54 protein-coding genes and 3 pseudogenes (1 of these 57 only partly in view) are annotated in these 55,514 nt (G+C 71.6%); 26 read left to right on the forward strand and 31 right to left on the reverse strand.

Features of this window, described 5'->3' with window-relative positions; genetic code table 11:
• Nucleotides 1–986 carry the 3' portion of a HEAT repeat domain-containing protein gene (locus ACFYX4_RS29520; protein ID WP_389339665.1) on the forward strand. Its footprint begins 1,240 nt before the window's first position, so 986 of the gene's 2,226 nt are visible here — the last part of the coding sequence; its start codon lies off the left edge, out of view; it ends in the stop codon at nt 984–986.
• 15 nt (nt 987–1,001) lie between these two features.
• Here the strand turns inward: ACFYX4_RS29520 and ACFYX4_RS29525 are convergent, their stop codons facing one another.
• The 4 genes from ACFYX4_RS29525 to ACFYX4_RS29540 all read right to left on the reverse strand — a co-directional run bounded on the left by ACFYX4_RS29525 (nt 1,002) and on the right by ACFYX4_RS29540 (nt 3,731).
• On the reverse strand, nt 1,002–2,009 hold the full coding sequence (locus tag ACFYX4_RS29525; protein ID WP_389339667.1) for a transporter: 1,008 nt from the start codon (nt 2,007–2,009) through the stop codon (nt 1,002–1,004).
• Complete coding sequence (locus ACFYX4_RS29530) at nt 2,006–2,902, reverse strand: ABC transporter ATP-binding protein (protein WP_389339669.1); 897 nt, start codon at nt 2,900–2,902, stop codon at nt 2,006–2,008. Before ACFYX4_RS29530 ends, ACFYX4_RS29525 begins: the two co-directional genes overlap by 4 nt.
• A complete protein-coding gene (locus tag ACFYX4_RS29535; protein WP_389339671.1) occupies nt 2,899–3,303 on the reverse strand; it encodes a GntR family transcriptional regulator in 405 nt (134 codons plus the stop codon). The genes ACFYX4_RS29530 and ACFYX4_RS29535 overlap by 4 nt, the downstream gene beginning before the upstream one ends.
• A 158-nt stretch (nt 3,304–3,461) precedes the next feature.
• Nucleotides 3,462–3,731, reverse strand: coding sequence for a hypothetical protein (locus ACFYX4_RS29540; protein WP_389339673.1), 270 nt, complete (start codon nt 3,729–3,731; stop codon nt 3,462–3,464).
• Nucleotides 3,732–4,041: 310 nt separating this feature from the next.
• Here ACFYX4_RS29540 and ACFYX4_RS29545 point away from each other — a divergent pair, with 310 nt between their 5' ends.
• From ACFYX4_RS29545 to ACFYX4_RS29555, 3 genes are all read left to right on the forward strand, one after another.
• Nucleotides 4,042–4,830, forward strand: a complete 789-nt coding sequence (locus ACFYX4_RS29545) for a hypothetical protein (RefSeq protein WP_389339675.1) — start codon at nt 4,042–4,044, stop codon at nt 4,828–4,830.
• A gap of 140 nt (nt 4,831–4,970) precedes the next feature.
• Complete coding sequence (locus ACFYX4_RS29550) at nt 4,971–5,384, forward strand: YciI family protein (RefSeq protein ID WP_389339677.1); 414 nt, start codon at nt 4,971–4,973, stop codon at nt 5,382–5,384.
• A gap of 1 nt (nt 5,385) precedes the next feature.
• A complete protein-coding gene (locus ACFYX4_RS29555; RefSeq protein WP_389339679.1) occupies nt 5,386–6,558 on the forward strand; it encodes an RNA polymerase sigma factor in 1,173 nt (390 codons plus the stop codon).
• On the opposite strand, the gene ACFYX4_RS29560 is transcribed toward ACFYX4_RS29555, so the two are convergent.
• Entirely contained in the window at nt 6,548–6,973 is a 426-nt protein-coding gene (locus ACFYX4_RS29560; RefSeq protein ID WP_389339681.1) for a DUF3592 domain-containing protein, read from the reverse strand. The genes ACFYX4_RS29555 and ACFYX4_RS29560 overlap by 11 nt on opposite strands.
• Nucleotides 6,974–7,096: 123 nt before the next feature.
• Here ACFYX4_RS29560 and ACFYX4_RS29565 point away from each other — a divergent pair, with 123 nt between their 5' ends.
• Nucleotides 7,097–7,888 (forward strand): alpha/beta fold hydrolase, encoded by a 792-nt coding sequence (locus ACFYX4_RS29565; protein ID WP_389339683.1) that lies wholly within the window; start codon nt 7,097–7,099, stop codon nt 7,886–7,888.
• Between the two features lie 70 nt (nt 7,889–7,958).
• Here the strand turns inward: ACFYX4_RS29565 and ACFYX4_RS29570 are convergent, their stop codons facing one another.
• Nucleotides 7,959–8,426, reverse strand: a complete 468-nt coding sequence (locus tag ACFYX4_RS29570) for a winged helix-turn-helix transcriptional regulator (protein ID WP_389339685.1) — start codon at nt 8,424–8,426, stop codon at nt 7,959–7,961.
• 113 nt (nt 8,427–8,539) lie between these two features.
• On the opposite strand from ACFYX4_RS29570, the gene ACFYX4_RS29575 reads away from it, so the two are divergent.
• The 3 genes from ACFYX4_RS29575 to ACFYX4_RS29585 all read left to right on the forward strand — a co-directional run bounded on the left by ACFYX4_RS29575 (nt 8,540) and on the right by ACFYX4_RS29585 (nt 11,171).
• On the forward strand, nt 8,540–9,040 hold the full coding sequence (locus ACFYX4_RS29575; RefSeq protein ID WP_389339687.1) for a PaaI family thioesterase: 501 nt from the start codon (nt 8,540–8,542) through the stop codon (nt 9,038–9,040).
• Between the two features lie 165 nt (nt 9,041–9,205).
• Nucleotides 9,206–10,180, forward strand: a complete 975-nt coding sequence (locus ACFYX4_RS29580; RefSeq protein WP_389339689.1) for a teichoic acid biosynthesis protein C — start codon at nt 9,206–9,208, stop codon at nt 10,178–10,180.
• A gap of 622 nt (nt 10,181–10,802) precedes the next feature.
• The gene (locus tag ACFYX4_RS29585; protein ID WP_389339691.1) at nt 10,803–11,171 is read left to right on the forward strand and encodes a hypothetical protein; all 369 of its coding nucleotides are present in this window, start codon (nt 10,803–10,805) and stop codon (nt 11,169–11,171) included.
• An 18-nt stretch (nt 11,172–11,189) separates the two neighbouring features.
• On the opposite strand, the gene ACFYX4_RS29590 is transcribed toward ACFYX4_RS29585, so the two are convergent.
• On the reverse strand, nt 11,190–12,167 hold the full coding sequence (locus tag ACFYX4_RS29590; protein ID WP_389339693.1) for a zinc-binding alcohol dehydrogenase family protein: 978 nt from the start codon (nt 12,165–12,167) through the stop codon (nt 11,190–11,192).
• Between the two features lie 140 nt (nt 12,168–12,307).
• Between ACFYX4_RS29590 and ACFYX4_RS29595 the strand changes: the two genes are divergently transcribed.
• The 6 genes from ACFYX4_RS29595 to ACFYX4_RS29620 all read left to right on the forward strand — a co-directional run bounded on the left by ACFYX4_RS29595 (nt 12,308) and on the right by ACFYX4_RS29620 (nt 20,223).
• The gene (locus tag ACFYX4_RS29595) at nt 12,308–12,661 is read left to right on the forward strand and encodes an ArsR/SmtB family transcription factor (protein ID WP_389339695.1); all 354 of its coding nucleotides are present in this window, start codon (nt 12,308–12,310) and stop codon (nt 12,659–12,661) included.
• A 215-nt stretch (nt 12,662–12,876) separates the two neighbouring features.
• Nucleotides 12,877–15,138, forward strand: coding sequence for an MMPL family transporter (locus ACFYX4_RS29600; RefSeq protein WP_389339697.1), 2,262 nt, complete (start codon nt 12,877–12,879; stop codon nt 15,136–15,138).
• A gap of 228 nt (nt 15,139–15,366) precedes the next feature.
• Complete coding sequence (locus ACFYX4_RS29605) at nt 15,367–16,629, forward strand: sensor histidine kinase (RefSeq protein WP_389339699.1); 1,263 nt, start codon at nt 15,367–15,369, stop codon at nt 16,627–16,629.
• Nucleotides 16,626–17,339, forward strand: coding sequence for a response regulator (locus ACFYX4_RS29610; RefSeq protein ID WP_389339701.1), 714 nt, complete (start codon nt 16,626–16,628; stop codon nt 17,337–17,339). Before ACFYX4_RS29605 ends, ACFYX4_RS29610 begins: the two co-directional genes overlap by 4 nt.
• A 122-nt stretch (nt 17,340–17,461) precedes the next feature.
• Entirely contained in the window at nt 17,462–19,432 is a 1,971-nt protein-coding gene (locus tag ACFYX4_RS29615; RefSeq protein WP_389339703.1) for a potassium transporter Kup, read from the forward strand.
• 296 nt (nt 19,433–19,728) lie between these two features.
• Entirely contained in the window at nt 19,729–20,223 is a 495-nt protein-coding gene (locus ACFYX4_RS29620; protein ID WP_389339705.1) for a hypothetical protein, read from the forward strand.
• A gap of 127 nt (nt 20,224–20,350) precedes the next feature.
• On the opposite strand, the gene ACFYX4_RS29625 is transcribed toward ACFYX4_RS29620, so the two are convergent.
• The 8 genes and pseudogenes from ACFYX4_RS29625 to ACFYX4_RS29660 all read right to left on the reverse strand — a co-directional run bounded on the left by ACFYX4_RS29625 (nt 20,351) and on the right by ACFYX4_RS29660 (nt 29,409).
• The gene (locus tag ACFYX4_RS29625) at nt 20,351–21,292 is read right to left on the reverse strand and encodes an alpha/beta fold hydrolase (RefSeq protein ID WP_389339834.1); all 942 of its coding nucleotides are present in this window, start codon (nt 21,290–21,292) and stop codon (nt 20,351–20,353) included.
• A 94-nt stretch (nt 21,293–21,386) separates the two neighbouring features.
• Nucleotides 21,387–22,154: a ferredoxin reductase gene (locus tag ACFYX4_RS29630; RefSeq protein ID WP_389339707.1), complete on the reverse strand. Its 768-nt coding sequence runs from the start codon at nt 22,152–22,154 to the stop codon at nt 21,387–21,389.
• A 134-nt stretch (nt 22,155–22,288) separates the two neighbouring features.
• Nucleotides 22,289–23,611 (reverse strand): annotated as a pseudogene (locus ACFYX4_RS29635) (amidohydrolase); the annotation flags it as partial.
• A 380-nt stretch (nt 23,612–23,991) separates the two neighbouring features.
• The gene (locus tag ACFYX4_RS29640; protein ID WP_389339709.1) at nt 23,992–24,846 is read right to left on the reverse strand and encodes a nucleoside phosphorylase; all 855 of its coding nucleotides are present in this window, start codon (nt 24,844–24,846) and stop codon (nt 23,992–23,994) included.
• Entirely contained in the window at nt 24,843–25,727 is an 885-nt protein-coding gene (locus ACFYX4_RS29645) for an ABC transporter permease (protein WP_389339711.1), read from the reverse strand. Before ACFYX4_RS29645 ends, ACFYX4_RS29640 begins: the two co-directional genes overlap by 4 nt.
• A complete protein-coding gene (locus ACFYX4_RS29650) occupies nt 25,724–26,803 on the reverse strand; it encodes an ABC transporter permease (protein ID WP_389339713.1) in 1,080 nt (359 codons plus the stop codon). The genes ACFYX4_RS29645 and ACFYX4_RS29650 overlap by 4 nt, the downstream gene beginning before the upstream one ends.
• Before the next feature lies 1 nt (nt 26,804).
• Complete coding sequence (locus ACFYX4_RS29655; protein WP_389339715.1) at nt 26,805–28,373, reverse strand: ABC transporter ATP-binding protein; 1,569 nt, start codon at nt 28,371–28,373, stop codon at nt 26,805–26,807.
• Complete coding sequence (locus ACFYX4_RS29660; protein WP_389339717.1) at nt 28,354–29,409, reverse strand: BMP family ABC transporter substrate-binding protein; 1,056 nt, start codon at nt 29,407–29,409, stop codon at nt 28,354–28,356. The genes ACFYX4_RS29655 and ACFYX4_RS29660 overlap by 20 nt, the downstream gene beginning before the upstream one ends.
• A gap of 344 nt (nt 29,410–29,753) precedes the next feature.
• On the opposite strand from ACFYX4_RS29660, the gene mtnA reads away from it, so the two are divergent.
• Nucleotides 29,754–30,785: an S-methyl-5-thioribose-1-phosphate isomerase gene (gene mtnA / locus ACFYX4_RS29665; protein WP_389339719.1), complete on the forward strand. Its 1,032-nt coding sequence runs from the start codon at nt 29,754–29,756 to the stop codon at nt 30,783–30,785.
• A gap of 166 nt (nt 30,786–30,951) precedes the next feature.
• On the opposite strand, the gene mtnB is transcribed toward mtnA, so the two are convergent.
• Genes mtnB through ACFYX4_RS29680 form a run of 3 tightly spaced genes read right to left on the reverse strand, consistent with a single transcriptional unit; the run spans nt 30,952 to nt 32,905 of the window.
• Complete coding sequence (gene mtnB / locus ACFYX4_RS29670) at nt 30,952–31,560, reverse strand: methylthioribulose 1-phosphate dehydratase (RefSeq protein WP_389339721.1); 609 nt, start codon at nt 31,558–31,560, stop codon at nt 30,952–30,954.
• A complete protein-coding gene (mtnC, locus tag ACFYX4_RS29675) occupies nt 31,557–32,291 on the reverse strand; it encodes an acireductone synthase (protein WP_389339836.1) in 735 nt (244 codons plus the stop codon). Before mtnC ends, mtnB begins: the two co-directional genes overlap by 4 nt.
• Nucleotides 32,292–32,293: 2 nt before the next feature.
• Nucleotides 32,294–32,905, reverse strand: a complete 612-nt coding sequence (locus ACFYX4_RS29680) for an acireductone dioxygenase (protein ID WP_389339723.1) — start codon at nt 32,903–32,905, stop codon at nt 32,294–32,296.
• 633 nt (nt 32,906–33,538) lie between these two features.
• On the opposite strand from ACFYX4_RS29680, the gene ACFYX4_RS29685 reads away from it, so the two are divergent.
• The 4 genes from ACFYX4_RS29685 to mtnK are packed head-to-tail and all read left to right on the forward strand — an operon-like array spanning nt 33,539 to nt 38,458.
• Nucleotides 33,539–34,639, forward strand: coding sequence for a substrate-binding domain-containing protein (locus ACFYX4_RS29685; RefSeq protein ID WP_389339725.1), 1,101 nt, complete (start codon nt 33,539–33,541; stop codon nt 34,637–34,639).
• Nucleotides 34,626–36,206: a sugar ABC transporter ATP-binding protein gene (locus ACFYX4_RS29690; RefSeq protein WP_389339727.1), complete on the forward strand. Its 1,581-nt coding sequence runs from the start codon at nt 34,626–34,628 to the stop codon at nt 36,204–36,206. The genes ACFYX4_RS29685 and ACFYX4_RS29690 overlap by 14 nt, the downstream gene beginning before the upstream one ends.
• A 27-nt stretch (nt 36,207–36,233) precedes the next feature.
• Nucleotides 36,234–37,280: an ABC transporter permease gene (locus ACFYX4_RS29695; RefSeq protein WP_389339729.1), complete on the forward strand. Its 1,047-nt coding sequence runs from the start codon at nt 36,234–36,236 to the stop codon at nt 37,278–37,280.
• 8 nt (nt 37,281–37,288) lie between these two features.
• Nucleotides 37,289–38,458, forward strand: coding sequence for an S-methyl-5-thioribose kinase (mtnK, locus tag ACFYX4_RS29700; RefSeq protein WP_389339731.1), 1,170 nt, complete (start codon nt 37,289–37,291; stop codon nt 38,456–38,458).
• Here the strand turns inward: mtnK and ACFYX4_RS29705 are convergent.
• On the reverse strand, nt 38,400–39,161 hold the full coding sequence (locus tag ACFYX4_RS29705; protein ID WP_389339733.1) for a PIG-L deacetylase family protein: 762 nt from the start codon (nt 39,159–39,161) through the stop codon (nt 38,400–38,402). The two genes, mtnK and ACFYX4_RS29705, sit on opposite strands and share 59 nt — an antisense overlap.
• A gap of 89 nt (nt 39,162–39,250) precedes the next feature.
• On the reverse strand, nt 39,251–40,186 hold the full coding sequence (locus ACFYX4_RS29710) for a GNAT family N-acetyltransferase (RefSeq protein ID WP_389339735.1): 936 nt from the start codon (nt 40,184–40,186) through the stop codon (nt 39,251–39,253).
• Between the two features lie 812 nt (nt 40,187–40,998).
• Between ACFYX4_RS29710 and ACFYX4_RS29715 the strand changes: the two genes are divergently transcribed.
• The gene (locus tag ACFYX4_RS29715; RefSeq protein WP_389339838.1) at nt 40,999–42,789 is read left to right on the forward strand and encodes an ATP-binding cassette domain-containing protein; all 1,791 of its coding nucleotides are present in this window, start codon (nt 40,999–41,001) and stop codon (nt 42,787–42,789) included.
• An 81-nt stretch (nt 42,790–42,870) separates the two neighbouring features.
• Here ACFYX4_RS29715 and ACFYX4_RS29720 read toward each other — a convergent pair whose 3' ends face one another.
• Entirely contained in the window at nt 42,871–43,041 is a 171-nt protein-coding gene (locus ACFYX4_RS29720) for a hydrophobic protein (protein WP_132851822.1), read from the reverse strand.
• Between the two features lie 359 nt (nt 43,042–43,400).
• On the opposite strand from ACFYX4_RS29720, the gene ACFYX4_RS29725 reads away from it, so the two are divergent.
• A complete protein-coding gene (locus tag ACFYX4_RS29725) occupies nt 43,401–44,111 on the forward strand; it encodes an alpha/beta fold hydrolase (RefSeq protein WP_389339737.1) in 711 nt (236 codons plus the stop codon).
• A gap of 40 nt (nt 44,112–44,151) precedes the next feature.
• Here the strand turns inward: ACFYX4_RS29725 and ACFYX4_RS29730 are convergent, their stop codons facing one another.
• From ACFYX4_RS29730 to ACFYX4_RS29750, 5 genes and pseudogenes are all read right to left on the reverse strand, one after another.
• Nucleotides 44,152–44,715 (reverse strand): TetR/AcrR family transcriptional regulator, encoded by a 564-nt coding sequence (locus ACFYX4_RS29730; RefSeq protein ID WP_389339739.1) that lies wholly within the window; start codon nt 44,713–44,715, stop codon nt 44,152–44,154.
• 12 nt (nt 44,716–44,727) lie between these two features.
• On the reverse strand, nt 44,728–45,309 hold the full coding sequence (locus ACFYX4_RS29735; protein ID WP_389339741.1) for a sugar O-acetyltransferase: 582 nt from the start codon (nt 45,307–45,309) through the stop codon (nt 44,728–44,730).
• A 54-nt stretch (nt 45,310–45,363) separates the two neighbouring features.
• Nucleotides 45,364–45,705 (reverse strand): annotated as a pseudogene (locus ACFYX4_RS29740) (MFS transporter); the annotation flags it as partial.
• A gap of 75 nt (nt 45,706–45,780) precedes the next feature.
• Nucleotides 45,781–46,291: pseudogene (locus ACFYX4_RS29745) on the reverse strand (helix-turn-helix domain-containing protein); the annotation flags it as partial.
• A gap of 91 nt (nt 46,292–46,382) precedes the next feature.
• Nucleotides 46,383–46,751 (reverse strand): STAS domain-containing protein, encoded by a 369-nt coding sequence (locus ACFYX4_RS29750; protein WP_389339840.1) that lies wholly within the window; start codon nt 46,749–46,751, stop codon nt 46,383–46,385.
• 170 nt (nt 46,752–46,921) lie between these two features.
• On the opposite strand from ACFYX4_RS29750, the gene ACFYX4_RS29755 reads away from it, so the two are divergent.
• Entirely contained in the window at nt 46,922–47,404 is a 483-nt protein-coding gene (locus ACFYX4_RS29755; protein WP_389339743.1) for an ATP-binding protein, read from the forward strand.
• A 122-nt stretch (nt 47,405–47,526) separates the two neighbouring features.
• Complete coding sequence (gene ppk2, locus ACFYX4_RS29760) at nt 47,527–48,597, forward strand: polyphosphate kinase 2 (protein WP_389339745.1); 1,071 nt, start codon at nt 47,527–47,529, stop codon at nt 48,595–48,597.
• On the opposite strand, the gene ACFYX4_RS29765 is transcribed toward ppk2, so the two are convergent.
• Nucleotides 48,594–49,712, reverse strand: coding sequence for a hypothetical protein (locus ACFYX4_RS29765; RefSeq protein WP_389339747.1), 1,119 nt, complete (start codon nt 49,710–49,712; stop codon nt 48,594–48,596). The two genes, ppk2 and ACFYX4_RS29765, sit on opposite strands and share 4 nt — an antisense overlap.
• 294 nt (nt 49,713–50,006) lie before the next feature.
• Here ACFYX4_RS29765 and ACFYX4_RS29770 point away from each other — a divergent pair, with 294 nt between their 5' ends.
• The gene (locus ACFYX4_RS29770) at nt 50,007–50,210 is read left to right on the forward strand and encodes a cold-shock protein (protein WP_389339749.1); all 204 of its coding nucleotides are present in this window, start codon (nt 50,007–50,009) and stop codon (nt 50,208–50,210) included.
• 82 nt (nt 50,211–50,292) lie between these two features.
• Here ACFYX4_RS29770 and ACFYX4_RS29775 read toward each other — a convergent pair whose 3' ends face one another.
• The 4 genes from ACFYX4_RS29775 to ACFYX4_RS29790 form a co-directional block, all read right to left on the reverse strand.
• Entirely contained in the window at nt 50,293–51,006 is a 714-nt protein-coding gene (locus ACFYX4_RS29775) for an ATP-binding cassette domain-containing protein (protein WP_389339751.1), read from the reverse strand.
• A gap of 14 nt (nt 51,007–51,020) precedes the next feature.
• Nucleotides 51,021–51,665 carry a hypothetical protein gene (locus ACFYX4_RS29780; protein WP_389339753.1) on the reverse strand — a complete coding sequence of 215 codons (645 nt, stop codon included), beginning with the start codon at nt 51,663–51,665 and terminating at the stop codon, nt 51,021–51,023.
• A complete protein-coding gene (locus ACFYX4_RS29785) occupies nt 51,662–52,873 on the reverse strand; it encodes a hypothetical protein (RefSeq protein ID WP_389339755.1) in 1,212 nt (403 codons plus the stop codon). The genes ACFYX4_RS29780 and ACFYX4_RS29785 overlap by 4 nt, the downstream gene beginning before the upstream one ends.
• Before the next feature lie 183 nt (nt 52,874–53,056).
• The gene (locus ACFYX4_RS29790; RefSeq protein WP_389339757.1) at nt 53,057–53,602 is read right to left on the reverse strand and encodes a hypothetical protein; all 546 of its coding nucleotides are present in this window, start codon (nt 53,600–53,602) and stop codon (nt 53,057–53,059) included.
• 273 nt (nt 53,603–53,875) lie between these two features.
• On the opposite strand from ACFYX4_RS29790, the gene ACFYX4_RS29795 reads away from it, so the two are divergent.
• Together ACFYX4_RS29795 and ACFYX4_RS29800 are read left to right on the forward strand one after the other, a co-directional pair.
• Nucleotides 53,876–54,229: a VOC family protein gene (locus ACFYX4_RS29795; protein WP_389339759.1), complete on the forward strand. Its 354-nt coding sequence runs from the start codon at nt 53,876–53,878 to the stop codon at nt 54,227–54,229.
• 137 nt (nt 54,230–54,366) lie between these two features.
• Nucleotides 54,367–54,666, forward strand: coding sequence for a branched-chain amino acid transporter permease (locus tag ACFYX4_RS29800; RefSeq protein WP_389339842.1), 300 nt, complete (start codon nt 54,367–54,369; stop codon nt 54,664–54,666).
• Nucleotides 54,667–55,514 lie beyond the last annotated feature (848 nt).

Here is a 55,514-nt window from a genome sequence, read left to right on the forward strand (position 1 = left end):
CGATCCGGCACCGCCTCGCCCAGCCCGGGGCCCTGAGCGGCAATGAGCCGGGACAGCTCACTCGGCTCCTGGTCGGGTGGGGCGCCCGAGCCACACCGGCGCTGCCTGATCTCTACGACACGCTCGTGCACTTCCCGAGCCAGGCCGCCCGGGCGATCGCAGCCATCGCCCGCGCCGCCGCCCCCGACGAACGCGCCCGTGCGGAACGGGCCTTGAGGGCGGCAGCGGAGAAGGGGAGCATTCCGGTCGCACAGGGCCTGTACGACCTCACGGACGACGCCCGCCCCCTGATCGACCTGCTCGAACAAGCGCTTCGGCGTGACGGCGACCGGGCCAGGCAGGCCGCCGCGACAGCTGTCGCTGCGCTCGGGTCCGGAGCGAAAGCACTGGCCCCCGCCCTGCGCGCCGCGCTCGGCGGTACGGGCGGCGACACGACCACGCCCGCGTTGGATGTGGACACGGCACTCGCCGAGGCTCTGTGGCGCGTCACGCAGGACGCCCCCGCGGTGGTCGCCGCTCTGGACTCCGTCTTCGCGCGGGCCGAGCGCAACCAGTGGTCCCGGTGGTCCGTCGTGCGGGCCGCGAGAGTCGCGGCGCTGCTCGGCCCGGCCGGGCGCCCGCTCACCGCCCGCCTCGAAGCCGTGCTCGACGATCCGGAACAGGCCCCCGCCGCGATCCTGGCCCTCACGGCCGTGGCCGAACCCGCCTCGCTGGACCACACGGCACTCGCCGAGACCGCACTTCGGTCCGCCGAGCGGGAAGCCGACCCGACGGGCGCGCTGGACGCCCTGGAGGCACTCGGCGCCGCCGCCCTGTCCCCTGACCGCCTGCGCCGACTGGCCGCTCTCACCGACGGCGACAGGCGGGTCATCCGTTCGGGAGTGGAAGACCGCGTCATCGGCGGTGACGAAGCCTTCCGTGTCCGTGCCCGACGGCTGGTCACCGCCCTCACCGCCGCCACCGCCCAGCACTCCCGCAGCGCGTAGTGGGACCGGTGTCCGTCAGGTCAGTCTGCGGCGGATCCACCAGGCGCAGAAGCCGGTCAGGGTCAGGGCGACGCCGAGGTAGAGCCCGGTCTCGGCCCATTGCAGAGCCCAGAAGTTGCCGGCGGGCTGGTACGTCACCTGTTGCCGGTAGCCCAGGGCGCCGAGGTCGGCGAGGCAGCCTTCGAACTGTTGCAAGGAGGGCGGGCCGGAGTCGACTCGGAGGCAGTCGGCGAAGGACGACGGCACGGTGGTCGGCTGACCGGCGGCGGTCAGGGTCTGCTGGGAGGTGAGCCACGCGCCGGGCTTGTCGAGGTGCACGACGATCTCCTTGGCGCCCTCCTGGACGCTGATCGGGGGGCCGTCGGGCACGATCGGCACGGTGGTCCGGTCCGCGGCGGCCAGGTGCGGCCGGATCCACAACGGCACCGCGATCTGCGCGGCGATGTACGCGGCGAGCGTGGTCGCCATCGCGGGCAGGGTGCGGCGGATGACGAGCCCGAGGGCGACGCCCAGGACGAAGGCGAAGGCGGCGTAGGCCATGGGGACGACGCCCCGTGCGGCGAAGGCCACGGGGTCGAGCCGAGGGAAGTAAGTGTCCGTCGATCCACCGCTGTTGACGGCCCGGTCGACGGGACTGCTCCACCAGCTCACCGCGAGGGCGGCCACTCCGGCGGCGGTCATGGAGGCCGTCGCACCGAGGCCCAGCTTGGTCGCCAGCCAGCGGGTGCGGGTGACCCCCTGGTTCCACGCGAGATAGTGGGTGCCGCTCTCCAGTTCACGGGAGATCAGCGGCGCGCCCCAGAACATCCCGATGACCGCCGGCACGGCGAGCACCACCAGTAGTCCGGTGTAGTAGAGGGTCTGGTCCGAACTGGAGAGCCGGTCCACCAGGCTGCTGCCGGCGGTCCGGTACAGGTCGGCCAACTGCGGGCCGGTGACCGCGAGGGTGGCGGCGAGAGCGGCCACCGCGGCGAACAACACGGCGGCCTGGGTACGGAACTGACGCCACGTCAGCCAGATCATCGCAGTACCTCCAGTGCGGGCCGGGTGTCACGAGCCGCGTCGGCGGGCCGGGTCATGTATGCCAGGACGATGTCCTCCAGGCCGACCGGGACGACGGTCCACGACGGATCGTGGACCGCGGTGTCGGTGCGCACCATGAGGGTGGTCTGCCGCTCGGTGTGGCTGGCGGTGATGACGTGCTGACCGGCCGGGAGGGTGTCCGGGTCGCGGCGCGGGCCGGTGAGCCGGTGGTGGCAGGCGACCAGGTCGTCGATGTCGCCCGCCACCTGCACCCGGGAGTCGACCAGCACGATGACGTAGTCGCAGGACCGCTCGACGTCGGAGACCAGGTGGGAGGAGAGGATGACACTCAGCTCGTGCTCGGCGACGGCCTCCATCAGGTCCTGCATGAACTCCCGCCGGGCGAGCGGGTCCAGGGCGGCGACCGGCTCGTCCAGGATGAGCAGCTGCGGGCGCTTGGCGACGCCCAGGGTGAGAGCGAGCTGCGCCCGCTGGCCGCCGGACAGCTTGCCGGCCCGCTGCTGGGGATCCAGACCGAGGCGACGGATCCGGTCCCGCGCCAGCCCGTCGTCCCAATTCGGGTTGAGGCGCTTGCCGAGGTCGAGGTGGTCGGCGACGCTCAACGCGGCGTAACTGGGGGTGTTCTGGGCGACGAAGCCGACCTTGGCCAGCTGCTCCACACTTGCGGCGGGACGGCCGCCGCACACCTCGATGACACCGGCCGTCGGGGTGAGCATGCCGGACGCCAGGTTCAACAACGTTGACTTGCCTGCCCCGTTGGGGCCGACCAGCCCCACCACCCGGCCGGCCGGGACGTCCAGGTCGCAGTGCTGCAACGCCCAACGCTGCTTGTACTTCTTGCCCAGTCCCTGGGCTCGTAAGACGGTGCTCACGCTACGTCCTCTCCTGCGGTACCGCGAAACGTGTTCACGAACAGCGCCTCGATGCTTTCCTCGTCGAGCCCGGCCAGACGGGCCTTGGTGAGCCAGCGCTGCAACTCCTTGCGCAACGGCCCGTGCGCGGCGAGCGTGCCGTCGGCCAACGTCCGGGTCACGAACGTCCCGACACCGGGACGGGCGGCCACCAGGCCGTCGTGCTCCAACTCCCGATACGCCTTGAGCACCGTGTTCGGGTTGACCGCCATCTGCTTGGCCACGTCCTTGACCGTCGGCAGCCTGTCCCCCTCCTTCAACAGCCCCAGCCGCAGCGCATGCCGCACCTGCTGGACCAACTGCTGATACGGAGACAGCCCGGACCGGCCGTTCAGGTGGAACTCAATCACCTGTTCCTCCATTTACCTAGTTGCCTAGCACTATAGACCCCTAGGTCGACCGTCGGGCAAGATGTGTCCAGGAAGGGGCGGCTGCTCGGCATGACGGCAGGCGTGCGCACACCGCCGGCCAGGGGACGACCGGCGGTGTGCGTGAGACGTCGTTGATCAGGCGGAGTCGGTCAGTTCCCGTCCCGCTGGGGCAGGGGAACGTAGCGGGTGGGCCCGGGAGTCGCGCCTTGCGGCGGGTACTCGCAGTCGAGGCTGGTGACTTCGTAGTCGTCGCCCTCGTTCTGCTCCTGATCGACGACCACCGCCGCGGTGCACACGCGCCCGTGCTCGTCGGTGAACGTGACGATCTCGCTGTAGTCCGTCGGAACACTGCACCCCGCAAGCAGCAGCGCCACCACACCGGCACCCACCGCCGCACCAAGTCCCCCGAGCCGCTTCATCCCCGCCCCCTCCGTACGCCGTATCGCCGCCCGAACCGGCCGCCGTACACCCCAACGTAGCCGTCAGCGATGATCCGGTCACCGTGCCGGACGTCCCCACCGGGGCCGGGTCGAGGCCGGCGTTCGCCGCGGAGTCCGCCGCCACCTGGGCTGCCTTACCGACCGTCCTGGATCAGCGGCGGGCGGCACAGCTGATCACACGGATCGGCAGTCGACGCGCCCCAGAGGATCCCGGCCCTCAACCCGGAACGGCTGTCACAGTCGGCCGATACGCTGCGAGCGATCTACGACCAGGTGGCTGGAAGGCACGATGACCCGCACTCTCAGACCGACGACCGAAGCGATACTCGACGCGCTTCCCGAACTCGCTCCCCACGCACGCGACGCAGCCGTACTCCATCCCAAGCGGGCAGAGCCGGACTGCCGGAGCAGTTCGATCGCCGGACCACTGCTGTGGCCGAGTGACGAACCGTGGCCCGAGTGCTCGTCGCCCGACGAGAGCAGCCCTGCCGGCATACCTGCCACGGCCATGGTGCCGGTCGCGCAGATCTTCCGGCGGGACGCGCCAGGGCCCTGGTGGCCCGCCGGTATCGATCTCTTGCAGATCCTTTGGTGTCCCAATGAACACTGGGATCCTCCGGCCCAGCAGGCCGATGTCAGCCCTGTGCTTGAGGTTCGGTGGCGTCGGGCCGCTGATGTGACCAGCCACTTGACGACCCCGCCGGCACCCTCGCGGTATGACGAGGACAGCTACCTGCCCCAGACGTGCGCCATCACGATCGAGCATGTGACCGACTTCCCTTTCCGTGAGGAGCTGCCCGCGGAACTTCGCCCCCGGCTGGATGAATTGGTCCGCGAGACCGGCGACGGGGGTGACGTCATCACCCGCCTCGCCGGCTGGAAACTCGGCGGCTGGCCAACCTGGCACCTGACGCAACCCAGAGTCTTCGCCTGTGGTGACTGCGGTACGGCCATGACGCTCCTGTTCACCGTGGCCAGTGACTGGGAGACCGCCGTGGTCGTCGGCCGATGGGGAGATCTGCGCATCTTCACCTGCCCCGCCGACCACCGTCACGCCTTCCAGGCAGACCTGCACTGATCCGGGGCTCGTCACCCGCACGACGACTTCCGCCCGGCGGCGAAGAAACTTCCGCCGCTCATGTCGAGAACCCGTGCCCAGCTCCGTCCCCGCTGTGAACGCGGCCACAATGGGTCGCATCAGGATCGAGGAGACGCACCATGGCCAAGTACCTGCTGCTCAAGCACTACCGAGGCGCGCCGGCCGCGGTCAACGACGTGCCCATGGACCAGTGGACGCCGGAGGAGATCTCCGCGCACGTGCGGTACATGAACGACTTCGCCGCCCGGCTGGAGGGGACCGGCGAGTTCGTCGACGGGCAGGCGCTCGCTCCCGAGGGGACATGGGTCCGGTTCGACGGTGAGGGGCGTCCGCCGGTCACCGACGGGCCGTTCGCCGAGACCAAGGACCTCATCGCCGGCTGGATGGTGATCGACGTCGACAGCTACGACCGCGCCGTCGAACTCGCCGGGGAACTGTCGGCCGCCCCCGGGGCGGGTGGCAAGCCGATCCACGAGTGGCTTGAGCTGCGCCCGTTCCTGGCCGCGTCGCCCACCATCACGGAGTGCCACTGAGGTGAACGAGGCCCTGATCCGGAGCCTCACGCCGGGCGTGCTCGCCGTCCTCGTCCGCCGCGGAGCCGACTTCGCGGCGGCCGAGGACGCCGTGCAGGACGCGCTCGTCGAGGCCGTCCGCGTCTGGCCGGCCGACCCGCCGCGGGACGCGAAGGGCTGGCTGATCACCGTCGCCTGGCGCAAGTTCCTCGACACGACCCGCGCGGACGCCGCCCGCCGCCGACGCGAGGACCTGGTCGACGACGAGCCGCCGCCCGGACCCGCGCCCGCGGCGGACGACACGCTCCAGCTCTACTTCCTCTGCGCCCACCCCTCGCTCACCCCGTCGTCCGCCGTCGCCCTCACCCTGCGCGCCGTCGGCGGGCTCACCACCCGCCAGATCGCGCAGGCCTACCTCGTACCCGAGGCGACCATGGCGCAGCGGGTCAGCCGGGCCAAGCGCACCGTCTCCGGCGTGCGGTTCGACCAGCCCGGCGACGTCACCACCGTGCTGCGCGTCCTCTACCTCGTCTTCAACGAGGGCTACTCCGGCGACGTCGACCTCGCCGCCGAGGCCATCCGCCTCACCCGGCAGCTCGCCGCCGCGATCGACCACCCCGAGGTCGCGGGCCTGCTCGCCCTCATGCTGCTCCACCACGCCCGTCGCGCCGCCCGGACCGCGCCCGACGGCAGCCTCGTCCCGCTCGCCGAGCAGGACCGCGCCCGCTGGGACACCGGCACGATCGCCGAGGGCGTCCGGATCCTCCAGACCGCCCTCGCCCGCGACCGGCTGGGCGAGTACCAGGCCCAGGCCGCCATCGCCGCCCTCCACGCCGACGCGCCCACCGCCGAGGAGACCGACTGGGTGCAGATCGTCGAGTGGTACGACGAACTCGCGCGCCTCACCGACAGCCCCGTCGTCCGCCTCAACCGCGCGGTCGCCGTCGGCGAGGCGGACGGCGCGCGCGCCGGCCTCGCCGCTCTCGCCGAGCTGGACGACTCCCTGCCCCGCCACACCGCCGTGTCGGCGTACCTCCACGAACGCGACGGCGACCTGACGACCGCGGCGCTGCTGTACGCGGAGGCCGCCCGGAAAGCCGCCGACGTCGCCGAACGCGACCACCTGACCCGGCAGGCCGCCCGCCTCAACACCCGCCGACGCCGCACGTCAGGGGGGCGGACGGTCACAGAGTGAGGACCCGCACGAGCAACACCGTCGACGTCCCCGCCGTGAGCACCGCCCCCAGCACGGTGAACAGCAGGTCCGCCTTCCTCGTGTCCCAGCCCTGGATCGCGAACCGGCGCGGGTCCTGCGGGTCGTACCGGACCATGACCGGGGAACCCACCCCGAAGCCGCCCCCGACGGCGCCCCGGCCGAACCTGGACGCGTGCTCGCACGCGCGGCCGTCCCGCGTCGTCCACGCCGCGACCGGGTGGACGTACCTGGCGCCCTCGTCGCCCCGGCTGGTGTCGTGGCGGACGATCCGCCCCTCGGCGACGACGCCTGTGCGACGCAGCGCGCTCGCGCGGCGGAGTCCGTACACGCCGAAACCGAGGAAGACCACGCCGATCGCCAGCGGGATGAGGGAGAAGAGCCATTCACGTTCCATGTGTGGTGCGACGCGTGAGCGAGAGCATCGGTTGCGCCGGACCGGCCCGACCCCATGTGGCGGACAGCCCACCCCCGGCGGAGACTGGCCGGGACGACCACACTCCGGAAAGGGCCACCGGCGATGGGTGACTACGCTGACCTTCCTGGCGTCAGGACCTGGTACGAGACCGAGGGGACCGGAGACCCGCTGCTCCTGCTGCACGGCGGCTTCAGCCCCAACGAGACATGGGGCGCGCAGCGCGCCGACCTCGCCGCCGCCCACCGGGTCTTCCTGCCGGAGCGGCGCGCGCACGGGCACACCCCCGACGTGGCGGGGCCGTTGTCGTACACGGACATGGCCGACGACACGGTGGCCTTCCTGGAACGGGTCGTCGGAGGCCCGGCGCATCTGGTCGGCTGGAGCGACGGGGGAGTGGTGGCGCTGCTGGTCGCCGTGGCCCGGCCCGAGCTGGTCCGCAAGATCGTCGTGATCGGAGCGAACTTCCGCCCGGCCCCGGAGTGCTTCGCCGAGCCGGCGATGCTCGACGCGATGACGCCGGGCAGCCCTGACATGGAGTTCTTCCGGGAGATGTACGTGGCTGTCACGCCGGACGGTGCGGACCACTGGCCGGTGGTGGCGGACAAGGTGCTCGACATGTGGCGCACCCAGCCGACGCTCACCCCCGAGGACCTGGCCCGGGTCCGGTCGCCCACCCTCGTCATGGTCGGCGACGACGACATGATGACGCTGGAGCACACCGTCGCCCTCTACCGCGCGATCCCCGGCGCCCGGCTGGCCGTGGTCCCCGGGGCCTCCCACCTGGTCCCGCTGGAGCAACCGGCCCTGGTCAACCGGCTGATCCTCGACCATCTCGCGCAGGACGCGGTGGAGACGATGATGCCCGTCCTGCGCGCCCCCGCGGTGGGCACCTGAATCCGACCCCATATCCGCCCGTCAATGACGACGCCGGCCCCGCGTCCGCCCGCCCATGACGACGAAGGGCTCACGACCGAGGACGCGCCCCCGGCCCCAGCCGGGCGGTGACCTCGCCCGGAGACAGCGCGGCATGCTCCCCCGAGCACGCGACCACGACCCGCACCGGCGCGTCGCACTCGGTGTGGCGAACGTCCAGCACAGGGCCTCGTTCGTCGAGGGCGTACGCCTCGCCCCATTGGCTCAGCGCCATCAGCACGGGCCACAGGTCCCAGCCCTTGCGGGTCAGCCGGTACTCGTTGCGGGAGCGGCTGCCCGGCTCCCGGTAGGCGACGGTCTTCAGGATGCCGGCCGAGGTCAGCTTGCGGAGCCGGTCGCTGAGGACGGCCTCCGACAGGCCGATATGGCGGCGGAAGTCGTCGAAGCGGCGCACCCCGTTGACGGCGTCGCGCAGGATCAGCAACGTCCATTTCTCCCCGACCACGTCGAGCGTGCGCTGGACGGGGCAGTTTTCCGTGCTCGCCTCAAGCCACTCCATACCGCCATCGTACGGGCCTGACTTCGACATTGACAGTCAGCTGCGCGGACGGCTAGCTTCGTCGGCGGAGAGCTAACTTCATCAAGAGAAGTCAGAGGGAAGGGCACCGGGCCGTGGGACGCACACGTACATATCAATGGAGCGATCCGGCGACCCTCGCGGAGAACGCCGGGCGCATGTCCGGCATCGACTTCCTGCGCGAGATCCAGGCGGGCCGCCTACCGGGGCCGCCCGTGAGCGACACCCTGGACTTCACCCTGGACGAGGTGGAGCCCGGCAGGGCGGTCTTCTCCCTGGTGCCGGGGGAGGAGCACTACAACCCGATCGGCAGTGTGCACGGCGGCGTCTTCGCCACCCTGCTCGACTCGGCGGCCGGTTGTGCCGTCCAGTCGACCCTTCCGCACGGCATGGCGTACACCTCGCTCGACCTCACCGTGAAGTTCCTGCGCCCGATCACCGTGGACACGGGCACGGTGCGCGCCATCGGCACGGTGGTGAACAGCGGCCGGCGAACCGCCCTGGCCCAGGCGCAGTTGGTGGACGCGAAGGACCGGCTGCTGGCCCACGCCACCAGCAGCTGCCTGCTCTTCCCGGTGCCGCCGCCCCAGGGGTGACGCCCCCTTCCGGCAGGGGTGATGTGCCTCCCGGGTGCCCGCGCTGTGCAGGGGTGGGGGAGATGCCGGTGAGGTGCGCGAACGGACGCGCGGATACACCCCCCTTGCTGCGTACGGTCGTTGAGCTTCATCTCATTGTCCGTAGCAGCATTCAGGAGTTGTGCCATGGCCGAAGCCTTCCGTTCGCCCTTGTCCCGTCGGGGACTGCTGCGCACCGGCGCCGGAGCCGGTCTCGCCGCGGTCGGACTGGGGTACGGCGCCCACAGCGCCTCCGCGGCGGTGCCGGCGAGTTCGCGGTTCGATCTGTCGAAGCCGTCCTACGACCTGTTCCGCAGCAAGGTGCTGCACAGCAAGCGGGTTCAGCAGAGTTTCGCCTTCGACTCGGTCAACAAGCGTCTGTTCGTCGCCGCCAAGCGTTCGGGCAGCGTCGATGCGGACGGCGATCTGTGCATCAGCGAGCTCGACTTCGACGGCAACTACGTCTCGTACATGCACCTCGACGGATTCGGTCACGGGGTCGCGTTCGGCGTCCGCCCGAGCGGCGGCACCAGCTACCTGTGGATCGAGACCGAGGCCAACTCGGGCGGCTACGGCACCAAGCTCGCCTGCATCAAGTACAGCGCCGGCACCACGCTGGACGCCTCCTCCACCAGCTTCGGCAGGTTCCAGCCGGTCTCCGGCGCCACGGAGTACACCTGTTCCATCGACCCGGTGTACAACCGCATGATCGTCCGTTACCACAAGGCCGGCGGCAAGCACATCGCCGTCTACGACGTCTCGGACACCGACAAGGGCGACTTCAGCAACCCGCTGGCCGACTTCACCCCGCCGGCGATCTCCGGCACCCCGCAGGGCTACACGCTCTACGGCTCGTACATGTACTTCCTCACCGGCACCGCCTACTCCGACACCAACGAGAAGCCGGGCAACACCTACCTGACGAGCATCAACGTCAACACCGGTGCCATAGCCCAGGGGCCGACCCTCTCCAAGGCGGGTTCCACCCTGACCCACCGGGAGCCCGAGGGGCTGGCGATCTACCGCACCGACGGGGGCGAGTCACGCCTCTTCCTCGGCTTCGCCACCGGTGACGAAGGCGACCGGCGCTCCAGCATCTTCTACAAGAACGACCTGGTCTGACGAAAGACGGAGGAACACGACAGCCGGGCCCCGGCCGCCCCTTGAGAGGGAGGCCGGAGCCCGGCTGTCGTAGCGAGGCGGCTCAGCCGAAGGCCTTCACCGTGTACGGGGCCGAGCCGATCGAGTCGGAGTTGCTCTACCGACCCTATGGATTCTTGCAGGAAGGCGATGAAGTAGCCGATCGTGAGGGTCGTGTCTGGGTGTTTTCGGCACCGTGGAACTGGGTGGCGTTCGACGGCGGCCCAGGCCAAGCTCCTGTTTGGCCTTTGCGACTGATCTGTCGTGACGGAGGAACGGCCCCTCGCGCGGCTGAGGCTGTCGCCGGCGGGACGTGTTCCGGAGATCACGACGAAGGCTGGTGACTGACGCCGACCCGACAGTCACGAGCCTCACTGCCGCTTCGGTCGCACCGGCCGTCGCCGGTCGACGCCGCCCCGCAGGGTGCCGTCCAGCTGGGCGGTTCGCTCTGCGGTGCGTGTAGCGTGAGGTGGAGGGGTACGGTGCCAACTCCGTGCGCGCGCAGAGCCTTTGACGCCTGGAGTCAGTGGTGACCAGACATTTTCCTCAGGTCGGCAGCGAAGTCGTCGTCTCCTGTGAGGCCGCGTGTGCTCGGGTCGTTTCGGTGAGTTCGCGGTATGTCAGGGTCGAGTGGCCTTGGCGGGCGATCGATGATTCCGCCAACTTCCGGTGGGACGGGACGTTCGCGCTGCCGCATGGCGCGTCCCACCCGGAATGGGTGCCGTACCGGCTGGAACCGGCGGCGTCCGAACTCCGGGCGGGGGACTTCTGCACGGTCTCCATTCCGCCGACGCGTCTGTACGTCGGGCACTACGAGGAGTACGACCCTCCGCGCAACCTGGGGTGGAGCCCTGCGCCCACGGCGGGAATCTACGTGCTCCCGCCGGAGAACGCCGATGACGAGGAGGCGGGGTGCATGCTCTATCTGGGCAGCGCCGATCCCATCCGCTTGGAGCCGGTTGAGGAGGACTGAACTTCCCCGGGGAGTGGATCAGTTGGCGATGCGCAGCAGCAGCTTGCCCGTTGAGGTGCGGCTGCCCATCAACTCGTGTGCTTCGGCCGCGTCCTCGAGGGCGAACTCCGCGGTGACCGGCAGGTTCACGGTGCCGTCGGTGACGGTGCGGAAGGCGCGTTCGGCGAGCGATCGCAGGGCATCCGGTGCGGACTGCGCGAGCGCCAGCACGGAGAAGCCCGCGACGGAACGGCCCCGCGCGTAGAGCTCGGGCTGTCCGACGTGCCACGGCTCCTCCCCGCCGGCGTTGCCGAAGGAGACCAGGCGTCCGAACACGGCCAGTGCGTCCAGGCCGCGGCGGAGCGTGTCGCCGCCCACCGGGTCGAGGATCAGGTCGACGCCCTTCCCTGCGGTGGCGCGGCGCACGTCCTCGGCGAAGGTGTCGGACGTGAACACCTCGTCGTATCCGTGCTTGAGCGCGTGCTCCGCCTTGGCCGTGGTGGAGACCACGCCGTACACCGCCCCCGCGCCCGCCGCCCGCGCGAGCTGCCCGGCCGCCGTGCCGACGCCTCCCGCCGCGCCGTGCACCAGCACCGTCTCCCCGGCGCGCAGCCGCCCCACCTCGTGGAGCAGGGCGTGTGCGGTCGGCAGCACGGTGGGCAGCGTGGCCGCGGTCCGCAGGTCCAGGCCCTCGGGGAGACGGAAGACGGTGGCGGCCTCGGCGACCACCACCTCGGCGTACGCGCCGCCGGCGACGAGGGCGGAGACCTCCTGGCCCGGCCGCATTCCCTCGACTCCGTCGCCGACGGCCCGGATCCGTCCGGAGACCTCCAGGCCGGGGCGGTAGGGCAGGGAGTCCACGCGGTATCCCTCTCCGCGCGCCTTGAGATCCGCGAAGTTCACGCCGGCATAGGCGACGTCGATCGTGACCTGGCCTGCCCCGGGCTCGGGCGTCTCGACCTCGGTGACCTTCAGTACCTCGGGAGCGCCGTACTCCCGGAACTCGATTGCGCGCATGAGCGGAACGCACCCTTCGATGAAGTGTTCAACGGAAAGCGAACACTGGCACTGTAAGATTCTCATCGAACACTACGCAAGTGGCCGTGCCGCTCCCGAGGAGCGACCCGGCGAGGACGCGCACGGACGGGGCGAGAGGCATGTCGAACCAGGAGGCGGGCCGCAGGCACCGTGCGGCGCCGGTGCACACGGATCCCGAGGAGGTCCCGGTGCTGACCGCGCTGTCCGCGCTCGCCGACCCGGTGCGCATCCAGCTCGTCCGCGAGCTCGCCGGCTCGGCCGAGTGGTCGCGCAGCTGCGGCAGCTTCGACGTGCCGGTCGGCAAGGCCGCCCTCAGTCACCACTTCTCGGTGCTGCGCGCCGCCGGTCTGGTCGAGCAGCGCGACGAGGGCCCCAAGCGGGTCAACCGACTGCGGCGCGAGGAATTCGACGCGCGCTTCCCCGGACTGCTGGATCTCGCCCTCCGCCCCGACGGTGTCGACGGCGTCGACTGAGCAAGTCGCGGTTGTGGGGGGCCTGTTGTGGTCCAGGAGGTCCCGTGGGCCTCAACCTCACGCCGTACCCCGTACTCCTCCTCAAGGAGGACCGGCACGCCTCGGCTCATGCAGCGGCACCAAGGCCGACTGCCAGCACGAGCACGATGCCTCGACCTCCCCTCTCCGGCCAGGCTGGTGATCTACCCGAACCCAGACCTGGAGATCCGTTTCTCGTGGCTACCTTTCTCTGTCGGATCGGCCGGACGGCCTTCCAACGGCGTTGGCTCACAACGTTGTTGTGGGTCGTGCTGCTCGGCGCCGTCGGTCTCGGCGCCGCCAAGGCCCCCGCGGCGTCCGACGACGGCACGTCCTTCATGCCCGGCATCGAGGCGCAGAAGGCCTTCGACCTGATCGGAGAGCGCTTCCCCGGCACGGACGCCAAGGGCGCCGCCGCGCGCATCGTGTTCGTCGCCCCCGACGGCGAGAAGGTGACCGCGTCCGGTCACCGCGCCGCCATCGACGCCCTCGTGGCCGAGGCCGCCGACGAGCCCCAAGTCGCCGCCACGACAAGCCCGTTCACGGCGGGCGCGGTGAGCGAGGACGGCTCCACCGCCTACGCCACCGTGAACTTCAAGGTGACAGCCGGCGATCTCACCGATGCCGACAAGGCCGCGCTGGAGAAGGCCGTCGACGCGGCCCGCGACTCCGGCCTCACCGTCGAGGTCGGCGGCGACGCGCTTGCCGAGCAGCCCGCGGCGGGCGGCTCCGCCGAGGTCATCGGCATCGCCCTCGCCGCCGTCGTCCTGCTGATCACCTTCGGATCGCTCGCCGCCGCCGGCCTTCCCCTGCTCACCGCCGTCGTGGGCGTCGGCGTCAGCATGGCCGCGATCCTGGCCCTGGGCAGCACTTTCGGTCTCTCCCTGACCACCGGGACGCTGGCCACGATGCTCGGACTCGCGGTCGGCATCGACTACGCCCTGTTCGTCGTCTCCCGCTACCGGGAGGAGCGCGCCAACGGCCACGACCCGCGGGAGGCGGCCGGCCTCGCCGTCGGCACCGCCGGCTCGGCCGTGGTCTTCGCCGGCCTGACGGTCGTCATCGCGCTGGCGGGCCTGTCCGTGGTCGGCGTGCCGATGCTGACCAAGATGGGTCTGTGCGCGGCGGGCGCGGTGGTCGTCGCCGTTCTCGTCGCCCTCACCCTCGTCCCGGCCCTGCTCGGGATGTGGCCGAACGCCGTGCTCTCCCGTGCCGCGCGCAAGCGACGCCCCGACGGCGACGACAACGGACACAAGGGCGACGACAACGGCGGCTCGCGGTGGGCTCGGTTCGTGCTGCGTCACCCCGTGCCCGTCCTGGTCGCGTGCGTCGCCGGTCTCGGTGTACTGGCCCTGCCCGCCGCACAGTTGGAGATGGGCATGCCGGGGGCGGAGTCCAAGCCCTCCTCCTCCACCGAGCGGCGCGCCTACGACGCGCTCGCGGACGGCTTCGGCGCGGGCTTCAACGGGCCGCTGACGATCGTGGTGGACGCCGAGGGGGCGACGGACCCCAAGGGCGCCGTGAACGAGATCGCCGAGGAGATCCGCGCCACGAGCGGCGTCGTCTCCGTGTCTCCCGCGCGGTTCAACCCGGCCGGTGACACCGCGCTGTTCTCGGCGGTCCCGACCGCGGGCCCGAACACCGAGGACACCAAGAACCTGGTCAAGAGCATCCGCTCGGAACGAGCCGACCTGCGGGCGGAGACGGGCGCGACCTTCGAGGTCACCGGCAGCACCGCGATGAACATCGACGTCGCGCGGTCCCTTCAGGACGCCCTCGTGCCCTACCTGACGGTCATCATCGCGCTGGCCCTGATCCTGCTGCTGGTGGTGTTCCGCTCCGTACTCGTGCCGGTGAAGGCGGCCTTCGGCTTCCTGCTGTCGGTGCTCGCCGCCCTCGGCGCGGTCGTCGCGGTGTTCCAGTGGGGCTGGGGCGCGGAGCTGCTGGGCGTGGAGCAGGCGGGTCCGATCATGAGCCTGATGCCGATCTTCCTGGTGGGCATCGTCTTCGGCCTGGCCATGGACTACGAGGTGTTCCTCGTCGCTCGCATGCGGGAGGCGTACGTCCACGGCGACCGGGCCCCGCAGGCCGTCGTCTCGGGGTTCCGGCACAGTGCGCGGGTGGTCGTCGCGGCGGCGGTGATCATGATCGCGGTGTTCTCCGGGTTCATCGGCGCGGGCGAGTCGATGATCAAGACCATCGGCTTCGGGCTCGCCGTCGCGGTGCTGTTCGACGCCTTCGTCGTACGGATGGCGCTGGTGCCCGCGGTGCTTGCCCTGCTGGGCGACAAGGCCTGGTGGCTGCCGGGGTGGCTGGACCGGGTGCTGCCTCGCGTCGACGTCGAGGGCACCGGGCTCACTGCCGCACGGTCCGGGCATGACGCCGGACCGGCGGGCGGTGATCCCGGTGACTCCGGCGACTCCGGCGATCCCGCGTGGCAGGAGCCGGCCCGCCTCTGAGGCGACGCGCACGCGGGGGCCCGCGGCCCCGGTCAGGGCGGCGCGCGCCGCGGCAAGCCCGCCGCAGGCCCGTGCACGGCTACGGCCCTGACGAGACTGCGGCCCTCGCGCACGCGACGCCCCCTGCCGCGCCGGGACCCCCGCGCACGCGACGCCCCTGACGACGCCGCGCCCCCCTACACCCCCGAACACCCCGGTACCCTGCCGATGGAACCGTCTCGGAGCGTGATGAGCACAAACTGGCAGCGCGGGGCAGCGCGCCTGGCGCGGCGTCGGCCCCGGCCGAAGGTCGTCGAAGCCATGACGTCGGTCCTGCTGACGGCCGTCACCGTCTTCGGCGTCGTCCTCACCCGGACGTTCCTGCCCGGGCCGCCGACCCTGTGGCCCGGCGTCGCCCTCGCCGTCGTCGCCTGCGCCGCACTGCTCCTGCGCCGCGACCGCCCCCTCCCCGTCCTCGCCGTCACCCTGTCGTGCGCCATGGCGCAGGGCGCCCTCGGCTACCTTCTGACGCCCGGCGTGATGGGCCCGCTCCTGGTCGCGCAGTACGCGGTGAGCGTGCGCGCCTCGGTGCGGACCACCTGGAGCACGGCGTTCGCGTCCGCCGCCGGCATGGTCGTCGCGGGACTCTCGCACGCCTCCTTCCCCGACTCGCTCGTGCTCGCCGTCGTCAACCCGGCGGCGTGGGTGCTGCTGTCGGCGGTCTTCGGCAGCTATGTCCGGGTGCGCCGTGAGTACGCCGTCGCCCGCGCCGAGCACGCCGCCCGCGAACGGGAGGAGGAGGCACGGCACCGGGTGTTCCAGGAGCGCATGCGCATCGCACGGGAACTGCATGACGTCGTCGCCCACCACCTCACCCTGGCCGACGCCCAGGCCGGCACCGCCGCCCACCTCTACCGCACCGACCCGGACAAGGCTTTCGAGATCGTTGCGAGACTGCCGGAGTCCACGGCCGCCGCGCTGCGCGAACTCAAGGCCACCGTGGGACTTCTGCGCCAGGACACCGACCCCGCGGACGAACTGACCCCCGCGCCGGGGCTCGGGCAACTGCCCGACCTGGTCGAGGCCTGCGCGGCGGCCGGCCTGGAGGTCACCGTCACCACCGACGGACGGCCGCACCCGCTCACCCCCGTGCTCGACCTCACGGCCTACCGGATCCTCCAGGAAGCACTGACCAACGTCACCAAGCACGCCGCCACGCGCACCGCGCGGGTCCGCCTGGCTTACACGCGCCGCCACCTGACCCTGACCGTCACCAACGACACCCCGCCGGACCGCCCCGCACCTGACCGACTCACGGCCGACCGCCGCGCACCTGACCGACTCACGGCCGACCGCCGCGCCGGCAGCGGCAGCGGCTTCGGACTGCTCGGCATGCGCGAGCGCGCGACGGCCGTGGGCGGCGCCTTCCACGCAGGTCACCGGCCGCAGGGCGGCTTCGAGGTCGCCTGCACCCTTCCCCTCACCAGCGACGACGAGAGCCCCGCCCCATGACTGTCCGCGTCCTGCTCGCCGACGACCAGGCCCTGCTGAGGGCGACCTTCCGCATCCTCATCGACTCGGCCGACGACCTGACCGTGGTCGCGGAGGCCGCCGACGGGCGGGAAGCCGTCGACCTCACCGCCGAGCACCGGCCCGACGTCGTCCTCATGGACATCCGCATGCCCCACCTGGACGGAGTGGCGGCCACGGCGGCCATCTGCTCCCGGCCGGAACTGTCGGACACCCACATCCTCGTCCTCACCACGTTCGAGAACGACGAGAACGTCGCCAAGGCCCTCCGCGCCGGCGCGAGCGGCTTCCTCGGCAAGGGCGTCCGCCCCGAGGACCTGCTGGCCGGCATCCGCACGGTCGCGGCCGGCGACTCCCTCCTCTCGCCCACCGCGACCCGCGCCCTCATCACCCGGTTCCTGGCCACCCCGGACACCGACGGCTTCCTCGCCCTCCCCGACGCCGTCAAGGCCCTCACCGACCGCGAACGCGAAGTCACGGCCCTGGCCGCGCACGGCAAGTCCAACGCGGAGATCGCCGACCGGCTCGTCCTGAGCCCGTTGACCGTACGCAGCCACATCCAGCGGTCCATGACCAAACTCCACGCCCGCGACCGCGCCCAACTCGTCGTCATCGCCTACCAGAGCGGCCTGGTGACACCGCCTCCGCATCCGCCTCCGCATCCGCAGCAGCATCCGCACCACCGCGGCTGAGCCGACGGGCTGTTGCGCCGAATCCTGCCCGGCCTGCGGGGGGTTTCATCGGCCTGCGCACGGTGTACAGGTATCGTCCGGCACGACACGCCGGGCACCGGTCGGCGCCGAGGAGGATCATCATGGCCAATCGACGGCACGTGAACGGCTCGGACGACGCAGCGGCGCCGAGCCCGTCGGCCGCACACGGTCCGGGAGGCCGCGACGCCCTGCGCCTCGGCCTCGTGGTCGGAGCACTCGGTGTGGTGTTCGGCGACATCGGCACCAGCCCGATCTACACCCTCCAGACGGTGTTCAACCCCGCCGACCCGCATCCCGTGCCGGTCAGCACGGAGAACGTGTACGGGGTGGTCTCCCTCGTCTTCTGGGCGGTGACGATCATCGTCACGGTGACCTATGTCCTGCTGGCGATGCGCGCCGACAACGACGGCGAGGGCGGCATCATGGCGCTGATCACCCTTCTGCGCAGGCTGGGCGCGCAACGCGGGCGGCGAGCCACCGCCGTGCTGGCCGCGCTGGGCATCTTCGGCGCCTCGCTCTTCTTCGGCGACAGCATGATCACCCCGGCGATCTCGGTGCTGTCCGCGGTCGAGGGGCTCAAGATCGTCCAACCCTCGCTGGAGGACCTGGTGGTGCCGATCACCGCGGTGATCATCGTGGTGTTGTTCCTGGTGCAGCGCAGGGGCACCGCGGCGGTGGGCCGGGTGTTCGGACCGGTGATGATCGTCTGGTTCCTCGCCATCGGCGCGTGCGGCCTGTCCGGCGTCCTCGACCACCCGGAGATCCTGGAGGCGCTGTCGCCGACGTACGCCCTCGGCTTCCTGTTCGGTCATTTCGGCACCGCCTTCTTCGCCCTGGCCGCGGTCGTCCTCGCGGTCACCGGCGCCGAGGCGCTCTACGCCGACATGGGCCACTTCGGCCGTCGGCCGATCAGCCGCGGCTGGCTGTTCCTCGTCTTTCCCGCGTGCGTCCTCAGCTACCTCGGCCAGGGCGCGCTGATCCTCGACGACCCCGCCAACATCAGCAGTCCGTTCTTCCTGCTCGTGCCCGAATGGGGACGGTGGCCGATGGTCCTGCTGGCCACGGCCGCGACGGTGATCGCCTCCCAGGCGGTGATCACCGGCGCGTACTCGGTCGCCTCCCAGGCCGCCCAGCTCGGCTACCTGCCGAGGCTGAGGATCACGCACACCTCCGAGTCCTCCGTGGGACAGGTCTACGTCCCCTGGATCAACTGGCTGCTGATGGTCTCGGTGCTCACCCTCGTCTTCGCATTCCGCAGCTCCACCGCGCTGGCCTACGCGTTCGGCATGGCGGTGACCGGCACCATCACCATCACCACCCTGCTGTTCTTCTACGTCGCCCACGCGAAGTGGGGCAAGCCGGTGTGGGTGATCGGCATCGGGGCCACGCTGCTGTTGACGGTGGACCTGCTGTTCGTGGCGGCCAACTTGACCAAGCTCGTCCACGGCGCGTGGCTGCCGCTGATGATCGCCCTCGTCGCGTTCACCGTCATGACCACCTGGCAGCGCGGCCGTCAGATCGTCACCGCCGAACGGGAGCGCCGCGAAGGCCCGTTGGACGAGTTCATCGAGGAACTGCGCGACCAGGAGGCGTCGACGCTCCGGGTGCCCGGCACGGCCGTCTTCCTCAACCGGGGCAAGGAGACAGCCCCCTTGGCCATGCGGGCCAACACCGAGCACAACCACGTGCGCCACGAGCAGGTCGTGATCGTGTCGTTGAAGACGGAGCCGGTGCCCCGCGTCCCCGACGACCGGCGGACCGTCGTCGACGCCCTCGGCCACGGCGACGACGGCATCATCCATGTCACCGCCCGGTTCGGCTACATGGAGACCCCGGACGTGCCCGGCGTCCTGGCGACGCTCGACCCGGCCACGACGGAGGGGCCGTTGCGCCTCGACGAGGCGTCCTACTTCCTGTCGAAGATCGAGCTGCGCCGCGGCAAGGCGCCGGCGCTGGCACCGTGGCGCAAGCGGCTGTTCATCGCCACCTCCTACATCACGGCCGACGCCGCCGAGTACTTCGGCCTGCCACGCGACCGGACGGTCATCATGGGGTCGCACATCGAGGTCTAGGGCTGCTGCCCCGGGGCGGTGCCGCCCGCGTTGGTCGAGATACGAGGCAGGTGCCGGGAACTGAACGGCGTCCGCATCCGACTCGTAGGGGGAGAAGGCAGGTCCGGCCGGACGGAACAGGGCGGTGGTGCGCGTGCGAGGGCGGGGGACGAGATCCGCGCGCCGCACCGCGGCAGCGGACGGCGTCCGCGTGTCACCGGCACTGCGGAGCCTGCGTGCGGCGGTGTTCGCCGTGCTGTGCGTACTGCTCGCCGCCGGGGCACACGCGCGCGCTGGCCACGGGCGAGGCCCCACTGGTGCGGACGCAGGTCGCGGCGGGCCTGGCGGTCTTCGCGGCCGGCGCGCTGCTGGGCGGTCGGGAACGGTCGTCGACCGGGATCGGCGGCGAGACGCTGGCGTCACAGGGCGCGCTGCACTTCGTCTTCGACGCCGCGCGGTCCCGCACCACGACGGTCACGCACGGCATGCGCCTGCCCCGCCCCCACGCCTTGGCCCCTCACACGCCGGCCGCTCATACCCTGGCCTTTCACGCGTCGGCTCCTCACACCCTGGCCTTTCACGCGTCGGCCCCGCACACGCAGCTCTCCCACGCGCCGGCCCCACTCACGGCGACGGGAACGGCCGACACCGGCAACAGCGCCAACAGGCTTGCGGTGACGGCCTCCGGCGACGACTCGACCGTTCGCGGACTCGGTGTCGCCGGGCTGATCGTGGGCGTACTGGGCCTGGCCGCGGCGGTGTTCACCGCGGTCCGCGTCCGCGCCGCCGGTCGCCGCATCTCCGCCGAGTAGGCGGGCGAGGGCGGACTGCCCTGTCGTCGAACGTCCGGCGGCGGCAGGGCAGTCGACCCCTCGATGCGACGCGCCACGGCGCGACGGCGCGAGGGCACGAGGGCGCGAGGAGGATGTGCGGGCGGGCTCAGGAACAGGCGCGGAGGAAGTCGATGAGCGCCGCGTTGACCTCGTCGGGACGTTCCTGCTGGGTCCAGTGTCCGCAGCCCGCCAACCGGACGGGCGGGCGGTGCAGGCTGGGCATCCGGTCGGGGAGGGTCTCGATGAACTCGGGGGTGCCGGGGAAGGCCGGGACGGGGTCGCGGTCGCCGTAGACGTAGAGCGCGGGCGGTGTGACGGCGGCGCCGTCCCAGGGCGCGGTCAACTCCCAGTTGCGGTCGAGGTTGCGGTACCAGTTCAGCGCGCCGGTGAAGCCCTGCGAGAAGCTCTCGGTGAGGCTGTCGAGGTCGTCCTCGGTGAGCCACGCGGGCAGCACGTCCGGGTCCGGCATGGCCGCGAGCCAGCCCTGCCCGGGCGGGACGAGGGGCTGCTTGATCTCGCCGGGGACGTCACCGGAGGCCGAGTACAGGAACTTGCGCAGCGCGGTGCGGGTGTCCGCGGCGAACTCGGCGTCGGCGACACCCGGGCGGTCGAAGTAGTTCCAGTAGAAGCGGCCGTCGAACTTCTTGTCCATGGAGACCAGCGGAGGCTCCGCTCCCCGGGAAGGCGGCGGGACGCTCAGCCCGGCCACCCCCAGCACCATGTCCGGCCGCAGCAGCGCCGTGTGCCAGGCGACCGGCGCGCCCCAGTCGTGCCCGACGACGTACGCCTTCTCCTCGCCCAGGGCCCGGATCAGCCCGACGACGTCCCCGACCAGATGGAGGATGGTGTACGCCTCGACCTCGGCGGGACGGTCGCTGCGGCCGTACCCGCGCTGGTCCGGGGCGACGACCCGGAACCCCGCGTCGGCCAGCGGCCCGAGCTGGTGCCGCCAGGAGTGCCATGACTCGGGGAAACCGTGCAGGAGCACCACCAGAGGACCTTCGCCCTCCTCGGCGATGTGCAGCCGCACTCCGTTCACGTCGACCATTCGATGCTCTGCCATGTGTACGAGCGTACGCGTCATGATCCGCGACCGACGGGCCCCCGGGGCCTCGCGACCCCATGCCGTCCGGGGCCGCGCGTCAGCCGAAGCGTTCGACGCGGATCCGGTCCACGGGCTGTCCCAGCTCCGTGAGCAGCCGGGAGGCGTGCTCCGCGAAGGAGTTGGAGCCGCAGACGTACGCCTCCCAGCCTCCGTCCGGGGGCTGCGCCAGCCACGGGTCGAGGTGGGCGGCGGAGAGCCGGCCGGGGCGTGTTCCGGGCGGGGCGGCGCGGGTGAAGACGAGGGTGGTCTCGTCCCCGTACTCGTTCGCGTAGATCAGGTCCCGGGGAGTGCGGGCCGACACCAACAGGCGTACGGGGACGGCCGGTCGGCGCAGGCGGTGGCTGCGGACCATCGACATCAGCGGTACGACGCCGGAGCCCGCGCCGAGCAGCAGGGCCGGCCGGTCGCCGGGCCAGGCGAAGAAGCCGCTGAGCGGGCCGCGCACCTCGACGGAGTCGCCGGGCCGGGCCACCCGGTGGAACCAGCCGGACACCTCGCCGCCCTCGACGTGGTCGAGGGTGAGCTCGATGTGGCCGCTGTCGTCGGGCGGCGAGGCGATGGAGTAGTGGCGCTGGGCGGTGTATCCGTCGGCGGCCGTCAGGCGCAGCATCAGATGCTGGCCGGGAAGGTGGCCCGCCCAGCCGGGGACGGCGAACCGGAACGTCGAGGCGCGGGGCGTCTCGCGGCGGATCTCGACGATGCGGGCCGACTGCCAGACGGCCGCGGCGCGGTTGCTGCCGATGATGCGGGGCGGCACCTGGAAGCGGGTCGGGGGAGCGAGGGTCCCGCCCGCGTGCCGGGTCACCGGGGCGTCCCTTCGGCGAGCGGCGGGTGGTTGTCGTCGGCGCGGTGGCGTCCGGTGACGTCCCCTTGCGCGGTCGTGTCCCGCCGTTCCGCGTCGGGCCGCCGTTCAGGGCGTGCCGGCGTGCCCAGGTCCGACAGCGCCCTCAGCGCCCTCAGCGTCTCTGCCTCGTCAAGTGTGGTGAGCACGCGGTCGCGCATCAGCACTCGTCCGTCGACGACCGTGTCCCGTACGTCGGATGCCTGTGCCGCGTACGCGAGCATCGACCACTCGTCGTGCCGGGGAGTGAGGTGCGGCCGGTCGAGGTCCAGCACGATCAGGTCCGCGCGCTTGCCCGGCTCAAGGGAGCCCAGGTGGGCGTCGAGGCCGAGGGCGCGTGCGCCGTCGATCGTCGCCATGCGCACGGCCCGCTCGGCGCCGACCGCCGTGGGGTCGCCGCCCGCCTTGTGCAGCAGCGCGGCCTGCCTCAACGCCCCCAGCAGATCGAGGGTGTTGGAGCTGACCGCGCCGTCCGTGCCGAGCCCCACGGTCACGCCGGCGTCGAGCAGCCGGGGCACGGGGGCGATGCCGCAGCCGAGTTTGAGGTTCGACACCGGGCAGTGCGCGACCGAGGCGCCGGTGCGTGCCAGTGCCGCGATCTCGGGTTCCGTCAGGTCCACGGCGTGGGCCAGCAGCAGATCGGGCCCGAGCAGGCCGAGCGCGTCCAGCAGTTCCACGGGCCGCTTGCCGTGCGCCGCCACGACGGTGGCGACCTCGGCGGCGTTCTCCGAGGCGTGGATGTGCAGCAGCGCCCCGAACTCCCCTGCCAGCGCGGCGATTTCGGTGAGCTGGGCCGGAGACAGGGTGTAGGCGGAATGCGCGAACACGACGGGCCGGTGGCCGGGCCGTGCCGGGCGGGCCGCCAAGTCGTCGCGCGCCCAGGCGAGACGATCCTCGAAGGCGATGCCGTCGGCCGGCTCCGGCACGTCCATGAAGGTGGGGCCGGTGTGCAGCCGCCAGCCCGCCTCCCGCGCGGCGAGCTCGGCGGACTCGTGGAACCAGTACATGTCCAGGGCGGAGGTCACCCCGGCCCGGACGCTCTCGGCGACCGCCACACGCACCGCCGCGGCCACGTTCCGCGGCGACAGCAGCTCGCCCTCCCACCGGATCACCCGCTCCAGGAACCCCTGGAGCGTGACGTCGTCGGCGCGCCCGCGCAGCAGCGTCATCGCCAGGTGGGTGTGGGTGTTGAGGAGGCCCGGCATGACCAGACAGCCGGTCGCGTCGAGGGTGTCGGCGGCCCGGTAGCGAGCACGCAGAACGCCCACGGGCCCGACGTCCACGATCTCCCCGCCGCGAACGGCGACGGCCCCTTCCCGTATGAGGGTGCCGGCGTCATCGACGGTGAGGACATCACCGCCGAGGACGAGGAGGTCGACGGGGACGGGTTGGTCGACGGGGGCGGATTGGTCGGCGGGCACGGGTTGGTGGGTGGAGGTCGGTCGGTCTGCGGTGGCAGGCTGGTCGGCGGGGACGGTCAGGTTCTCCGGGACGGTCCGGTCGGCGGGGGCGGTCAGGTTCTCCGGGACGGTCCGGTCGGTGGGGGCGGTGAGGTCGTGCGGGACGGGCCGGCCGTCGGGGTCGGCCGGGGCGGCGGCGACCGGTATGTCGTCCGGGGTGGTCCGGTCGGCGGGGGCGGTGAGGTCGTGCGGGACGGGCCGGCCGTCGGGGTCGGCCGGGTCGGCGGCGACCGGTATGTCGTCCGGGGCGGTGCGGTCGGCGGGGGAAGGGGAGACGTCCGGCGCGGTCGCGTCGTCCGGGGCGGTCAGGGCGGCGGGGGGACGCCGCTCGGTGGGTGCCGTCACGTCTCGGTCCCCTCCTCTTCCTCCGCCAGCAGTCGCAACGCCTCCAGCGACACGAGCGCGCCGCGCTCCACCCCCTGGGCGACGACCTCGCGGTGCGGGTCGTAGTGACCTGTCGACAACGGCGCGTTCTCATCGACCAGTTCGTCCGCGTTCGCGCCGTCCAGGACGAGCACGCCGCCCGCGACGAGCCCCCGCAGCGAGGCGGTCACCAGCAGTGCCGACAGCTCCATCTCGATCGCGGCGAGCCCGGCCCGGTCGTACGAGGTGAGCGGCAGCAGCCCCGGCTGGAAGGCGGCCCGGGTCCACACGATGCCCCGGTGGTGCGGGGCGTCAGCCGCGCGGGCCGCGCGCTGGAGCGCGAACACCGTTTCCGGGGCGGACACGGCCGGGTACTCGGGCGGCAACAACTGGTGGGTCACGCCGTCGTCGCGCACCGCCGCCTCCGCGATCACGAGGTCGCCGTCCGCGAGGCCTGGCTTCATCGCGCCGGCGGTGCCCAGGCGCAGGAACGTGCGCACGCCCGCCTCGGCCAGCTCCTGGAAGAGCAGGATCGCGCCCGGCGCACCCACCCCGTGCGAGGCGACGGTCACCGGCAGTCCCTTCCAGAGGCCGCTGAACACCCGGTACTCGCGGTGGTACGAGACCTCCTCGGCCCCGGCCAGCAGCGCGGCGACGGCCGCCGCGCGGGCCGGGTCGCCCACGACCACGGCGCGGGGCGGCAGACCGGTGCGGGGGACGCGGGTGACGGGCAGCAGGTCATGGGCCCTCGCGTGCGCCCTCTCATGCGACGTCTCGTGCGTGAGGTCGCGCGTCAGGTCGTGCGTCGGGTCGTGTGTCGGGTCGTGTGTCATGAGGCGGCTCCGGAAAGGCCGGTGGAACGGGGGTTGCGGCGGCCACGGCGTCGGGCCGTGGTCAGGAACAGGGCGACCAGCGTGACGACATACGGCGCGGCGTCGGTCGCCTGCTGCGGCAGGCCGAGGCCCTGGAGGCGGAAGCCGGCGGCCTCCGCGACGCCGAACAGCAGGGCGGCGAGCAGCACGCCGAGCGGCAGGGCACGGCCCAGCATGACGGCGACGACCGCGATCCAGCCCCGCCCGGCCGTCATGTTCTCGGAGAACAACGTGACGTTCCCCAGGGCAAGTTGGGCTCCGGCGAGCCCGCACAGCACCCCGGAGACGAGGACCGCCGCGTACTTGTGGCGGGCCGGGCTCACACCGAGCGTCGCCGCGGCGTCCGGCGCTTCGCCGACACCCCGCAGCCGCAGTCCCCACACATGCCGGGACAGCAGCACCGCGGCGACCGCGACGGCGGCCCACGCCAGATACGTCAGCGGTGAGAAGCCTCCGACGACCGGGAGCCCGACCAGGGCCGGGTCGTCGAAGGTGCCCTGCACTCCGAAGACCGTCCGGAGCAGAAAACTGGTCAGGCCCGCCGCGAGGAGGTTCATCGCCACGCCGAGGACGACGGCGTCGCCGCGCAGCGTCACCGCGCACACGGCGAGCACGAGCGAATACGCGGCAGAGGCGAGGGCCGCCGCCAGCACACCGAGCCAGGGGCTGCCGGTGAACCAGCTGGTGGACACGGCGGTGAAGCAGCCCATCAGCATCATCCCCTCCAGGCCGATGTTGAAGACGCCCGCGCGCTCGCACAGAGCGCCGCCGAGCGCGGCCAGCAGGATCGGGGTGAGCGCGCGCAGCGCCGACGTGAGGAGATCGGAGTCGAAGAACGTCACGCGAACTCCCCCTGGGCGACGGGCTTTTCGGTTTCGGACAGGCGTCTGCGGCGGCGCGGGAAGCGCAGCCGGGCCGCGAGGAACACGATGACGATGGCCTGGAGCACCTGCGTCAGCTCCCGCGGCACCTCGGTGGCGCGTTCCATGGACAGGCCGCCGACCTGGAGCACGGCGAAGAAGAACGACGCGAGGACCGTGCCCAGCGGCGCGGCGGCGGCGAGCAGCGCGGCGGTCAGGCCCGTCCAGGTGTAGCCGGGCGCGGTGAGCGCGCCGTCGAGGAAGCGGTACGGGAAGCTCAGCACGCCGATCGCGCCGACGAGCCCGGCCAGCGCGCCCGACGTCGCCATCAGACGCAGCGTCAGACCGGCGCGCTCCACGCCCGCGTAGGCGGTGAAGCGGGGGTTGAGACCGGTCATGCGGATCTCGTAGCCGACCGCCGTGCGGGAGTCGACGAACCGGTACGCGACCGCGGCGAGCACCACCAGCAGCAGCCCCGCCGTCACGGTCGACGAGCCGAAGGCCGGCAGCGCCACGCCCTCGGGGAGCGCGCGGGTCTGCGGCAGGCTGGAGCCCGGCTCCTTGAGCGGATAGCGCGCCAGATAGGAGGCGAGGCTGACCGCCGGATAGCTGAGCAGCAGGCTGCTCACCAGGAGCGGAACGCCGAAGCGGTTCTCGCACAGCGCGGCCAGCGCGGCGTAGGCGCCGCCCGCCGCCATGCCGGCGAGAAGCGCAAGCGCCACGGCGAACGGCGCGGGCAGCGGCGCGTACAGCCCGGTGACGGCGGCGGCGATCCCGCCCAGCACCATCTGCCCGTCGCCGCCGAGGTTGATGAGCCCGGCGCGCAGGGGGACCGCCGACGCCAGCGCCATGCCCAGCACGCTGGTGCCGGTGCTCAGCGTCGAGCCGATCCCGTCGGCCCCGAGCGATCCCGTGAGGACGGCGCCGTACGCCGTGAACGGATCGGCGCCCGTGCCCAGGAGGAACAGCGCGCCGATGACGACTCCGGCGAGCAGCGAGAAGACGACGGGGGAGCGCAGCGCCCTCCCCGCGGCCGTCGGATGCGATGTGCGAGCCATGTCAGTCTCCGTCTCCGTCCCGCACGGCGGGGGGCCGCTGCGCCGTGCCGCCGGCCATGGCCAGGCCGAGCGTGCGCTCGTCGAGTTCGTCCTTGGCGTACGCGGCCGTGACCCGGCCCTCGTACATCACCAGGACGCGGTCCGCGAGGCCGCGGATCTCGCTCAGCTCGGCCGAGACCAGCAGCACGGCGTGGCCCGCGTCGCGGTAGGCGACGATCTGGTCGTGGATGTTCTGCACGGCGCCGATGTCGACGCCCCGGGTGGGCTGCTCGACCAGCAACAGCGGTGCCTCGTGGGCGAGTTCGCGTCCGATCAGCAGCTTCTGGAGGTTGCCGCCCGAGAGCGCCGACGCCGGCAGCTCGGGAGTGGACGCCTTGACCGCGAAGCGTTCGACGAGACGCCGCGCGTGGGCGCGTACGGCCGCGGGCGGCAGCAGTCCGCGCCGGGAGGACAGCGCCGTACGGTGATGGCCCATCGCCAGGTTGTCCGCGACGGACGCGGCCGGTGCGGTGCCCACCGCGTGCCGGTCCTCCGGCACATAGGCGAGGCCCGCGGCGCGGCGTCCGGCCGCGGGGGCGTGGGTGACGTCCCGCCCGGAGAGGGTCACCCGGCCGGCGGTGACCGGCCGCAGCCCGGCCAGCGCCTCGACGAACTCGTGCTGGCCGTTGCCCGCGACGCCGGCGACGCCGACGATCTCGCCCGCGCGGACCGTCAGACCGACCTCGCGCACGGCGGGGCCGGCGCTGAGCCCGGCGACGTCGAGGACGACGTCCCCGGGTGCGCCGGGCGGATGCACCCGGTCCAGTTCCACGGAGCGGCCGGTCATCGCGGCCGCGATCTCGTCGGCGGTCGTCTCCGCGGTGCGCAGCCGGGCGGCGACCCGGCCGTCGCGCAGCACGGTGACGTTGTCGCTGACCTCCAGCACCTCGCGCAGCTTGTGCGTCACGAGGATCACCGTGCGGCCCTGTGCGGCGAGCGACCTGAGCACGACGAACAGGGCGTCGGCCTCGGTCGGCGTGAGCACCGCGGTCGGTTCGTCGAGGATGAGCGTACGGGCGCCGCGGTGCAGCAGTTTGAGGATCTCGACGCGCTGCCTCAGCCCCACCGGCAGCTCGCCGACCCGGGCGTCCGCGTCGACGGCGAGACCGTGCGCCTCGGCGAGTTCGTTCACCCGCCGACGGGCGGCGGCCCGGTCCACGAACCCGAACCGGCGCGGCTCGGCCGCGTAGACGACGTTCTCGGCGACGGTCAGCGAGTCGAACAGCTTGAAACTCTGGTGGACCATCCCGAGCCCGGCGGCCATCGCGTCCCCCGGATCGCCGAAGGACACCTCCCGCCCGCCGACGTACAGGGAACCGGCGTCGGGGCGCTCCATCCCGTACAGCACCGACATCAGCGTGGACTTGCCCGCGCCGTTCTCCCCCATCAGGGCATGGATCTCACCGTGACGGACCGTCAGGTCGACCGCGTCGTTGGCGAGCGTGCCGGGGAACCGCTTGGTGATGCCCCGCAGTTCGACGGCCGGGGCCGCAACGGCCCCGGCCTGAGCGTCACTTGGCTGCCGGGTCATCGACCGTCAGCTCACCGGACACGATCTGGTCGCGCAGCGCCTTGACTTTCGTCAGCACCTCCGGGTGCTCGGCGATCACGCACTGGGACGCGTCGACGCCCTCCTCCAGTCCGGTCAGGCTGATGCCGCCCTCCTTCAGGCCGTACGAGACGGTGGTGCCCGTCCTGCCGGCGAGGACCGCCTCGACGCCCTTCTTCACGGCGACGTCCGTGCGCTTGATCACGTTGTCGACGACCGTGCCGGGCGCCGACGGGCACTGGTTGACGTCGACGCCGTACGCGAAGGCGCCCTTGGCCTTCGCCGCCTCGAAGACGCCGTAGTTGCCGGCCGCGGCGGCGGCCATGATCTGGTCGTAGCCCTTGGACAGCAGGGTGCCGGCCTGCTCCTTGGCGCGGGCGGAGTCGTCGAACGGGGACTGGCCGCCGACGAAGCGGGTCGACGTCTCGGTCTTCGCGGCGACCTTCTTGGCGCCGGCCGCGAACGGGTCGCTGTAGCGTCGGAACTGAGGTGTGTCGAGCACGTCCACCGCGCCGACCTTGCCCGACTTGCTGAGCAGCCCCGCCTCGGCGCCCGCGAGGTAGACGCCCTCGTGCTCGCGGAAGACGGCGCAGCCGACGTTCTTGTACGTCTTCGCGGTGCAGGCGTCGACGATGAGGAACTGCTGCTGCGGGTTCTTCACGGCCTGTTGGGCGACGAGGTCGGCGAACTCGAAGCCGATGAGCACGACGACGTCCGGCTCGGCGTCCACGGCGGCCTGCACGTTCTGCTGCTGGGAGGCGGTGTCGGTGGACTCGTAGACCTTGCGCGTCCCGTCGTGCTGCTTCGCCGCGTCGGTGACGCCGCTGACGGCGAGCTTCAGGAACTCGTTCTGTCCGACGGCGTCCGGGGTGACGAGGATGAACGACTTGCTGCTGCCGCCGCTCGCGGAGGCGGACGTGTCGTCCTTCTTCGCGGCGGCGTTGCAGGCGGTGGCGAGGAGGACGGTTCCGGCGGCGAGCGCGGTCAGGCGCAGGGAACGGCGGTGTCTGGTGTGCATCGGGGGACCTTCCGGGTACGGCAAGGCGCGCGTGGCGGTGGGCGCGTGAAAGGGGGTGAGGTGGCGACGCTGTGCTGAGCGGAGCGGCTCAGCGGCGACAGCGGTCGCCGGCGCAGTGAGCGAAGTCGAGGAACAGACGCCGGGTGAGCAGTGGCATGCGTCCTCCTTCGTCGTCTCGAACTGCGGGACGGGGATGTCGACCCGTGGGATGGGAAGTGGGCCGTCGAACACGGCTGCTGGACTGTAACACCCGTTCCCAGCCACTCGTCCACCTGTCTCGAAGTGTGGTTCCCGCAGGTCATGTACGGTGGCGGGCACCATCGGAACATCAGGAGTGTCCCGTTATGTCGCAGGAACTGCGCGCCGTCGACTGGACCGGAACCGGTCTCGCGCTCATCGACCAGACCCAACTGCCGCACCACACACGGACGGTCGACGTCCGCGATGTGGACACTCTGGTGGACGCGATCCAGCGTCTCGTGGTCCGCGGCGCGCCCGCGATCGGCGCGGCGGGCACCTACGGCGTCGCGATCGCCCTGCTCCAGGGCGAGAAGGAGGGCTGGAGCGAGGCCGAGGTGCGCGCGGCCGTCGCCCGCGTCCGCGAGGCCCGCCCGACCGCCGTCAACCTGATGGTGTGCGTCGACCGGGTCATGACCCGCTTCCCCGAAGGCCTCGACGCCGTGCTGGAGGAGGCCGCCGCCGTCCAACGCGAGGACGTCGAGGCCAACCGCGCGATGGGCGCGCACGGCGCCGACTGGCTGCTGGCGAAGACCGGCCAGGACCGGCCGCTGAGGATCCTCACCCACTGCAACACCGGCGCGCTGGCGACCGCGGGCTGGGGCACGGCACTCGGCGTCATCCGCGAACTCCACGCGCGCGCACGCCTGGAGGTCGTCTACGCCGACGAGACCCGCCCCCTGCTCCAGGGCTCCCGGCTGACCGCCTGGGAACTCCTCCAGGAGGGCATCCCGCACTACGTCCAGGCCGACGCGGCAGCCGCCGGCGCCGTCCTGCGCGGCGAGATCGACGCGGCGATCGTGGGCGCCGACCGGATCGCGGCCAACGGCGACACCGCGAACAAGGTGGGCACGGTGGGCGTCGCTCTCGCGTGTGCGTACGCCGGGATCCCGTTCATGGTGGCGGCGCCGACGACCACCGTCGACCTGTCCACGCCCTCCGGCGACGACATCCACATCGAACTCCGCGGCGAGGACGAGGTGTTGGAGTGGGCGGGCGTGCGCACGGCACCGGCCGGATCGCGCGGCCGCAATCCGGCGTTCGACGTGACGCCGGGCCGGCTGGTGAGCGCGCTGGTGACGGAACGGGGCGTGCTGGAGGTGTCGGCGGGGGAGCTGCCCGGAGACCGGCTGCGCTGAGCGGCTGAGCGGCTGAGCGGCTGAGCGGTGGAGCGGTGGAGCGGTGGAGCGGTCGAGCGGCTGAACGGCTGAACGGCTGGGTGGTGAGCTGCGAAGGCTGCTGCGAGCGCTGCGAGGGGCACGGTCAGGAGGGCCGCGGTCGCCCGACCGTGGCCCTCACCACCGTTCAGCGCCGCGTGAGCTCCAACTCCAGCAGCCACTCCACGACTTCCGTGTGGTGACGCGCCTGCCGCAGATCGGCGCCCCACGCGTACAGACCGTGCCCGGCCACGACCACGGCCGGCATCCGCGGATCCCGGGCCGCCTCCAACCGGTCCCCGAGCACCTTCATGTCCTGGCTGTTGAGGATGACCGGCAGGGTCACCTCGGTGTCGTGCGCCGGCTGGCCGACGCCCTTGAGCATCTCCAGATCCTTGAAGACGATTCCGCCCGGCTGCCGGCTCCCCATCGCCACCGACGCCACGGTGTGCACGTGCACCACCGCGCCCGCGCCCGTCAGCGCGGCCACCCGCGCGTGCAGCTCGGCCTCCGCCGACGGCTTCCCCCCGTGCACGGCGGCGCCCTGCCCGTCCACCAACACCACGTCCGCGGACGTCAGTTCGCCCTTGTCGTGACCGCTCGCGGTGACCGCGAGCCGCAACGGGTCCCGGGACAGCACCACGGACAGGTTGCCCGAGGTGCCGCGCATCCAGCCGAGGGAGGCGAACCGGGCGGACTCGGCGGCGAGGGCGGCCCCCGCCCCCTCCAGATCGAGTGCGGTGATGTCGGCGGTCACGCGGTGCTCCTCGTCGTGCTGATGCTGATCTCGTCGAACGTCCCCGCCTGCGCGTGGTCGCCGACCCCCTGCTCGTAGTACGGCTCTCCGGGACGCCGGATCCCGACGGCGTGCCAGCCCGCCGCACGGGCCGCGTCCAGCTCGCCCGGCCGGTCGGACAGGAACAGGTGCCGCTCGGGCGCCAGGGCTGTCGCCCGAGCGATACGGCGGTACGACTCCGGCTCCTGCTTGGGTCCGGCGTTCTCCGTGTCGAAGAGTCCCAGGACCAGAGGCAGCAGGTCGCCCTCGGGGGTCGAGGAGAACCACGCCCGCTGGGCCGCCACCGACCCCGACGAGTAGACGTACAGCCGCAGTCCGGCCTCGTGCCAGCGGCGCAGCGCAGGGACGACGTCGTCGTAGAAGTGCGAGACGAGGTCGCCGCGGGCGAAGCCCTCCGACCAGATGAGGCCCTGGAGCGTCTTGAGCGGGGTCGCCTTGCGGTCCTCGTCGAGCCAGGCGTTCAGCGTCTTCACGACCGCCTCCGCGTCCGCTCGCGGATCGCCGGTCAGCTCGCGCACCTGCGCGACAGCGCGGGCCACCTCCGGATCACCGCTCCGTTCGGAGAGCAGTGCTTCGAAACGGGAGCGCGAGTACGGGTACAGCACGTCCACGACGAAGCCGGTGGCGCTCGTGGTGCCCTCGATGTCGAGGACCACGGCGTCCACGTCGAATCGCGGGGCCGGTTCCGGCAGGCTCACGCCGCCGCCCCGCCCGCCGCCCCGTCCGCCTTGTGGCCGGCCGCGATCGTGTCGTAGTCGGGGAAGCGGGAGGCGATGGTCGAGCCGGTGAAGCTGCCGATCCAGCCGTCCTCCTCGTGGAAGAAGCGGATCGCGGTGAACGACGGCTTCGTGCCCATGTCGAACCAGTGCGTGGTGCCGCGCGGCACGCCCAGCAGGTCGCCCTTCTCGCAGAGCACCGCGTGCACCTCGCCGTTCACGTGCAGGTAGAAGATGCCGGAGCCGGAGACGAAGAAGCGGACCTCGTCATCGTCGTCGTGGGTGTGCTCCTGGAGGAACTTCTCCCGCGCGGCCTTCGCCTTCGCCGGGTACTCGGGGTCGTCGCTCGGGTGCAGGCCGAGGACGTCGACCGTGGTGAAGCCCTCCTCGGCGTTCAGCCGGTCGATCTCCGGGCCGTACGCGGCGAACACCGTGTCGCTGTCGGCGTCGAAGGGCACGTCCTCGCGGATCGGCCACTGCTCGAAGCGCACACCGAGCGGCTTGAGGGCCTCCGCGATCTCGGCGGGGTCCGCGGTGCGGCGGACCTGGGTCTCGGGGCCGGATTCGGGCCATGTCGTCAGCAGGGTCATGAGAGACAACTCCAGGGAAGCGAGGGGAAGTCCGGATTCCGAGACGGTCACCGGACGGGCGGACCGGTCCGCGGGGGAGGTCGGGGGAGGCGTCGCGGCAGCGGGGGACGGCGGGATCAGCCGCGACAACACGCGCCGGGACAGCGCGCTCCGGGACACCGCATGCCGCGACACCGCAGGCCGGGGCCGCGCTGTATGCCCTGTGCGGGCAGCGCGTTCGCGCGACGTGTCGTCATCGGGCCTCACTGTGCCGGATCGGGTGCCGGTCCCGAGATGGTAACCACAGGTCGGACGAAGGCCGCGGGCGACCCCATATGTGTCTCACCTGGTGAGAAACCGCTTCCCTCCCTTTGACGGGTGGCCGAAAACGTTCTCATGATCTGCGTATGAAGACGCCGCTGCTCGTGCGGCGGCTGTACGTGGACCTGCTCCGGTCGACCACGGCCAGCTGTCGCTGACCCCTCCCGGAGCCCTCCCACGCCCTCAACGAGGGCCTGTGTCCCGTGCCGTTCGACGGCGCCCGTTCGCGCTCCGGACCAAGAGCCCGCCCTCCCCCTCGCGTTGTCCCACGCCCTCCCCGGCGTCGTCGCCCCTCGTACCGGGCCGCGCCGCCCTCCCCACCTGGAGCCCCTCATGTCCCGCGCCCGACTCGCGCTCACCGCGCTCTCGTTGACGTCCGCCTCCGTCCTGGTCCTCTCGGGCTGCGCCCAGTCCTCGAACGCCTCCGCCAAGTCCGGCGGTTACAGCGCCGCCTCGGCCTCGGCCGCCACCGGCAAGAAGCCCGCCCCGTTCAGCGAGGGCGCGGTCAAGGTGGCCCTCGTCCGGCAGAGCGGCGCCGGCGACTACTTCGAGCAGTGGGGCAACGGCGCCAAGGCACAGGCCAAGGCCCTCGGCATCGACCTTACGGTGTACGACGCCCAGGCCGACAACGCCAAGCAGGCCACCGACCTGTCCTCGGCCATCAACTCCGGCGCACAGGCGATCATCGTCGACCACGGCTTCCCGGCGACCATCCAGCCGGAGATCGACAAGGCCGTCGCGAAGGGCATCAAGGTGATCGTCTACGACGTGGAGACCGCGACCAAGGGGGTCGTCACCACCGAGCAGGACGACGCGAGCATGGCCAAGGCCGTCCTCGACGTGATGGCGAAGGACCTCGGCGAGAACGCCAAGGTCGGCTACGTCAACGTCGCCGGGTACGCGGCCCTCGACAAGCGCGACTCGGTCTGGAAGACGGCCGTCGACTCCCACGCCTGGAAGCAGGAGTTCAAGGTCGGCAAGGTCACCGACTCCACGGCCACCGACAACGTTCCCCTGGTCTCCGCCGCGCTCACCCAGCACTCCGACGTGACCGGCGTGTTCGCCCCCTACGACGAACTCGCCAAGGGCGCCGTCCTCGCCGTGCAGAACAAGCGGCTCCAGGACAAGGTGAAGGTCTTCGGCGCGGACGTCTCCAACGCCGACATCCAGAACATGACCGCGGCGGACAGCCCGTGGGTCGCCACGGCGGGCACCGACCCGTCCGCGGTCGGCGCCGCCGTCGTCCGCACCACCGCGCTGGAGCTGGCCGGACAGCTGAACAAGGACACCGTGTCCTTCCCGGCCGTCGCCATCACCCAGGACTTCCTGCGCAAGAACAAGATCGAGAACATGGACCAGCTGCGTCAGGCGCTGCCCGCGCTGAACCTCTCCCAGGTCAGCACCGCCGACTGGATCGCCAATGTCGCCCACTGACCCCGGTCATGGCACCGGTCCTGACCCCGACCATGGCACAGGTCCCGAGGTCGGCGAGGGGCAGGCGGCTGTCGGTCTGACCGACGTCAGCATGGCGTTCGGCGGCAAGACGGTCCTCGCGTCCGTATCGCTCGACATCGCCCCGGGCAGCGTGGTCGCGCTGCTCGGCGCGAACGGCGCCGGCAAGTCCACCCTGATCAAGATCCTGTCCGGCGTGCACTCCGGCCACGGGGGAGAGGTCCGGGTGGACGGGGCACCGGTGAGCCTCGACTCACCGCTGGCCGCACGGCAGTTGGGCATCCAGACGGTCCACCAGCGCATCTCCGAGGGCATCGTGCCCGGCCTCACGGTCGCCGAGAACCTGGTCTTCGAGGAGCTCGCGCAGAGCCGCGGCAACCCCTTCCTGAACGGGCGCAGGCTGCTCGCCCGGGCCCGGGAGATCCAGGCCGGCCTGAACCTGGACTGGAGCGACGCCCTGCTCCGGCGCGACGTCACCGAACTGGGCATCTCCGACCGCCAGTTGCTCATCCTCGCCCGCGCCCTGGCCACCCGTCCCCGGCTGCTGATCCTGGACGAGCCCACCTCGGCCCTGTCGGCCGCCGAGGCCGAACGCCTCTTCGCGCTCGTCGAGCGCATGCGGGACGACGGCATCGCCGTGCTCTACGTCTCCCACCGCCTCGGCGAGATCGAAGCGCTCGCCGACCGTCTGGTCGTCCTGCGGGACGGCCGTCTCACCGAGGACCAGGTCAGGCCCTTCGACTGGGACGCCGCCCTGCGCGCGATGCTGGCCCAGGCGCAGGAGGCCACCACGGCCCGCCCGGTCCGGGAAGGGGCGGCCGGGGAGGTCGTGCTCTCCCTGCGCGGCGTAAGGCTCTTCGAGGGTCGCACACCCCTGGACCTCGACCTGCGCACCGGCGAAGTCACCGGAGTGGTGGGCCTGTTGGGCGCCGGAAAGACCGAGCTGGCCCGCGGGCTGTTCGGCGCCGAGCCCTTCCCCGAGGGGACGGTCGAGCTGGACGGCAGCCCGTACGCGCCCCGCCGCCCGGCCGACGCCATCCGCGGCGGCGTCCACCTGGTCCCCGAGGACCGGCACGCCGACGCCCTCGTCCCCGGCTGGTCGGTGGCGCAGAACATCTCGCTGCCGTTCCTGAAGTCCATGTCCCGGCTCGGATGGGTCAACACGGCCAGGGAGAACGACCTCGGCCGGGAGACCGTCGACGCGCTCGGGGTCGTCACCCGCGACGAGCACAGCACCGTCGAGGAGCTGTCCGGCGGCAACCAGCAGAAGGTCGTCGTCGGGCGCTGGCTCGCCGAGACCCCGCGCGTCCTCATCCTGGACGAGCCGTTCCGAGGCGTGGACATCGGCGCCCGTCGCGACATCGGCCGCCGCGCCCGGACCCTCGCCGCCGAGGGCGCAGCCGTCCTCGTCCTGTCCGCCGACGTCGACGAGGTCCTCGAGGTCGCCGACCGGGTCGTCGTCCTCGCGGCCGGCGAGATCCACCTCGACGCATACGGCGAGGACGCGGAACGCGACCGCGTGATCCGAACCATCTCGGCGTCGGTCTGACGCCTGCCGCCGAAGAAAGCAGCACCCATGACCACCACCCAGAGCACCGAGGTCCCCACCAAGGCGGCGATTCCGCCCGCGACGACGACCTCCGCACGCGTCCAGAACGCCGTCATCAAGTACGGCTTCATCTTCGTGACGGTCGCGCTCTTCCTGTACTTCGCGCTGAGCGAGGGCTCCTTCCGTGAGTCGGCGACCCTCCTCGACACGCTCCGGTACGTGTCCGTCGCCGCGATCCTCGGCCTCGGCGTCACCCTGACCATGGCCGCCGGCGGAATGGACATGTCCGTCGGCGCGGTCGCCGGCCTCGGCGTCTCGGTCGCCGCCCAGACGATGGTCGTCCACAACCAGATCGGGACGGTGGCGATCCTCGCGGTGATCGCGGCGGGCGCGGCCGCGGGCCTGCTGAACGCCCTGCTGATCGTCGTACTGAAGATCCCCGACATGCTGGCCACGCTGGGCACGATGTTCGTCATCCAGGGCACCAAGCTCATCCTGGTCGACGGCCAGTCCATCACCCCCGGCATGACCCTGGACGACGGCTCCACCGCGCCCGGCAGGTTCACCGAGGGATTCCTGCGCATCGACCGCGGCACGATCCTCGGCGTCCCCATCTCCGTGATCGTCTTCGGCGGCCTGACGATCGCCGCCTGGGTCTTCCTGGCCCGCACCCGCTGGGGCCGGGTCCTGTACGCCATCGGCGCGAACCCCGAGGCCGCCCGCCTGGCCGGCATCCGCGTCGGCGCGTACCGGTCCCTGGCCTACGTCCTGTCCGGCGTCCTCGCCTCGATCGGCGGCCTCATCCTGGCCTCCCGCATCGGCCAGGGCGATGTGAGCGCCGGCACCTCGCAGCTCCTGGAGGCGGTGGCGGTGGCGCTGGTCGGCACGTCCGTCCTGGGCCGTGGCCGCCCGAACGTCTGGGGCACGGCCCTCGGCGCGGTCCTCATCGGCATCATCACCACCGGCCTGACCATCAAGGGCCTGCCGTACTACACGCAGGACGTCGTCGAGGGAGCGGTGCTCATCCTCGCCCTGGTCTTCAGCTTCACCCTGTCCAAGCGCCGCACTTCCTGAGGAGACCCATGGGCTACCGCATCCTGGAGACCGACGACATCCCCGGCTACCTGCACGAGCGGGGCCACTGGGAGGACCTGGACGACATCGCCGTCCGCGAGGTCTCCGACGGCAACATGAACCGCGTCTTCCTGGCCTCCTCCGCCGACGGCGCCCGCAGCCTCGCCGTCAAGCAGGCCCTGCCCTGGGTGCGGGTCGCCGGACCGTCCTGGCCGATGAGCCCCGACCGCGCCGACGCCGAGGCGCGGGCCTACCTCCAGGTCGCCCGTGTCGCGCCCGACAAGATCCCGGCCGTGCACGGCTACGACCCCGAGAACCACGCCCTCGTCATGGAGGACATGTCCGATCTGGAGGTACTGCGCACCCTCCTCAACGACGGAGCCTCCTACGGCTCCGGGACCTCCCGCAGCGTCGGCGAGTTCGTCGCCCGACTCTCCTTCGCCACGTCCGACTTCGGCATGCCCTCCGCCGAGCGCAAGGCGCTGATCGCGGCGTCCGTCAGTCCCGAACTCTGCAAGATCACCGAGGATGTCGTGCTCTCCGAGCCGTACGTCGAGCACGAGCACAATCACTGGCACCCGCAACTGGACGACCTGGCCGCCGAGTTCCGCGCCGACGCCCGCCTGCGCACTGAGGTCGCCGACCTCCGCCATGCCTTCATGACGAGCGGTCAGGCACTGCTCCACGGCGACCTGCACACCGGCAGTGTCATGGTCGGCCGACGGGACGGCGCCGAGGTCGTCCGGGTCTTCGACCCAGAGTTCTCCTTCGTCGGCCCGATCGGCTACGACCTCGGCCTGTACTGGGCGAACGTCCTCGTCGCCGAGGCCCGAGCCCAGGCCCTCGGAACCGACGGCGACCACGCCGACCAACTGGCCCTGAGCTGGGAGGGTTTCGAGACCGAGTTCCGCCGCCTGTGGCCCTCACGCGTAGACACCTTCTTCGACGACGCCTACCTGACCCGCTTCCTGCACCGCGTCTGGACGGAGTCGGTCGGCTTCGCCGGCACGGAGATCATCCGCCGCATCATCGGCTTCGCCCACCTGACGGACCTGACGACGCTGCCCGACCCACTCCAGGTCCCGGCCTCCCGCCGCACACTGCTGCTGGGCCGTGAACTCATCCTCCACCGAGAAGACTTGAAGAACCCGGAGTCCCTTCGCACCCTCGCGGTGTGACGAGGCCGATGCGGCTGAAGTACTCGGTGCCCAGGATCCGGTCCCGCCTCCGCTCATCGAGGCGGGCCGGCAAGGCGGGCAGCGGTCGCTCGCCCCGGAGCTGGCCGGCATGCGCGCAGATCGCACCCCACTTCCGGTCGAGCTGCCCCGACACGTCCACGGCGGCGGACACGTGGTCGTCCGGCACGCTCAGCAACGTCTTGCCGACCCGGCTCAGCAGGGGACCGAGGTCACCGACCGCTGAATCCGGATGGGTTGCCGCGTAGAGCGCGCTGCTCCGCCACGGCTCACCGGCCTCGGGGTACAGGTGGGGCAGCCCGGCGGCCTCCACGGCGAGCAGAGCGACCTGGTGGGTACGCCGGTGATCCGGATGCCCGGTGAGCTGCCCGAGCGCGTCATGGGTGACGACGACGTCGGGACGGAAGTCCCTGATGTGCGCGACCACTTGGCCGACGGCGTCGTCCAGGTCCAGGTCGCACCACCGGAGCTGCCCCGGTGCCGACGCCGGGTTGCGGGCGTCGGCGTACCCGAGCATCCGCGCCTCACCCGCGCCGAGGACGGCCAGAGCCGCATCGAGTTCGTCGGCCCGGGTACTGTCCGGAGCCCAGGTCGCGGTGACGACCGCCGTGCGAGCGCCGGCTGCGGCGTGCTGAGCGAGCACACCGCCTGCGAGCAGGCTCTCGTCGTCGGGATGAGCGAACACCCCGAGCACCGAAGGCAAGCCGGACGCATCGGGTGCGGGTGCGGCATGGGATGTGATTACGTGCCGGTCTCGCTTGCCGTACGGGCGGTTCATTCGGTCCCCCGGTCCCAGGTTTCGAAGTACCCGGCCCTGCCGGTGCGGCGGGCCTCGTCCACCGCGCGCAGGTGGGCGAAGTCGCGGGGCGGCATGAGCGCTTCCCACTCGGCCAAGGCCAGGACGCGGACCTCGTCGTGCTCCTCCGGGTCCAGGGAGATCCTGCGGATCTGCTCCGCGGTGAGCCGACCGCCGTCGAACACACAGCCGATCGTGCTGTACGGCCACCCCGCGCCCGGCAGCCCGTAAACGGTGGCCAGGAGCCGGGGCGGCCCGGCGGGCGTCAGGCCGGTTTCCTCCCGGCACTCGCGCACGGCCGTCTGCCAGGGGCGCTCGCCCGGATCCATCGTCCCGCCGACGAACTGCCATGGGTGAGTGGGGGAGTGGACGGAGTGTAGTTGGAGTGGTCGGCCCTCCTCGTCGGTGAAATAGACGCACGCGAAGGCGGTGGCCTTCAGGACCGTCTCGGCGTACTGCTCGGGCGACGTCGAGACAGGGCCGCTCTCCGGATCGCTCGCAGCAACTGGTGCTTCGAGACGCGTCATCCGCATCAGCGCCGGACTCCCCGCGAACCCCAGCTCACGGTAGAGCGGTGCCGACAGCTCGCTCGCATGGAGCTCGAACAGCGTGACGCGTTCAGTACGGAGGCGGTCGAGCAGCGCCGAGACCACGGCCCTGGCGAAGCCGCGACGCCGGAAGCCCGGGTGTGTGGCGACGACCTGCACACGGGCGGCCAGCCCGCGAGGGTAGGCCGGTCCCGACAGTACGGGGTGAATCAGTCCGAGGGCGCAGGCGGCGAGCGAGCCGTCCGGGGCGTCGATGACGAAGGCCCGGGCGTCACCCGTCGGCGTCAGGCGCGGTGCCAACTCGCCGGTGCAGCGGCGGATCCAGTCCTCGCTCAGGGGCTCGGACAGCACATGCTCGGAGCGCATCCGGATGATGCCTTCGGCGTCGCCGGGCGCGGCCGCGCGAACTGCCGGTCGCGCGGCGGCATCCGACCGCCCGGTTGTGGAGGCAGACGACATGTCATGGTTCATGAGGCTTCTCCCGTCGACGAGTTGGGTAAGCCGGCGCTCGGCACGCCTGAACTCAGCTGGGCTTCACCTTGATCTGGAGCGCTGCCCCGACCTTCCGAAACCTTGGCAACTTCTCGGCGGCTTCATATCCTTCCAGTTGCTTCAGCGCCCAGGCGCGGCAACTTGGTGTGGCCGCAGCCCCCCACGCAATCCCCCGCTCGGGCTACACCCCCGTCACCGTCACCTTGACGAGTGAATCGAACGGACAGGTGTCAGGTGCTCGGGCCGACAGCTCCTGGCTGTCGCGTCATGCGTCGAACTTTTGGTCGACCGTTCGCTCGATGCGGCCCGTATCGGTCCTGTGATCAGGGGCGTTGTACGGAGTGCTCTGGCCCTTTCGCCCATCGAGGAGAAGTCGTGAATCCCGTGCTCGTACTCATCCCCCTTCACCCCGCGTTCGAAAATCCCCCGGCTCAGGCCGCTTTCCCGACCGCGTTCCGGCGTCCGGTCGATGTCCGTCGTGCTCTGTTCGCGTCCGCATCACGACCGTCCACAAGGTGGGGCGCATGAGCGGCGCGCAGAAGCGAGGCGGCGACGAGGCACTGCCGGCCGAGGATCCCGTCGTCCCGGCGGCACGGTCCTCGAACCCGCAACCCCAACCCCACCCCCTGCCCCAGCCGACCGCGCCGCCCGAACTCGACTACAACGGCCGCAAGCACCGCCGCGCCATGGACGACGCCACGCTGTGGGACATGGCCGGCCGGATTCCGAGGGCACTGGCTCAGACGGCGCGGCTGGCCTGGTCCGTCGATCGGCGGATGACGGCCACCATCGTCGTCTGCCAGCTCCTGTCCGGCGTGGGGACGGCGGTGATGCTCGGCGCCGTCGCCGAAGCCCTGCCGAAGCTGCTGACGCCCGACCCGCGCCAGGGACTGGAACAGGCATGGCCGGCGTTGACCCTCGCCGTCGTCGCCATGGCCGCGGGGGCGGCCATGTGGATCCTCGCGGACTGGGCGACCCGGCGGCTGAACCCGAAGATCGCCTCGGCCGCCGACCTCACCCTGGTCGACCTGCACATGCGCGCCGAGCTGTCCGCCTACGACACCGCAGGCTTCACGGACCGCAGCCAGGCCGCCGAGATCGGCGCACTGCGAGCCGTCGACCTCGCCGACGACGCGAAGACGCTCACCAACGGCCTCGTCCAACTGCTCTCCGCGGCGGCCGTCCTCACCTCCCTGCACCCGCTGCTCCTCGGTGTGCTCGTGCTGTCCGTCGTCCCGCGGGGGATGGGCGGGGTGATCGCCGCCCGGATCGACTACCGCGTCCACGACCGGACGATCTCCGCCCGCAACGTGCGGGGCATGATGCGCTGGTGGCTGACCACCGCGGAGCTCGCCGACGAACTGCGCGCCAACACGATGCGGCCGTACCTGCACTTCTGGTACCGGACGATGTGCGACCGGGTCGAGGGCCGCGAACTCGAAGGCGCACGCCCCTACTTGCTCGTCACTCTGCTCGCCGCCACGCTGGCCGGGGTGTTCACGCTCGGCATGTGGGCTTCGCTGGCGGCGCTGGTCCTCACGGGCGCGATGTCGGCGGCGATCGCCGGCACGGCCGTCGTCGCCTCGCAGACCGCCGGGCGGGCGCTCAACTCCATCGTTCGCTATGGGGCGGTGATGTTCCATCACGGGCTCTACCTCAGCGACTACTACGAGTTCGTCGACGAGGTCCGCTCCATGACCACGGCCCGGGGCGCGACGCAGGTCGAGGCGCCGCAACAGATTCGCCTCCAAAACGCCGGCTTCACCTACCCGTCCAAGGACGAGCCGGCGCTGCACCCGACGACGCTCACCCTCCGGCGCGGTGAGGTCGTCGCCCTGGTGGGCGAGAACGGCGCCGGCAAGTCCACGCTGATCAGACTGCTCACCGGGCTGACCACGGCCAGCGAGGGAGCGGTCCTGTGGGACGACACCGACCTGGCCGCCGCGGACGCGGAATCGGTGTGGCGGCATGTCGGCCTCGTCCCGCAGAAGAACGGCCACTGGCCCCTGGCGGCACGGGAGAACATCACCCTCGGCCAGCCGCAGGAACACGGCGACGACCGGATCTGGGAGGTCGCCGAACGGGTCGGCATGGGCGACGCCCTCCGAGGGCTCCCCGAACAGCTCGACACGCTGCTGGCCCGATCGGTGTGGGGCGGACACGAACTGTCCGGCGGACAGTGGCAACGCCTCGCGTGCGGGCGGGCGATGTACCGGGAACCGGCCGTCCTCGTCCTGGACGAACCGACCAGCGAGATGGACGCCCGCGGTGAGCACCTGATCTTCCGCGAGCTGCGCGCGATGGCGTCGGGTCGCATCACGATCGTGGTCACACATCGGCTCGACAACGTGAGAATGGCCGACCGGGTCGTCGTCCTCGACCAGGGCCGGATCCGCGAACAGGGCCGCTTCGAGGACCTCGTCGCCACCGAGGGCAGCCTGTTGGGCGAGTTGCACGCCCTCGCCCAGGACCGCTGACTCCTGTTCCTCCGAGTCACGACATGCCCGTGGGCCCCGGGGTCGTTCCCGGGGCCCAAAGGCAGGCTGACGCTTGGTCTGCTACCAGCGGTACCAGCGGCCCTTACGGCCGCCGGTGTCCGCCGTGCGTACGACGAAGCCGAGCAGCCAGACCACCAGCACGATGACGGCGATCCACCACAACGCCTTGAGCGCGAAACCCGCGCCGAAGAGGATCAGGGCCAGCAGCAGAACGAGAAGCAAGGGAACCATAGTTATCAACCTCCGTGGCTCCTGGTGCCCGGCAAAACGCAGCCGCACACCGCCGATCTACCTGGTTTCTACACCGGACTTACGGGCATCGGTCTCCGTTCCTCCACGGCGCGCCGGTGACGTCCGCGGACGCGGAGGGCCCGGTCCCGGCTTCACCGCCGCGGGAGCCCGACGCCCGTGGGTCCGCCGGGCCGACACAGGCCAATACCCGTGCACGCAAAGGCAATTGGTTCGCCGGGCCTGGTGTTGTAATGGCCGCCGGGCCGCGCACCGAGCGCCGTGTTCGGTGCGCGGCCCCGAGACTGTGCGGGACCCCGCACACGATGTCGTCCTGCCCTCATGATCTGGAGAAGCACCTGATGTCCGACCAGCCGACCATAGTCCTCGTGCACGGTGCGTTCGCCGAGTCCTCCGCCTGGAACGCCGTCACCGCGCGCCTCCAGGCCGCCGGTCACCGGGTGATCGCGTTCGCCAACCCGCTGCGCAGCCTGTCCGGCGACGCGGAGGCCCTGCGCAGCCTGCTCACGTCGATCGAGGGCCCCGTCGTCCTCGTCGGCCACTCCTACGGCGGAGCGGTCGCCTCGAACGCGGCCCTCGGCCTGCCGGGCGTGCGCGCGCTGGTGTTCGTCGCCGCGTTCGCGCCGGAGCCCGGCGAGAGCATCGGCGCGCTGACGGGGAAGTTCCCCGGCAGCACCCTGCCCGACGTCCTGGAGCTCGTCCCGCAGGCGGACGGCACCTCCGACATCTACATCCGCCAGGACGCCTTCCACCAGCAGTTCGCCGCCGACCTGCCGGTCGAGACGGCGACTCTGGACGCCGCCGCGCAGCGCCCGTTGAGGGACACCGCGCTCAACGAGCCGTCCGGCGAGCCGGCGTGGAGGGCCGTGCCGTCCTGGTTCGTCTTCCCGGAGCTGGACCGCAACATCCCGCTGGAGGCGCACCACTTCATGGCCGAGCGCGCGGGCGCGAAGGCGACCGTCGTGGTGCCGGGCGCCTCCCACGCGCTGCCCGCCTCCGCGCCCGAAGCGGTCGCCACCACGATCCTCGACGCGGTCGCCGGCATCGGCTGACCCGCCGGGCGGCGCGGCGGAAGCCGGCCGGGACAGCCGTTCACGGTCGGCCGCCGCCGCGCGGAGTGGTGATGCGAGTGACGGCCTCGCTCGTCAGCGCGCGGCTGTGCGGTGCGCCGTTGTCCAGCGCCCGGTGCAGCGTGAGCCCTTCGATGAGGGCGTCGAGCTGGCGTGCCGTGTCGGGGTCGAAGTGCCGTTCCAGCATGTGCCGGCTGCGGCGCATCCAGGCCTGGGTGAGCTCCTGGTACTCCGGGCGGCGGGCGGCGAGGGTGTAGAGCTCCTGGCTGATGACCAGGTCGCGTCGGGGCCCCCCGGAGAGCGCGTGGACGAGGTCGGTGACGGCCTCACGGGCCTGTTCGCGGTCGTCCGCGCGGCTGAGGTGCTCCTCGAACACGGCCACGATGTGGTCGGCGAAAAGGGTGAAGGCCTCGCGGAGCAGGTCGTCGATGCCGCTGAAGTGGTACGTCATCGAGCCGAGCGGGACGCCGGCCCGCGCGGCGATCTTGCGGTGGGAGACCCCGGCGACGCCTTCCTCGGCGATGTGGTCGAGGGCGGCGGCGAGAATGCGCGCACGGCGCCGCGGGTCCGTGTGTCCGGTGGCCATCGCTGCGGCGGCCTAGATCTCGCGGACCGGCCGGGCCGGGTTGCCGACGGCGACGACGTTCGCGGGGATGTCCTTGGTGACGACGGCTCCCGCGCCGATGACGCTGTTGTCCCCGATCGTCACCCCGGGGCAGACGATGACGCCGCCGCCGAGCCAGACGTTGTCCCCGATGGTGACGGGAAGCGCGGCCTCCAGCTTGTCCCGCCGGGGCTGCGGCTCCAATGGGTGCGTGGGAGTGAGGAGTTGCACGTTGGGCCCGATCTGGCAGTCCTCGCCGACGGTGATCCGGGCGACGTCCAACGCGGTCAGGTTGTAGTTGACGAAGGTGCGGGCGCCGATGCTGATGTTGCTGCCGTAGTCGACGTACAACGGCGGCCGCACATGCGCCCCCTCGCCGACCGAGCCCAGCAGCTCCGCGAGGACCGGCTCGGCGGCGCGGGCGTCTTCCGTGTAGGCGGCCTGGTAGCGGGCCGCGAGACGCACGGCCCGCTGCTGCCGTTCGGCGATCTCGGGGTCGTCCGCGATGTAGAGGTCCCCGGCCAGCATCCGTTCCAGGTTGGTGCGCGGGTCCTGCGCGAAGTAGTCGGTCGGCATGCCACGCACCCTACCGCCTGGAGTGTACGAACGTACACTCCAGCGCGTCACTGCTCACCGTCGTCGAGGTTGCAGAACGCCCGCCAGCGCGACGACGAGTATCCCGGCGGCCGGCACCACCAGCAGTCCCGTCCGCAGGTCGGTCGCGTCGGCGATCGGTCCGACCGCCGGCGGGGAGAGCAGGAAGCCCAGGCGCATCAGCCAGGAGACGGCGGTCAGACCCGTCCCGGGCTTGAGGCCGGGGAGTTCGTCCGCCTCGTGCATCGCCGCGGGGACCAGGGTGGCCACGCCGAGGCCGGCCGCGGCGAAGCCGAGGACGCTACCGGGCACGGTGGGAACGGCCAGCGCCAGACCCATCCCGGCAGCGGCGATCAGGCCGCCGCCGCGGGCCACCGCGCCGGGATCGGCTCGAACTGCTGCGGGTGATCGGCCCCAGGAACTCCGGCCGGCGACCTGACCCGGTGGGCGAAGTCAGCGGCTGCGAGACTTCCGCGCGGCGGCGGCGGCCGTGCTCGGCTGCCGGTCCAGTTCGACCAGGACGTCGTACTCCGGCGTTCCCGGAGCGGCGTGGTAGGCGACCAGGCGCCGGCCGGTGTCGCCCGCCCTTGACGTCGTAACGCTCCCACAGCCGGGCGAAGTCGGGGCTTTTCGTGAGGAGTTCGTCGACCAGGGGCGGTCAGGTCGGGGGCGTCCGGCTTGACGCCGGCGAGGGCGCGCAGACGGGCGACGCACCCGACCGTGCGGCCGAGGGCCGCGCACGCGGCCAGCTCGCGCAGGTGCCGACGCTCGGGCTCGCCCAGCAGCAGCGCGGCGCACAGGGCGTCGACCACGGAAGGGCTGGGTTGGTCTCCCGGCCGCGCTCCAGCCGCGTGTAGTAGTCGATGCTCACCCCGGCCAGGGCGGCCAGTTCCTCCCGGCGCAGGCCCGGCGTGCGGCGCATTCCACACGCTGGAACCGTGCCGTCCGGTCTGCCTTGCGTGCGGGCCTGGGGGCGACCTGGGAGCGGGCCCGAGGGCGAGCCCTGCGGGCGGGCATGGGGGCGACCGTCTCGGGGCGGAGTGCCCCGGCGGCCGTCAGGCGTTCAGGGCCTGTTCGACGTCGGGATGGCAGGCGATGAGGGCGTCCATGCCGACCAGCGACAGCAGACGCAGCACGGAATGCTGGGCGCCCGCGATGCGCAGCCAGCCCTGATCGTCGCTCGCCCGCCGGTGCGCGGCGACGAAGACGTTGATCCCGCTGGAGTCCATGAAGGTCACACCGCTGAGATCCACCACGATCCGCAGCGGCGGCACCGCGCCGTCCTCGGACAGCAGGGCCTCGGTGAAGACGTCCTTGACGTCATGGTCGATCTCGCCCCGCACGGCCACGACCCGCACCCCGTCGACCACTTCACGCTCGACGAAGAGCTGATCCCGCCGGTCGGCTCGCTGGTTGTCGGTCACCGTCTCCTCGACTGCGCTCGTGCCCGCCCGCAGAAGGCGTGCCCGCACGATTCTGCCTCACCGCCGCATCCGGATGCACCCAGGACGCTGTGCCGAACAACACCTCCGCGGCAGGCGTGGCATCATCGCGGTACCGGCCGCGCGGAAAAATGGGGGGTGAGGGCTGGCCAGTGGGAATCCATGCCGACGGTGACGGCTGCACCGGGCCGTCCACGGACGAGCACCTGATACGTGCCGGCTTCGCCCTGGGCGGCGACAGCGGCTGCATCGCGGAGGCCCGCCATCACGCCGTCGCCTTCCTCGAAGACGCGCGCACCGGCCATCACCTGCCGGTGTCCGACCGCGTCACCGACCTCACCCAGCTGGTGGTCAGCGAGCTGGTCACCAACGCCCGCAAGTACGCCCCCGGGCCCGTCCTGATGGAACTGCGCATCAGCGCCCGCGCCGTGGACGTCGTCGTGTGGGACAGCGATCCCGCGCTGCCCGCGGCCCGGGCCGCCGATCCCAGCAGGATCGGCCAGCACGGTCTGGAGATCGTCGAAGCCGTCACCGAGAGCCTGTTCATGGAGCAGGAGCCGGTCGGCAAGCGCATCACCGCCCGTATCGCCCTGTTCGACACGCCGAGGGCCACCGCCGTCCGCAAGCCGGTGTGACCGCCGTCCGCAAGCCGGTGTGACCGCGTCCGGCACGCGCGATACCGCGGCGCGGCCACTCACCCGGCTGGATTCGTGCCGGTCGTGGCTATACCGGCGTACCGCACGGGTAGGCGTGCGGCGTGGACGAGAGCGAGCTGCAGCGGCCGGAGGCCGAGGATCTGTTGTCGGGGCTGAGCGTGGACGACCGCCGGCCCGAACAACCCGTGCTCCTGGACGCCTCCGGGGCCCCTATCCGTACGTGGCAGGAGAACTATCCGTACGACCACAAGATCCGACGGGCGGAGTACGAGCGGACCAAGCGGATTCTCCAGATCGAGCTGCTCAAGCTCCAGCGGTGGGTGAGGGACACCGGGGCCCGGCTGGTGGTGATCTGCGAGGGCAGGGACGCGGCGGGCAAGGGCGGCACGATCCAGCGGTTCACCGAGCGGCTCAACCCCCGCGGGGCGCGGATCGTCGCCCTGGACAAGCCGACCGAGCGGGAGACGGGGCAGTGGTACTTCCAGCGGTACGTCGCCCATCTGCCGGCGCCCGGTGAGATCGTCTTCTTCGACCGCTCCTGGTACAACCGCGCCGGCGTGGAGAAGGTGATGGGTTTCTGCACCGAGGAGCAGTACGAGCTGTTCCTGCGGCAGTGCCCGGCCTTCGAAGCGATGCTCGTGGACGACGGGATACTGCTGGTGAAGTTCTGGTTCTCGGTTTCCCGCGCCGAACAGCGCACCCGTTTCGCCATCCGCCAGGTGGACCCGGTGCGCCAGTGGAAGCTCTCGCCCACCGACCTGGCCTCCCTGGACCTCTGGGACGCCTACACCGCCGCCAAGGTCGCGATGTTCCGGGCGACCGACGCCGAACGCGCGCCGTGGACGGTGGTCAAGAGCAACGACAAGCGCCGAGCACGGCTGGAGGCGATGCGCAGCCTCCTGTGGCGCATCGACTACGACCGCAAGGACGAAGAAGCCGTCGGCCGCCCCGACCCCCTCGTCGTCGGCACCGCCGACACCCTCCTGGAAGCAGGCGAGGAACCCTCGGTCCTCTCACCCACGCCCTTGGCCGGCCCCCCGTCCGGCGGCCCGGGCCTCCACCCGGACCCACAGCCGCAGTCACAGGCGCCGTCACAGCCCCGCGACGGCGGCGGCGACGACGGCGACGACGGCGACGGCGACGGCGACGGCGACGGCGACGGCGACGGCTAGAAAATGCCGGCTCCTGCCTGCTGTGGCCCGTTCTTGAGGATCTCGCGCAGCCAGGGGCTGCGGACGGTCGGCAGGCGGACCAGGGTGTGGCGGAACGCCGCCGGGTCGGTTCGGAACAGGTGATGGGGGTGCGGGGGCGGCGGGTCGTCGCGCAGGACGCCGTGGGGCATGCGGCCCGAGGCCGGGAGGGGCGGGTACGGGTCGGGCGAGGTCAGCCAGAGCCACACCCCGAACGGCAGCGGCACCGCGTACGCCGAGACGGTCGGACCGGCCGGCGACCAGGGCTCGCCCGTCTGCGGATGGACCGGTACGAGGAGGATGTCGGCGTCCGCGCCGGGGGTGGGCCGTTCCGGTCCGGCCAGGACGGCGCGCCGGGCCGGCGGGCCCGCGGGGAGCAGGGCGTCGAGGGCGCGTCGGAAGACCTCCGCGGTCAGGCCGTCCGGGACCGTTACCGGTCGGCCTTCCGAGGCCGCGAGGAGGTGGGCGAGCGCCACGCCGGCCGCCGCCTCCCACCGGGGGCTCCAGGACCACCAGTGGTGCAGCCCCGGTTGCGACGCCCACGCCGTGATCGGCTCGAACGGGGGAGTGCGTCGTCCTCCCGCCGCGGGCTCCGCCGTCAGCTCCGCCCAGGAGAGCGGTGCGGGGTCCGTGCCGTCGACGGGGAGGCGGTGCACGGCGTCGGGGGCGAGCCACACCGCCTGCCAGAGCGAGCAGTCGTCGATCCTGCTCGCCACGGGCAGCCCGCACGCCTCACAGGCCAGGTTGGGGCCGTCGGCTCCGTCGAGGCCGCAGCAGTAGCCGTCGGCGTTCTCCGGGATCAGCACCGTGCCGCGCGTGTCGCCGGGTGCGATGACGATCGCGCCGGGCGCGCCGTCGGACAGGGCGTGGACCGGGGCGTGGACGCCGCGGGCCGCCGCCTCCTCCGGACCGATCTCCTCCCACCTCCGCCACGGCGGCCCCGAGGGCTCCGGGTCCACGGCGAACGTGCCCGGCTCCATGAGCACCGGGAGCTGTAGCCCGTTCCCGTACTTCTGATGGGCGTGGGCCGGCAGGGCGACCTGGGACAGCGCGGCGGTCAGTCCGGTGCCGCACCCCGCACACACAAAGACGAACAAATGTCCTCCGCTGGGGAAACAGAGGCATCGTCGCAGCCCGGCGGCGGTCGGCCAACGTGTTTTCGCCCGCCGCGCGGCCCGAGCGCCGGTCCGACGGGGCGGATCCGGGGCGGACCTGGGGCGGACCTGGGGCGGATCTGGGGTGGATCGTCACCGACAAGAACTTTTGACGTGTCGTCGGTCGGATAAGCGGGGCGGTCCGGGGTACAACGGCTCTTGGCTCCTGCTGTCGCGGGAGCCGGAACGATGCCCGGCAGCGGGCCGTTCCTGGGTATGGACGAAGGAAAGACCGGTATGGCCAGCGGCACCGTGAAGTGGTTCAACTCTGAGAAGGGCTTCGGGTTCATCGCCCAGGACGGCGGTGGTCCGGACGTGTTCGCGCACTACTCCGAGATTCAGGGCAGCGGTTTCCGCGAGCTGACCGAAGGCGAACACGTCACCTTCGACATCGGACAGGGCCAGAAGGGCCCGCAGGCCCAGAACATCGTCCGGGGCTGACCCGACAAGGCTTCGACAACGAATGAGGCGGCTGCCACCCACGGCAGCCGCCTCACTCCGGGGACGACTCCGGGGACGACGATCAGGGGCCACCGTCCGGCCTGTTCGGCCCGTCCCGCCTGTCCGCGATCACCCGTGAGTACCCGCCCGCCGAACGCAGTTCGTCCAGCGAACCGGCGAACACCTTGCGGGCGGCCTTGAGTACGACCACGGTGTCGCAGCAGCCCTCCACGTCCTCCATCAGGTGGGTGGCCATGACGATCGTGGCCGTGGTGCTCAGTTCTCGCAACAACAGGTGGAGTTGCTCCCGCTGTTCCGGGTCGAGGCCGTTCGTCGGCTCGTCGAGGAGCAGGAGTTCCGGTTTGTTCACCAGGGCCTGCGCGATGCCGACGCGGCGTTGCATGCCGCCGGAGAGGGAGCGGTACTTCTTGTCGACGCGCTCGCCCAGGCCGACCTGCTCCACCGCGTGTTCAACGGCCCGCGCGCCCGCCCGCCCGGGCATGCCCTTGAGCCAGGCCGCGTAGGCGACGCACTCGCGGACCGTGAACCCGCGGAACATCTCGCACTTCTGCGGCAGATAGCCGAGCCTGCGGCGGATCTCCCGTCGTTCGGAGGGGCGGCCGGGATCCCTGTCCAGAAGCCTGAGTTCGCCCTCGGCGGCGCCCGTCGCCGTCGCCAGCACAGCCAGCAGGGAGCTCTTCCCGGCGCCGTTCGGACCCAGCAGAGCGTGGACGCCTCGGGGCAGCTCCAGGTAGAGACTGTCGACCGCGGTGGTGCGCCGGTGGCGGACTGTCACTCGGTGAGCGCTGATCATCGGGACCTCAAGTCGTCGAAGGACTCACGGCGGAGCGTGAGCAGAACGGTCAGTACGCCGGCCGCCAGCCCCCAGACGGACTGGGAACCGAAGTTGAGGATGTCCTTCAGGACTTTGAGCAGGACAGGGCGCCAGGATTCGACGTGCCCGTCCTCCCGCATGGACAGCCGGGTGAGGGCTGAGACCGTCCCCAGCCACAGGCACGCCACTCCGCCGGAGCTGAGCAGGCAGCCGACGTAGGAGCTGAGGACGAGTGTGGCGAGGGTCAGGGTCAGGCTGGGCAACAGCCAGGCCGCCGCCCAGAGCGAGCCGCTCAGCCCGGCGAGGCCGGCGGCGGCGAGCAGCGGCAGGCACATGACCAGGACGACGCCGGTCCGCAGAAGCAGAAGTCGTAGTCCTCCGGCGGGAGTTGTGCGGACGACCGGTGCGAAGGGGTCGGCCCGGCCGCCGTAGCTGACGGCGACCCAGATGAGAGGCAGCAGGGGAGCGAGCAGCAGGAGGAAGCACAGGGTGCTCTCCTCGTCCGCGTTCCGCCCCAGAACCGCGCCGACCGCGCACACGCCGGAGACGGCGAGCAGCCAGGGCCAGCGCAGGCCGGGGACGGCCCGCAGCCACACCGGGAGGGGCAGGCGCGGGGTCATGACGACCACCGTGGTCCGCTCGGCAGGTCGGGCAGCGGTTTGCCGAATCGCACCGCTTCCAGGTACCGACCGAGCCATTTCCTGCGCTGCTCTGCGGGAAGACCGTCCAACTGGCCCATGAGAAGCAAATGTTCATCTTGGAACGGCCACTGCGGTGGGTCGCCGGTCAGCCAGGCGAGCACCGCACCTTCCAGAGGGCCGTAGCAGCGGTCCGGGCAGGCGATGTCCCTGGCAAGGGAGTTGGCGACGGCGGTGGAGAGCAGGACACCGATGGCCCGGGGGCCGTCGTCGGCCGGATCGTCATGATCTCCCCAGTCCCGGTAGCGGTAGCTCTGATCGCTCAGCACGTAGTAGGCGGGGGCGCCGCGTACGCCTTCCAACTTCCCGGCCAGCCGGTCCACTTGATGCTGGAGGCGTAGCCGTGAGCCCTCGTGCTCCTCGGGGAGGCAGAGAGCGGCGTGTCGTCCCGCGCAGCGCATCTCGGACACGTTGGCGGCGGAGATCGCCGCGCCGCCCTTCTGCGTCAGGCCCAGCCACAGCGCCCCCGCGACGACCGCCGCCGTCAGCACGGCGGCCGTTCTCCAGTGACGCGCGCAGAGGCTCACGGCCGCTGCCGCCAGGACGGCGAACAGCGCGGCCCGGCACCAGGGCAGCCACAGGGGCGGGTGCGCCGGAACCCACTCGGACGTGCTCGGCGGCAGTACGGCTCCGGTGTAGCCGATCTCCACGGGGCGCGCGATCGCCGTCCACCAGGGACTCTGGCCGAAGAGGATCAAGGCCGTCACGAGGACGAACGGAGTCACCGGGAGCGGCACCGTGCGGCCCAGCAGGTAGGCGACGCAGGAGGCCGCCGTGATCGACGCCGCGTCGACGGTCATGGCGTCGAACGGCGGGTGGTGCGACGGCCGCGCCGGATACGGCCACAGGAGCACCACCGCAACCGCCAGCAGGTATCCGAGCAGCGGCCACAGGACGCCTGAGGCCAGGCCCGCCAGACGCTGGGCCAGCACGCCGCGTACGGCCGTCGCATGGATCCAGTCGACGCCGCTGCGCGCCTCGGCGGCGCCCTGCCATCCGGCCAGGAGAACGGCGGCCGCCCCACCGTAGCCACAGGCCGCCTCGTGGAGGAGGCCGCCGATCTCGATCCACCGTGCCGTGGACTGGCTCACGACGAAGCCGACGACCAGAGCCCCCACGGCCAACGACACCAACGGACCACCCTGACGCCGCAGATACGCCCGAACCACCAGCCCGAACGGATCCGACCTCGCTGCACACATACCGTGACAGAGCGTCCCTGCCGTGCCGGCGGTTGCGGGTGGGGAGGGGCGCGTGGGAGTGATCGGAGGGCGCGCGAGATGCGGGTGAGCGCAGTTGGGGGTGCCGTCCGCTCACTCAGGTCGGACGGGCGGGGCTGGTTTTCTGGTGGGATCCCAGTGCTGGAGGCCGAAGCCGTCGGTGATCTTGTAAACCGTCTCCTTCTTCGGGCGGGCCCGCCACACGGAGATGAGGTGATCCTCCACCGGGTCGTCCGGATACTCCACCAAGCCGCTGAGTCCTTGGCCTGCGTCTCGGCCACGGGTATGGACCCGGATCCGGTACCAGCCAGGGCCCTCGTGGACCATGGTTCCCGCTTCTCGAACGAAATGGTCGAATGTCTGGAGGGCTAAGTGCCCTTTCGCGCTGTGGTAGCTGACCTCGGCCACGGACTCCCATAGGGCGAAATCCGCAGGGGGTTCACTGTCGTGCTGTTCGATTCTCAGGCGCAGGTGGCCGGTGTGCGTGCCGCTCAGGACGACCAGGTAGCCGAGCCCAGTGCCGACAAGTGAGTTGCCGTCGAAGATTCGGCCTATTTCGTCGGGGTCGAATGATGCTCCGAATTCGCAGAGGTAGTACTGCCCGTACTGAACCATGAGGCGGTCTGTCGTCCAGGTCATGGCCATCATGATGGGTCATGTCGGGCTTCCTGCTGAACCCTGGTCGAGGCCACGCCGTCCCTGCCGGACAGCCGAGCAGGTGGGGGCGTCGGTCAGGGGCACTGTGGTGTGTCCGGGCCAGTGTTCGACGCGGGCGGAGGCGGGGATGACGACCAAGGCGCGACTCGCCATGCTCCCCGACGGAGGCCCGACCGACTCGTTCTTCGAGGACGACGGCGTCGTCCCCTGGTGAGCCGGGGCGCGGCCTGGTTGGTGTCCTGGCAGGATGGCTGGATGGAACGTGTGTTGGGGATCGGCGGGTACTTTTTGCGGGCCGCCGATCCGGCGGCCCTGAGTGCTTGGTATCGCGACTGCCTCGGTCTGGACGCCGATGAGAACGGTCTGTGGCGTCAGGAAGTCGGGCCGACCGTGTTCGCGGCCTTCGAGTCCGAGACCGACTACTTCGGGTCCCGCGCCCAGCGGACCATGCTCAACTTCCGGGTCCGCGACCTGGACGCGATGCTCGGGCAACTGCGCGCCAAGGGCGCGGACGTGAACCCGGAGACGCAGGACATGGAGGGTGTGGGCCGGTTCGGCTGGGTCACCGACCCCGAGGGCAACCGGATCGAGCTGTGGCAGCCGGCCTGACGGTGTCTGCGGGTCTCCGCTGTCGCCACGCCCCCCTTGCTCTGCCGTTCACCCGTTCACCTTGATCGTCTTCATGGTGAGGTGGGACTGGAGGCGCAGGACGGCGGGCAGGCCACACCGACTACGCCCTCGCCGCGATCCTCGTCGCCGCCGCCGTCACCTGGTCCCTGCGCGCCCTGCCGTTCGCCGCCCTGGCCCCGCTGCGGGCCAGCGCCACGGTGCGGTGCCTCAGCACCCGCATGCCCGCCGGCGTCATGGTGATCCTGGTCGTCTACTGCCTGCGCGACCTGCCCGTCACCGAGCCACGCGTCCTGGCCCCGGCGGTCGCCCTGGCCGTCACCGTCGCAGTGCACCTGTGGCGCCGCAACGCCCTGCTGAGCATCCTCGCCGGCACGACCGTCCACGTGACCCTGGCCAGCACCGTCTTCGCCCACTGACACCCACCCTCACTAACACCCACCCCCACGGAAGGCGACCGACCTTCGGGCCGCCGGTGGAGGTGCACGGAGAGGCCGACGTTTGCGGAGGGACACGACGCGGTGCCCCAGACGCTCTGCAGGTCGCCGACCGGTTCCACCTGTCGCAGGGCCTCGGCCGAGCCGTGGAAACCGGCGTTGCCGCTCACCGCGGCTGTCTGCGCGACCCTTCGCCCGGCAGCTTGTTGCCGGAGGCCACCCGGCTGACTTCCGTCCGCACGCAGGACAACCTGGCGCCCATCGGTAGGCGGGCTGAGCGCAAGAAGGCCGCGCGCGCCCTGGTCCACGAGATCCTTGCTCAAGGGCACGCAAGCCGGGCGATTGCCCGGCATCTAGGCTGGGGCCTCAACACCGTGCGCCGATACGCGAAGGCCGCACGCTGGCAGGACGCCATCCGCGAGAACCGGCCTCGACCCAGCAGGCTGGCCCCTTGCAAGACCTATCTGGAGCGACGCTTCGCCGAGGCGGCACCAGCGTTCCCCGCCTCCACAGCGAGCTCGTTGCCGACAACGCGCCCGTCACCTGTCAGATGGTCCGCAGCCACGTTGCCACCCTCCGTAGGGCTCCAGTTGGCGGGCTGCCCCGGCCTCCGACGGTTCGGCAGGTGACCGGCTGGCTCACCCGACACCCCACCGCGCTGAGCGAGGACGACCGCGCCGGTCTGAAGGATGTCCCGGCACGCTGTCCCGAGCTGGGCACTGCCGCCGGGCATGTCCGCGACTTCGGCGAAATACCCACCGCCCGCCTCGGCGCCAGGCTCCTTGCCTGGATCGACGCAGTCGTCGCAAGCCAACTGCCCGGCCTGACCG

Source organism: Streptomyces sp. NPDC002328 (genome assembly GCF_042890065.1).
Taxonomy (GTDB): domain Bacteria; phylum Actinomycetota; class Actinomycetes; order Streptomycetales; family Streptomycetaceae; genus Streptomyces.

Excerpts from the sequence above, each read along its gene's own strand:
- ACFYX4_RS29715 (WP_389339838.1), top strand. The coding sequence starts at position 40,999 with ATGGACGACGCCACGCTGTGGGACATGGCCGGCCGGATTCCGAGGGCA.
- ACFYX4_RS29695 (WP_389339729.1), top strand. The coding sequence starts at position 36,234 with ATGACCACCACCCAGAGCACCGAGGTCCCCACCAAGGCGGCGATTCCG.
- ACFYX4_RS29790 (WP_389339757.1), bottom strand. The coding sequence starts at position 53,602 with ATGACCTGGACGACAGACCGCCTCATGGTTCAGTACGGGCAGTACTAC.
- ACFYX4_RS29685 (WP_389339725.1), top strand. The coding sequence starts at position 33,539 with ATGTCCCGCGCCCGACTCGCGCTCACCGCGCTCTCGTTGACGTCCGCC.
- ACFYX4_RS29725 (WP_389339737.1), top strand. The coding sequence starts at position 43,401 with ATGTCCGACCAGCCGACCATAGTCCTCGTGCACGGTGCGTTCGCCGAG.
- ACFYX4_RS29580 (WP_389339689.1), top strand. The coding sequence starts at position 9,206 with ATGGCCGAAGCCTTCCGTTCGCCCTTGTCCCGTCGGGGACTGCTGCGC.
- mtnA (WP_389339719.1), top strand. The coding sequence starts at position 29,754 with ATGTCGCAGGAACTGCGCGCCGTCGACTGGACCGGAACCGGTCTCGCG.
- ACFYX4_RS29550 (WP_389339677.1), top strand. The coding sequence starts at position 4,971 with ATGGCCAAGTACCTGCTGCTCAAGCACTACCGAGGCGCGCCGGCCGCG.
- ACFYX4_RS29560 (WP_389339681.1), bottom strand. The coding sequence starts at position 6,973 with ATGGAACGTGAATGGCTCTTCTCCCTCATCCCGCTGGCGATCGGCGTG.
- ACFYX4_RS29540 (WP_389339673.1), bottom strand. The coding sequence starts at position 3,731 with ATGAAGCGGCTCGGGGGACTTGGTGCGGCGGTGGGTGCCGGTGTGGTG.
- ACFYX4_RS29570 (WP_389339685.1), bottom strand. The coding sequence starts at position 8,426 with ATGGAGTGGCTTGAGGCGAGCACGGAAAACTGCCCCGTCCAGCGCACG.
- ACFYX4_RS29625 (WP_389339834.1), bottom strand. The coding sequence starts at position 21,292 with ATGGTCGACGTGAACGGAGTGCGGCTGCACATCGCCGAGGAGGGCGAA.
- ACFYX4_RS29795 (WP_389339759.1), top strand. The coding sequence starts at position 53,876 with ATGGAACGTGTGTTGGGGATCGGCGGGTACTTTTTGCGGGCCGCCGAT.
- ACFYX4_RS29605 (WP_389339699.1), top strand. The coding sequence starts at position 15,367 with ATGAGCACAAACTGGCAGCGCGGGGCAGCGCGCCTGGCGCGGCGTCGG.
- ACFYX4_RS29535 (WP_389339671.1), bottom strand. The coding sequence starts at position 3,303 with ATGGAGGAACAGGTGATTGAGTTCCACCTGAACGGCCGGTCCGGGCTG.
- ACFYX4_RS29680 (WP_389339723.1), bottom strand. The coding sequence starts at position 32,905 with ATGACCCTGCTGACGACATGGCCCGAATCCGGCCCCGAGACCCAGGTC.
- ACFYX4_RS29655 (WP_389339715.1), bottom strand. The coding sequence starts at position 28,373 with ATGACCCGGCAGCCAAGTGACGCTCAGGCCGGGGCCGTTGCGGCCCCG.
- ACFYX4_RS29590 (WP_389339693.1), bottom strand. The coding sequence starts at position 12,167 with ATGCGCGCAATCGAGTTCCGGGAGTACGGCGCTCCCGAGGTACTGAAG.
- ACFYX4_RS29595 (WP_389339695.1), top strand. The coding sequence starts at position 12,308 with ATGTCGAACCAGGAGGCGGGCCGCAGGCACCGTGCGGCGCCGGTGCAC.
- ACFYX4_RS29650 (WP_389339713.1), bottom strand. The coding sequence starts at position 26,803 with ATGGCTCGCACATCGCATCCGACGGCCGCGGGGAGGGCGCTGCGCTCC.
- ACFYX4_RS29780 (WP_389339753.1), bottom strand. The coding sequence starts at position 51,665 with ATGACCCCGCGCCTGCCCCTCCCGGTGTGGCTGCGGGCCGTCCCCGGC.
- mtnK (WP_389339731.1), top strand. The coding sequence starts at position 37,289 with ATGGGCTACCGCATCCTGGAGACCGACGACATCCCCGGCTACCTGCAC.
- ACFYX4_RS29730 (WP_389339739.1), bottom strand. The coding sequence starts at position 44,715 with ATGGCCACCGGACACACGGACCCGCGGCGCCGTGCGCGCATTCTCGCC.
- ACFYX4_RS29735 (WP_389339741.1), bottom strand. The coding sequence starts at position 45,309 with ATGCCGACCGACTACTTCGCGCAGGACCCGCGCACCAACCTGGAACGG.
- ACFYX4_RS29660 (WP_389339717.1), bottom strand. The coding sequence starts at position 29,409 with ATGCACACCAGACACCGCCGTTCCCTGCGCCTGACCGCGCTCGCCGCC.
- ACFYX4_RS29565 (WP_389339683.1), top strand. The coding sequence starts at position 7,097 with ATGGGTGACTACGCTGACCTTCCTGGCGTCAGGACCTGGTACGAGACC.
- ACFYX4_RS29640 (WP_389339709.1), bottom strand. The coding sequence starts at position 24,846 with ATGACACACGACCCGACACACGACCCGACGCACGACCTGACGCGCGAC.
- ACFYX4_RS29690 (WP_389339727.1), top strand. The coding sequence starts at position 34,626 with ATGTCGCCCACTGACCCCGGTCATGGCACCGGTCCTGACCCCGACCAT.
- ACFYX4_RS29770 (WP_389339749.1), top strand. The coding sequence starts at position 50,007 with ATGGCCAGCGGCACCGTGAAGTGGTTCAACTCTGAGAAGGGCTTCGGG.
- ACFYX4_RS29710 (WP_389339735.1), bottom strand. The coding sequence starts at position 40,186 with ATGCGCTCCGAGCATGTGCTGTCCGAGCCCCTGAGCGAGGACTGGATC.
- ACFYX4_RS29615 (WP_389339703.1), top strand. The coding sequence starts at position 17,462 with ATGGCCAATCGACGGCACGTGAACGGCTCGGACGACGCAGCGGCGCCG.
- ACFYX4_RS29720 (WP_132851822.1), bottom strand. The coding sequence starts at position 43,041 with ATGGTTCCCTTGCTTCTCGTTCTGCTGCTGGCCCTGATCCTCTTCGGC.
- ACFYX4_RS29610 (WP_389339701.1), top strand. The coding sequence starts at position 16,626 with ATGACTGTCCGCGTCCTGCTCGCCGACGACCAGGCCCTGCTGAGGGCG.
- ACFYX4_RS29545 (WP_389339675.1), top strand. The coding sequence starts at position 4,042 with ATGACCCGCACTCTCAGACCGACGACCGAAGCGATACTCGACGCGCTT.
- ACFYX4_RS29525 (WP_389339667.1), bottom strand. The coding sequence starts at position 2,009 with ATGATCTGGCTGACGTGGCGTCAGTTCCGTACCCAGGCCGCCGTGTTG.